General features: G+C 40.8%; 36 protein-coding genes, 2 tRNA genes and 2 rRNA genes (2 of these 40 only partly in view). 29 read left to right on the forward strand and 11 right to left on the reverse strand.

The window, feature by feature from the left end; all coding sequences use genetic code 11:
• The 4 genes from OC530_RS09305 to OC530_RS09320 form a co-directional block, all read right to left on the reverse strand.
• Positions 1-367, reverse strand: partial view of a DUF1189 domain-containing protein gene (locus OC530_RS09305; protein ID WP_262081146.1) — the 5' portion only. The gene continues 434 nt to the left of window position 1, outside the view; 367 of the gene's 801 nt are visible here — the first part of the coding sequence; its start codon is at positions 365-367; its stop codon lies beyond the left edge, outside the window.
• A 145-nt stretch (positions 368-512) separates the two neighbouring features.
• Positions 513-1,355, reverse strand: a complete 843-nt coding sequence (locus tag OC530_RS09310; RefSeq protein ID WP_084927101.1) for a sugar ABC transporter permease — start codon at positions 1,353-1,355, stop codon at positions 513-515.
• Position 1,356: 1 nt separating this feature from the next.
• Positions 1,357-2,649 carry a carbohydrate ABC transporter permease gene (locus tag OC530_RS09315; protein ID WP_031227879.1) on the reverse strand — a complete coding sequence of 431 codons (1,293 nt, stop codon included), beginning with the start codon at positions 2,647-2,649 and terminating at the stop codon, positions 1,357-1,359.
• Between the two features lie 109 nt (positions 2,650-2,758).
• Positions 2,759-4,030, reverse strand: a complete 1,272-nt coding sequence (locus OC530_RS09320; protein WP_000095466.1) for an extracellular solute-binding protein — start codon at positions 4,028-4,030, stop codon at positions 2,759-2,761.
• A 492-nt stretch (positions 4,031-4,522) separates the two neighbouring features.
• Here OC530_RS09320 and malQ point away from each other — a divergent pair, with 492 nt between their 5' ends.
• The 3 genes from malQ (at position 4,523) to OC530_RS10230 (ending at position 8,773) form a co-directional block, all read left to right on the forward strand.
• Complete coding sequence (gene malQ / locus OC530_RS09325; protein WP_112445447.1) at positions 4,523-6,040, forward strand: 4-alpha-glucanotransferase; 1,518 nt, start codon at positions 4,523-4,525, stop codon at positions 6,038-6,040.
• A gap of 25 nt (positions 6,041-6,065) precedes the next feature.
• Entirely contained in the window at positions 6,066-8,324 is a 2,259-nt protein-coding gene (gene glgP, locus OC530_RS09330) for a glycogen/starch/alpha-glucan family phosphorylase (RefSeq protein WP_262081147.1), read from the forward strand.
• 242 nt (positions 8,325-8,566) lie between these two features.
• Positions 8,567-8,773: a hypothetical protein gene (locus OC530_RS10230; RefSeq protein WP_316043880.1), complete on the forward strand. Its 207-nt coding sequence runs from the start codon at positions 8,567-8,569 to the stop codon at positions 8,771-8,773.
• Between the two features lie 341 nt (positions 8,774-9,114).
• Here OC530_RS10230 and OC530_RS09335 read toward each other — a convergent pair whose 3' ends face one another.
• Entirely contained in the window at positions 9,115-9,963 is an 849-nt protein-coding gene (locus OC530_RS09335; protein ID WP_262081148.1) for a putative RNA methyltransferase, read from the reverse strand.
• 150 nt (positions 9,964-10,113) lie between these two features.
• On the opposite strand from OC530_RS09335, the gene OC530_RS09340 reads away from it, so the two are divergent.
• Together OC530_RS09340 and OC530_RS09345 are read left to right on the forward strand one after the other, a co-directional pair.
• Complete coding sequence (locus tag OC530_RS09340) at positions 10,114-10,392, forward strand: DUF6110 family protein (protein ID WP_000910910.1); 279 nt, start codon at positions 10,114-10,116, stop codon at positions 10,390-10,392.
• Between the two features lies 1 nt (position 10,393).
• On the forward strand, positions 10,394-12,457 hold the full coding sequence (locus tag OC530_RS09345; protein ID WP_000008768.1) for a heavy metal translocating P-type ATPase: 2,064 nt from the start codon (positions 10,394-10,396) through the stop codon (positions 12,455-12,457).
• A 77-nt stretch (positions 12,458-12,534) separates the two neighbouring features.
• Here the strand turns inward: OC530_RS09345 and tyrS are convergent, their stop codons facing one another.
• Positions 12,535-13,791 (reverse strand): tyrosine--tRNA ligase, encoded by a 1,257-nt coding sequence (gene tyrS, locus OC530_RS09350; protein ID WP_000546889.1) that lies wholly within the window; start codon positions 13,789-13,791, stop codon positions 12,535-12,537.
• Between the two features lie 141 nt (positions 13,792-13,932).
• Between tyrS and pbp1b the strand changes: the two genes are divergently transcribed.
• The 7 genes from pbp1b (at position 13,933) to OC530_RS09385 (ending at position 21,036) form a co-directional block, all read left to right on the forward strand.
• A complete protein-coding gene (pbp1b, locus tag OC530_RS09355) occupies positions 13,933-16,398 on the forward strand; it encodes a penicillin-binding protein PBP1B (RefSeq protein ID WP_262081149.1) in 2,466 nt (821 codons plus the stop codon).
• A gap of 82 nt (positions 16,399-16,480) precedes the next feature.
• A complete protein-coding gene (locus OC530_RS09360; RefSeq protein WP_218764654.1) occupies positions 16,481-17,392 on the forward strand; it encodes a DMT family transporter in 912 nt (303 codons plus the stop codon).
• 229 nt (positions 17,393-17,621) lie between these two features.
• Complete coding sequence (gene dapD, locus OC530_RS09365; protein ID WP_218764653.1) at positions 17,622-18,320, forward strand: 2,3,4,5-tetrahydropyridine-2,6-dicarboxylate N-acetyltransferase; 699 nt, start codon at positions 17,622-17,624, stop codon at positions 18,318-18,320.
• Between the two features lie 68 nt (positions 18,321-18,388).
• A complete protein-coding gene (locus OC530_RS09370; RefSeq protein WP_218764652.1) occupies positions 18,389-19,519 on the forward strand; it encodes an N-acetyldiaminopimelate deacetylase in 1,131 nt (376 codons plus the stop codon).
• Between the two features lie 11 nt (positions 19,520-19,530).
• The gene (locus OC530_RS09375) at positions 19,531-20,070 is read left to right on the forward strand and encodes a 5-formyltetrahydrofolate cyclo-ligase (RefSeq protein WP_218764651.1); all 540 of its coding nucleotides are present in this window, start codon (positions 19,531-19,533) and stop codon (positions 20,068-20,070) included.
• Entirely contained in the window at positions 20,054-20,731 is a 678-nt protein-coding gene (locus OC530_RS09380; RefSeq protein WP_218764650.1) for a rhomboid family intramembrane serine protease, read from the forward strand. The genes OC530_RS09375 and OC530_RS09380 overlap by 17 nt, the downstream gene beginning before the upstream one ends.
• 23 nt (positions 20,732-20,754) lie before the next feature.
• Positions 20,755-21,036: a hypothetical protein gene (locus OC530_RS09385; RefSeq protein WP_225904834.1), complete on the forward strand. Its 282-nt coding sequence runs from the start codon at positions 20,755-20,757 to the stop codon at positions 21,034-21,036.
• Here OC530_RS09385 and galU read toward each other — a convergent pair.
• On the reverse strand, positions 20,994-21,893 hold the full coding sequence (galU, locus tag OC530_RS09390) for a UTP--glucose-1-phosphate uridylyltransferase GalU (RefSeq protein WP_218764649.1): 900 nt from the start codon (positions 21,891-21,893) through the stop codon (positions 20,994-20,996). The genes OC530_RS09385 and galU overlap by 43 nt on opposite strands.
• 21 nt (positions 21,894-21,914) lie before the next feature.
• Positions 21,915-22,931, reverse strand: coding sequence for an NAD(P)H-dependent glycerol-3-phosphate dehydrogenase (locus tag OC530_RS09395; RefSeq protein ID WP_218764648.1), 1,017 nt, complete (start codon positions 22,929-22,931; stop codon positions 21,915-21,917).
• A gap of 229 nt (positions 22,932-23,160) precedes the next feature.
• Between OC530_RS09395 and OC530_RS09400 the strand changes: the two genes are divergently transcribed.
• The 5 genes from OC530_RS09400 (at position 23,161) to OC530_RS09420 (ending at position 27,082) form a co-directional block, all read left to right on the forward strand.
• Positions 23,161-24,081 (forward strand): XRE family transcriptional regulator, encoded by a 921-nt coding sequence (locus OC530_RS09400; RefSeq protein ID WP_262081150.1) that lies wholly within the window; start codon positions 23,161-23,163, stop codon positions 24,079-24,081.
• A gap of 349 nt (positions 24,082-24,430) precedes the next feature.
• Positions 24,431-25,111, forward strand: coding sequence for an ABC transporter ATP-binding protein (locus OC530_RS09405; protein ID WP_000891279.1), 681 nt, complete (start codon positions 24,431-24,433; stop codon positions 25,109-25,111).
• On the forward strand, positions 25,101-26,255 hold the full coding sequence (locus OC530_RS09410; protein ID WP_262081151.1) for an FtsX-like permease family protein: 1,155 nt from the start codon (positions 25,101-25,103) through the stop codon (positions 26,253-26,255). Before OC530_RS09405 ends, OC530_RS09410 begins: the two co-directional genes overlap by 11 nt.
• Positions 26,256-26,283: 28 nt before the next feature.
• Positions 26,284-26,700 carry a hypothetical protein gene (locus OC530_RS09415; RefSeq protein ID WP_224782229.1) on the forward strand — a complete coding sequence of 139 codons (417 nt, stop codon included), beginning with the start codon at positions 26,284-26,286 and terminating at the stop codon, positions 26,698-26,700.
• 73 nt (positions 26,701-26,773) lie between these two features.
• Entirely contained in the window at positions 26,774-27,082 is a 309-nt protein-coding gene (locus tag OC530_RS09420; RefSeq protein ID WP_049511642.1) for a hypothetical protein, read from the forward strand.
• Positions 27,083-27,224: 142 nt separating this feature from the next.
• Here the strand turns inward: OC530_RS09420 and OC530_RS09425 are convergent, their stop codons facing one another.
• The gene (locus tag OC530_RS09425) at positions 27,225-27,470 is read right to left on the reverse strand and encodes a hypothetical protein (RefSeq protein WP_000084859.1); all 246 of its coding nucleotides are present in this window, start codon (positions 27,468-27,470) and stop codon (positions 27,225-27,227) included.
• A gap of 503 nt (positions 27,471-27,973) precedes the next feature.
• Entirely contained in the window at positions 27,974-29,665 is a 1,692-nt protein-coding gene (argS, locus tag OC530_RS09430; protein ID WP_218764646.1) for an arginine--tRNA ligase, read from the reverse strand.
• 135 nt (positions 29,666-29,800) lie between these two features.
• Here argS and argR point away from each other — a divergent pair, with 135 nt between their 5' ends.
• The 8 genes from argR to OC530_RS09470 all read left to right on the forward strand — a co-directional run bounded on the left by argR (position 29,801) and on the right by OC530_RS09470 (position 40,834).
• On the forward strand, positions 29,801-30,247 hold the full coding sequence (argR, locus tag OC530_RS09435; RefSeq protein WP_001231476.1) for an arginine repressor: 447 nt from the start codon (positions 29,801-29,803) through the stop codon (positions 30,245-30,247).
• Between the two features lie 50 nt (positions 30,248-30,297).
• Entirely contained in the window at positions 30,298-32,832 is a 2,535-nt protein-coding gene (gene mutS / locus OC530_RS09440; protein ID WP_262081152.1) for a DNA mismatch repair protein MutS, read from the forward strand.
• A 145-nt stretch (positions 32,833-32,977) separates the two neighbouring features.
• Positions 32,978-34,684, forward strand: a complete 1,707-nt coding sequence (gene patA, locus OC530_RS09445) for a multidrug efflux ABC transporter subunit PatA (protein ID WP_262081153.1) — start codon at positions 32,978-32,980, stop codon at positions 34,682-34,684.
• Between the two features lies 1 nt (position 34,685).
• Complete coding sequence (patB, locus tag OC530_RS09450) at positions 34,686-36,452, forward strand: multidrug efflux ABC transporter subunit PatB (protein WP_262081154.1); 1,767 nt, start codon at positions 34,686-34,688, stop codon at positions 36,450-36,452.
• 136 nt (positions 36,453-36,588) lie between these two features.
• Positions 36,589-37,278, forward strand: a complete 690-nt coding sequence (locus OC530_RS09455; protein ID WP_262081155.1) for a gamma-glutamyl-gamma-aminobutyrate hydrolase family protein — start codon at positions 36,589-36,591, stop codon at positions 37,276-37,278.
• A 170-nt stretch (positions 37,279-37,448) separates the two neighbouring features.
• Positions 37,449-38,798, forward strand: a complete 1,350-nt coding sequence (locus OC530_RS09460) for a glucose-6-phosphate isomerase (RefSeq protein ID WP_000018268.1) — start codon at positions 37,449-37,451, stop codon at positions 38,796-38,798.
• Between the two features lie 127 nt (positions 38,799-38,925).
• The gene (gene gltX, locus OC530_RS09465; protein WP_112445482.1) at positions 38,926-40,386 is read left to right on the forward strand and encodes a glutamate--tRNA ligase; all 1,461 of its coding nucleotides are present in this window, start codon (positions 38,926-38,928) and stop codon (positions 40,384-40,386) included.
• Positions 40,387-40,399: 13 nt separating this feature from the next.
• Positions 40,400-40,834, forward strand: coding sequence for a cytidine deaminase (locus tag OC530_RS09470; protein ID WP_164226827.1), 435 nt, complete (start codon positions 40,400-40,402; stop codon positions 40,832-40,834).
• 321 nt (positions 40,835-41,155) lie between these two features.
• Here the strand turns inward: OC530_RS09470 and OC530_RS09475 are convergent, their stop codons facing one another.
• Complete coding sequence (locus tag OC530_RS09475) at positions 41,156-42,322, reverse strand: IS30 family transposase (protein WP_262081156.1); 1,167 nt, start codon at positions 42,320-42,322, stop codon at positions 41,156-41,158.
• A gap of 211 nt (positions 42,323-42,533) precedes the next feature.
• Here OC530_RS09475 and OC530_RS09480 point away from each other — a divergent pair.
• The 4 genes from OC530_RS09480 to OC530_RS09495 form a co-directional block, all read left to right on the forward strand.
• Positions 42,534-42,605: transfer RNA gene (locus tag OC530_RS09480), tRNA-Glu, on the forward strand.
• 243 nt (positions 42,606-42,848) lie between these two features.
• A 16S ribosomal RNA gene (locus OC530_RS09485) occupies positions 42,849-44,394 on the forward strand.
• A 51-nt stretch (positions 44,395-44,445) separates the two neighbouring features.
• Positions 44,446-44,518 (forward strand) — tRNA-Ala (locus OC530_RS09490).
• Positions 44,519-44,642: 124 nt separating this feature from the next.
• Positions 44,643-44,658, forward strand: a 23S ribosomal RNA gene (locus OC530_RS09495); it runs 2,886 nt beyond the window's last position.
• Together the 16S and 23S rRNA genes with 2 tRNA genes alongside form the textbook arrangement of a ribosomal RNA operon.

The following is a 44,658-nucleotide window of genomic DNA, read 5'->3' on the forward strand; positions in this document are numbered from 1 at the left end:
CGAGCTCATTCGTATCGAAATGCAGTTGCAAGTCCTTAGGTAATTCCTTGCTTGGGCTTGGACCGATTACAATAGAAGGCGCTTGACTAGCTGTTCCTGTATAAGTAAATTTACCATCAACAATTGCAGCATGTTCAGAGAGATCCTGGACAACCTCATCTGTCAATGGTTCATAGACATTATCGATAAAGGTTTCTAGCGGATAAGTATCCTGTGAGCTGTTTTGGATGGCAATGGGTACCATAGACAAGCTGATAAGGAAGATACTGGTAAAGAGAAGTTGAAACCAGTTGAGTCCGAAACGTTTGGACAGGGGCTTACGAAATCCCCAAATACTTGAAAAATAGGAAAATGGATATGGAAGCATTTGTATCTTTCTAAAAGGTGTTTTCTATATGAGTATTATTATATAGAGAAATGCGCTTTATTTCAAGTCTAGGAGACAAATTGCTTGCTACAAGGATATTTTTATAGTCACAAGCTCCAAAATGAAAAAGGGTGGCGGGGGTATATTACCCCTTGTCGCCACCACTTGTAAGTCCTGAAACAAAGTTTTTTTGTAGGAAGAAGAAGAGAATACAGATTGGAAGGGCGATGAGGATAGCACCTGCTGAGAAGTAGGCAATCTTCAAGTTTTTCACATTGCTGACGAAGGTTTGGAGTCCTACGGCAACAGTAAAGTATTCTTTCTCACGAAGCAAGAAACTAGAGAGGATGTAGTCCCCGAAAGGTCCCATGAAGGCCCAGAGAGCTTGTACAGCAACCATTGGGCGAACAAGTGGAAGAACAATTTGCCAGAAGCGGCGGAAGTGTCCTGCACCGTCTAGTTTTGCAGATTCGTCTAGAGACATTGGCACTGTATCGAAGTAGCCTTTCATGAGCCAAGCATTCATCGGGATACCTCCACCAACGTAGAGGAAGATGAGGAACCAGCTGTGGTTAAGGGCGTTCAACATAAGCGCCATAACGAAGAAGGCTGTCAAAGCGGCCATGGTTGGCACCATTTGGATAATCAAGAAGAAGACCAAACTTTGTTTACGAGCCAAGAAGTTGTAACGGCTGTAGGCATAACCAGCAAGTACGATGATACTTGTTTGAACAACCATGGTAATCAAGGCGATAATCAAAGTATTGAGGTACCAAGTACCGTACAAGGTTTCAGTGAAGAGGCCTTTAAAGTTATCAAAATTGAGGTCGATATTAGTATCTAGTTTAAAGGCTGAGACGTTACCTGCTTTAAAGGCTGACATGATGGTAATCAAAAGTGGATAGATAATCACGATTGATAGGCCAATTAAGTAGAGGTAAGTAAGGGTTTGAGTCAGTCTACGTTTGAGTTTAATTGAGTTATTCATCTTAGACGTCCTCCATATCAAATGCGTGTAGTTTCTTGAATGCAATCATAGAGATTGAGATGACAATGATAGAGATAATCAAGGTAACAGCTGCCGCCATTGAGTATTGAGGAGATGTACCTGTTGTCAAACGGTAGATCCATGAGATCAAGATATCGGTTGAACCAGCTCCACCTCCGACACTACCAGGTCCTCCACCATTGAAGAGGTACATGATAGAGAAGTTGTTAAAGTTGAAGGTGTATTGGCTAATCAAAGTAGGTGCCGCAACGGCCAAGATCATTGGGAAAGTGATGTTGCGGAATTTTTGCCAAGCATTGGCACCGTCAATATAAGCTGCTTCGTAAAGGTCGTTAGGGATAGATTGTAAAATACCTAAAGTCAAAACGTAGATGTATGGGAATCCAAGCCAACCTTGCATCATAATCAAGGCAATTTTTGTCCAAGTTGGATCTGTTTTCCAAGGAATAAGAGCACCATCAAGGAAAGGAAGGAATTTAGCAAAGATTGGCAAGACTTGAGTGTTGATAGCACCGACACTATCATTAAACATATTTGAGAATGTCAAGATAGTGATGAAGGCTGGGACAGCCCAAGGAAGAAGGAAAATAACACCAAAGATACGTTTTCCTTTGATAAATGGTTGGTTAGCAATGATAGCTGTGAAGATACCGATTACGATTTGTAAAGTTGAGGCAGCCAAAGCCCAGATGATGGTCCAAGAAAGAACGGAACCGAAGGCAGAACGGAAGGTACTCAAACTCCAGATGTTCGTAAAGTTCGTCAAACCAACCCAGTCCAACAATTTGTTTGGTGGCAAGTGTTGGAAGTCGTAGTTGGTAAAGGCAATCATCAAGGTTACGATAACTGGGAAGATGATTGCAAAGGTCATAGCAATGTAAGAAGGAATAATCAAGAGGTAAGGGAAACCATTTTCATAGATTCCTTTGATCATTTCTTTAAAGGTAAGTGCTACTGGAATACCATTATTAATGTGTTTGGCAGTTTTATGTGCATCTTTGATATTTGCTAAATAAAAGAGTACATAAACAACTACAAAGATTAAATGGAAGGCACCGCGAATCAGCATGAAGAGGGAATTATCACGACCTGGCTTGTCACCAAGAGTGATGAGGTTGCTCAATTCAGGGGCTGCAAGTGCTAGGAAATAAAGGACAAATACGATGGTTACACCAAGGAAGATAAAACCTTTGGCTTTTTGTTTGTTGTAAATCTGTCCTAACCCAGGAATGATAGACAGCAGGGCTGCTTTACTAGGTTGTTGCTTTTCCATAATAACTCCTTTCATAGGATACTGGTTTCTAGATAAAACCTAAACTATTTGTGTTTTCGTTGATAAATTCAAAGGGGGATTTGATTTCCACCCCCCTTGAACAAATTTTTTATTCACCAAATTTTTGTTTGATTGTTTCTTTGATCAATGTTACAGCATCGTTAGCAGCTGTTTTAGCATCTTTCTTACCACTTACAGCTTCAAACAACATTGTTTTAGCTGGGTCCCAAACAGCTGACATTTGAGAGATGTTTGGCATTGGTTGAGCGTTCTTGAACTGTTTGATAACAGCTGTTGTCAACTCATCATTTTTACCTTCAGCGTATGAACGAGCTTCAGTGTTAGCTGGGATTTCATTAGTTTTATCGTAGAAGGCTTTTTGTTGTTCAGTTGAAACAAGGAAGTCTACAAATTTTTGAGCAGCTTCAAGGTTCTTAGTGCTTGATGGGATGATCCAAGCTTTACCACCACCAAATGCTGCGTAGTCTTTTCCGTTTGGAAGAGTTGGGATAGTTGCAACACCGTAGTTTACTTTAGCGTCTTTGAAGGCTTGAGCTTTCCAAGGTCCATCGATGATAGCAGCTGTTTTACCTTCTTGGAATTGAGTTTGGATTAGGTTTCCAGCTCCTTCAGTATCTTGCATACCTTTAGGCCATTTTTCATACCAAGTTTTAGCGTATTCTACACCTTTGATAGCGCCGTCGTTTGCAAGACCGATGTCTTTAGCGTCTTTACCGTTTTGTCCGAATACGTAACCGCCGTTACCAGCAAGAAGTCCGTATGCAAAGTAGAAGTTTGTCCAGTCAGCTAGGAAAGCAGAAGTTTTTCCATCTTCTCCAGCGAATGCGTATTTGCTATCTTTAGCAAGGTTTTCCAAGTCAGCAAATGTTTTTGGAGCTTCTTTTACCAAGTCTTTGTTGTAGTACATAACAAGTGACTCGATAACGGCAGGAGCACCGTAAACTTTACCGTCAGCAGCTGTTACAAGAGATTTAGTTTTATCATCTGTTTTAGCACCGTCGCTCAATTTCACTTCTGAAAGTTGTCCGTCAGTACCAAGGCTACCTACACGGTCGTATGGAGCCATCATAACGTCAGGAGCTTGACCTGATTGGTTGTCAAGAGAAAGTTTGTCAAGCCCACCCATTTGGTCACCAGATTTGATGTTAACTGTTGTTCCTGATTGTTCTTTATAAGCTTTAGCTACTGTTTCAGCATAAGCTTTGTATTGGTCCTCAACGTAAAGAGTGATTTCTTTCGCTTCAGATGAACCAGAATCAGCAGGTTTATCAGCAGTTTTGCTTCCGCAAGCTACCAAAAGCAAGCTAGCAAGTGTAGCAGTTCCAAGCACAGCAGCGCTCTTCATGAATTTAGATGACATAGTGTATTCCTCCTAAAGAATAACAAATTTTATAATGAGGAAACGCAAACGTTTTCCTTTATGGGACTAGTATAGCACAAATAGAAAACGGTTGCAAGTGTTTTTTGTAAAAATTTTAAAAAAATTTCACGGAAAGGGTAAGCGTTTTATTTGTTTATAATAGAAGAAAAGTTAGAAAATATATTTTCATGCTTTTACTGAAATTATTTAGGGAAACGATTGCCTGGATTTTGAACAAAAAATAAATTGCTCTAGACCAAAAGTAGGCTAAGTTGGGCCTTCTATTTGTAGTTGAAGAAGATTTTGTAAATAGAAAAGGAAAATGTATATGTATACATAAAGAAGGACAAGTTTTTTTAAAAAAATAATCAAAAAAGTTTTTTAAAAACGCTTGCAATTATGCTTGAAAAGGAGTATACTTATAAGTAACGCAAACGTTTGCGTCTGTTAAAATACGCAACGTTCCATTATTTTAACACATGAGGTGCTATTATGAAAAAACGTCAAAGTGGTGTGTTGATGCACATCTCTTCTCTTCCAGGAGCTTACGGAATCGGATCGTTTGGTCAAAGTGCTTACGACTTCGTTGATTTCTTGGTTCGTACAAAACAACGTTACTGGCAAATCCTTCCATTAGGAACAACTAGTTACGGTGATTCTCCTTACCAATCTTTCTCAGCCTTCGCAGGAAACACTCATTTTATCGATTTGGATATCTTGGTGGAGCAAGGTTTGTTGGAAGCAAGTGACCTTGAAGGAGTTGACTTTGGTAGCGATGCATCTGAAGTTGACTATGCGAAAATCTACTATGCACGTCGTCCTCTTTTAGAAAAAGCGGTGAAACGTTTCTTTGAAGTCGGAGATGTTAAAGATTTTGAGAAATTTGCTCAAGACAACCAATCATGGCTTGAGCTCTTTGCTGAGTATATGGCTATCAAAGAGCATTTTGAAAATCTTGCTTGGACAGAATGGCCAGATGCTGATGCTCGTGCTCGTAAAGCTTCAGCACTTGAAAGCTACCGTGAGCAATTGGCAGACAAGTTGGTTTACCACCGTGTGACTCAATACTTCTTCTTCCAACAATGGTTGAAATTGAAAGCATATGCTAACGACAACCACATCGAAATCGTTGGGGATATGCCAATCTACGTAGCGGAAGATTCAAGCGATATGTGGGCAAATCCACATCTCTTCAAGACAGATGTCAACGGTAAGGCGACTTGCATCGCAGGATGCCCACCAGATGAATTTTCTGCAACTGGTCAGCTTTGGGGTAACCCAATCTATGACTGGGAAGCAATGGACAAAGACGGCTACAAATGGTGGATTGAACGCTTGCGTGAAAGCTTCAAAATCTACGACATCGTTCGTATCGACCACTTCCGTGGCTTCGAATCTTACTGGGAAATCCCTGCTGGTTCCGATACAGCAGCACCTGGTGAATGGGTGAAAGGTCCTGGCTACAAGCTTTTTGCAGCCGTTAAGGAAGAACTTGGTGAGTTAAACATCATCGCAGAAGACCTTGGTTTCATGACAGACGAAGTTATCGAATTGCGTGAACGTACTGGCTTCCCAGGAATGAAGATTCTTCAATTTGCCTTCAACCCAGAAGACGAAAGCATCGATAGCCCACACTTGGCACCTGCTAACTCAGTTATGTATACAGGAACACACGATAACAATACGGTCCTTGGTTGGTACCGTAACGAGATTGATGATGCGACTCGTGAGTACATGGCTCGCTATACTAACCGTAAAGAATACGAAACCGTGCCACATGCTATGCTTCGTACAGTCTTTTCATCAGTTAGCTTCATGGCAATTGCAACTATGCAAGATTTGCTAGAATTGGATGAGACAGCTCGTATGAACTTCCCATCTACCCTTGGTGGAAACTGGTCTTGGCGTATGACTGAAGAGCAATTGACACCAGCTGTCGAGGAAGGTTTGCTTGACTTGACAACAATCTATCGCCGAATTAATGAAAATTTGGTAGAATTAAAGAAATAATACAATATCAGGAGACATCTTAAACATGTTATCACTACAAGAATTTGTACAAAATCGTTACAATAAAACCATTGCAGAATGTAGCAATGAAGAGCTTTACCTTGCTCTTCTTAACTACAGCAAGCTTGCAAGTAGCCAAAAACCAGTTAACACTGGTAAGAAAAAAGTTTACTACATCTCAGCTGAGTTCTTGATTGGTAAACTCTTGTCAAACAACTTGATCAACCTTGGTCTTTACGACGATGTCAAAAAAGAACTTGCTGCTGCAGGTAAAGACTTGATCGAAGTTGAAGAAGTTGAATTAGAACCATCTCTTGGTAATGGTGGTTTGGGACGTTTGGCTGCCTGCTTTATCGACTCAATTGCTACTCTTGGTTTGAATGGTGACGGTGTTGGTCTTAACTACCACTTTGGTCTTTTCCAACAAGTTCTTAAAAACAACCAACAAGAAACAATTCCAAATGCATGGTTGACTGACCAAAACTGGTTGGTTCGCTCAAGCCGTAGCTACCAAGTACCATTTGCAGACTTTACTTTGACATCAACTCTTTATGATATTGATGTTCCTGGTTACAAGACAGAAACGAAGAACCGCTTGCGTTTGTTTGACTTGGATTCAGTTGATTCTTCTATTATTAAAGACGGTATCAGCTTTGACAAGACAGATATTGCTCGCAACTTGACTCTCTTCCTTTACCCAGATGATAGTGACCGTCAAGGTGAATTGCTCCGTATCTTCCAACAATACTTCATGGTTTCAAACGGTGCGCAATTGATCATCGACGAAGCAATCGAAAAAGGAAGCAACTTGCATGACCTTGCTGACTACGCAGTTGTGCAAATCAACGATACTCACCCATCAATGGTTATCCCTGAATTGATCCGTCTTTTGACTGCACGTGGTATCGAGCTTGACGAAGCAATCTCAATCGTTCGTAGCATGACTGCCTACACTAACCACACAATCCTTGCTGAAGCCCTTGAAAAATGGCCTCTTGAATTCTTGCAAGAAGTGGTTCCTCACTTGGTACCAATCATCGAAGAATTGGACCGTCGCGTGAAAGCAGAATACAAAGATCCAGCTGTTCAAATTATCGATGAGAGCGAACGTGTTCACATGGCTCATATGGATATCCACTACGGATACAGCGTTAACGGAGTAGCAGCACTTCACACTGAAATCTTGAAGAACTCTGAGTTGAAAGCCTTCTATGACCTTTACCCAGAAAAATTCAACAACAAAACAAACGGTATCACTTTCCGTCGTTGGCTCATGCATGCTAACCCAAGCTTGTCTCACTACTTGGATGAGATTCTTGGAGATGGTTGGCACCATGAAGCTGATGAGCTTGAAAAACTCTTGTCTTATGAAGACAAAGCAGCTGTCAAAGAAAAATTGGAAAGCATCAAGGCTCACAACAAACGTAAATTGGCTCGTCACTTGAAAGAACACCAAGGTGTGGAAATCAATCCAAACTCTATCTTTGATATCCAAATCAAACGTCTTCACGAGTACAAACGCCAACAAATGAACGCTTTGTACGTAATCCACAAATACCTTGACATCAAAGCTGGTAACATCCCTGCTCGTCCAATCACAATCTTCTTTGGTGGTAAAGCAGCTCCAGCCTACACAATCGCTCAAGACATCATCCACTTGATCCTTTGCATGTCAGAAGTTATTGCTAACGATCCAGCAGTAGCTCCACACTTGCAAGTTGTTATGGTTGAAAACTACAACGTTACTGCAGCAAGCTTCCTTATCCCAGCATGTGATATCTCAGAACAAATCTCACTTGCTTCTAAAGAAGCTTCAGGTACTGGTAACATGAAATTCATGTTGAACGGAGCTTTGACTCTTGGTACTATGGACGGTGCTAACGTGGAAATCGCTGAGTTGGTTGGAGATGAAAACATCTATATTTTTGGTGAAGATTCAGAAACTGTTATCGACCTTTACGCAAAAGCAGCTTACAAATCAAGCGAATTCTACGCTCGTGAAGCTATCAAACCATTGGTTGACTTCATCGTTAGCGATGCAGTTCTTGCAGCTGGAAACAAAGAGCGCTTGGAACGTCTTTACAAAGAATTGATCAACAAAGACTGGTTCATGACTCTTCTTGACTTGGAAGACTACATCAAAGTGAAAGAACAAATGTTGGCTGACTACGAAGACCGTGACGCATGGTTGGATAAAGTTATTGTTAACATTTCTAAAGCAGGATTCTTCTCATCTGACCGTACAATCGCTCAGTATAACGAAGATATCTGGCACTTGAACTAAGATACAAGTTTATACTAATACATTTTGTAAAAAAGCGAGTTTCGATTGAAATTCGCTTTTTTAATGATGTAGATTTGAGTCAATCTTGTCTAAAAATAGGGAAATCCTAGATACAGTGAAGGCTTTAAATGCTGGTTTTTACTGTCTTCAACCTTATGCTTCTTTGCAGTTGTTTACCTCATATTTCTTGTACCCGCTTACAAAAAGTATTATAATATGATTGTAGGAAAGAAGGTGTTTTTATGTGGAAAAAATATTTTTCAAAATATAAATGGACGGATTTATTTTGGATTTTATTTGTTATTTTGACCTGCCTCTATATTGGTAACCATGATTTGTTTACTCTCAATCATCAAGAATTCTCTTTTCGTGGTAGTTTCTGGGGGTCTGTACTTGCCTTATATCAATTGCTATTCATTGATAAGTTTGTTATCTCGAATCGAAAATAAAGTTTAGGACTATGCTTGACTGCCTACTTTTAGGATTGATTTTGGAGGGAAGATTTTGTCTCTATTATTTATTGCTTTAAATTTATTTATCTTGTACAAGATTTATTCTTTGAGGCGGGAGAAATCGAAATACTTGATTTATACGGCCTATATCATATTTGGGGTAAATGTACTATATGGTATTCAATGGTTATTAAAAGAATTGGTTTCAAATATTTCCACTTAATATGTATGGAAACTATAACAAAACGCATAAGATTAAGGTTTTTGAGTACCTGTTCTTATGCATTTTTGTAATATTGAAGATTTTTGGTAAATTTTATACCTTTGGGAAGTCTAGTTTAGAATGCTTTCCCAACCAAAATCTCTGCTTCAATGGTAATCTCTGTCAAGTCGCTCCAGTCAATTTTTGTCTGGTCAACGTGAAAGAGGAGAGGGGTCATGCTGAGTAGGGCTTGGAGTTGTTCTGCTGTGATAGTATTAGTCAGAGAGGCCGTTTGGTTAGATAGGATGGTAAAGTTTTCTTGGAAATGTTCCTTGATGTCTTGATTAGAATAATCCTTGTTTGTCAGTTGGTCTTGTACCTTTTGGCGAATTTCCTTGAGGTGATTTTCGGTTGGGATAACCTTTATCAGGATGCCGTCTTTGGATAAAACGCGACGAAATTCTCCATAGTTGGCAGGTGAGAAGATATCAAGCAGAATGTCCATGCTGGCGTCTTTTATAGGAAGTCGTGCCAAGTCGCCAACGAACCAATTGACTGCCCAGTTGGGTTCACTCTTGGTAGCGATTTGGACGGAATCTTTGGAAATATCAAAGGCATAGAAGGTTTTGTCAGGATGCCTTTCTTGGAGTTTGCGAGAATAGAATCCTTCGCCACAACCGATATCTAAGACTGTGGTGCTAGTGTCTGAATTTGCTAACAAGTCAGATGCAGTCTCTAAGATAGCGTGGTAAAAGCCGGCTTCTAGAATTTGTTGCCGGTTTTGAAAGTTTTCTTTGTCGTAGTTGGCAGATTGCTTAATTTGAGGGGCTAGATTGACATAGCCAAATTTAGCCAAGTCAAAAGAATGACGGTTGCAGCACTTGAGACTAGTCTCTACCAGAGTCAGATTTTCTTGGCAGATAGGGCAGGCAAAGGCAGTCGCAGAAGCAAAACGCTGGAGTTTAGGTTTGAGATTTGTATTCATAGTTTAAGTGTATCAAAAGAGGCAAATGAAAGCAACTTTAGGATGATTTGTAATAAAATTAAATAGTAGTATAATTACTTTTCAAAGTGCCAAAATTAAATTGCTTTTATATCTAAATTGTTATATAATAATAGCTAGGAGGAAATAAGTATGTTAAAAGAAGTATTGACCGTCGCAAAAGTTGCGAAAAAATCATCACTCTTTTTAGGTGGAGTTGCATTTGGTACCCTTGGTTTGAAAATCTTGGCAAGTAAGGAAGCTAAAAAAGGTTATTCTAAAGCTTTGGCTAAGGCTTACAAGTTGAAAGACGGGCTAGACGCATCTGTTTCTGTTGTGAAGCAACATGGAGACGATGTCTTGCAAGATGCCAAATATTTGTACGAGCAAGAGAAAAAAGAAGAGCAATTAGATAGCCTTATAGGAGAATAATATGTCTTTTAAAGTGCTACATAGAGGATACCAACATATCCGACTATCATCTTCTTTTTCACTCACCTTGGATATTCAAGACTATCTTCGTTCCTTGGCGAGAGATGAAAAGGGGATTGAGTCTATCCAGTTTTACATGGATCAACAGCACTTTACTCTACGTATAAAAGAAGGCTTTTCTGTATTAGATAATGCAGAAGCCTTTTTAAAAAGAATTGATAAAGGGAAAGTTTCTGAGTTGATGACTCTTCCCATTCGTAGAGAAGAGAGTGCTTATTCTATTGTTTCAGGTGCAGCGATTAAGCGTATACTTTTTCGTAGTTTTGTGCCATATCCTATTCGCTATATATGGACTTGTTATCAGGCTTTTGGCTATATTAGAGAAGCCTATCAAACACTAGCGCGTAAGGAACTAACGATGGAAGTCTTAGACTGTTCGGCGATTTTATTGTCCTTGTTTATGAACCAATCCAAGACAGCTAGCAATATCATGTTTATGCTTGATTTGGGGAATCATTTAGATCAGTGGTCCTTGAAAAAAACGGCAACAGATTTAGAACAGAGCCTTCTTGCAAAAGAGAGCGACGTATTCTTAGTACAGGGCGATACGGTCGTTAGTATCAAGAGTTCCGATGTTCAAATAGGAGATGTCTTGGTCCTATCTCAAGGAAATGAAATTTTGTTTGATGGACAAGTAGTTTCAGGTTTAGGTATGGTCAACGAAAGTTCCTTGACGGGAGAGAGTTTTCCAGTTGAAAAAAGAGAGTCTGATTTGGTTTGTGCAAATACAGTATTAGAAACTGGAGAGTTACGCATTCGTGTAACCGATAATCAGATGAACAGCCGGATTTTACAACTGATTGAGTTGATGAAGAAATCTGAAGAAAACAAGAAAACGAAACAACGCTATTTCATCAAGATGGCGGACAAGGTCGTCAAATATAATTTCTTGGGGGCTGGGCTGACTTACCTATTGACAGGTTCTTTTTCTAAGGCTATTTCTTTCCTATTGGTCGATTTCTCCTGTGCTTTGAAAATCTCTACTCCTGTAGCTTATTTAACAGCTATCAAGGAGGGGTTGAATCGTGAAATGGTGATTAAGGATGGGGATGTTCTGGAGAAATATCTGGAAGTTGATACTTTCTTGTTTGATAAGACGGGAACAATCACAACTAGCTATCCGATAGTTGAAAAGGTGTTACCTTTTGGAGACTATAGTGAGGAAGATATTCTCAGAATCAGTGCCTGTCTTGAGGAACACATTTATCATCCTATTGCTAATGCCATCGTCAAGCAAGCTGAGATAGAGGGGATTGAACATGAGGAAATGCATGGGAAACTCCAATATATCGCAAGCAAGGGGATTAAATCTCATATAGATGGGCAACCAGTTCTTATTGGGAATTATGTCTTGATGCAGGATGAACAGATTCATATCAGTTCAGAACAACATGCTTTAATTGAAGAGTACAAGAGTCACTACAATCTCTTATTCTTGGCTTATCAGAATGAATTGATTGGAATGTTCTGTATTCATACTCCTTTGAGAAAAGAAGCAAAAGCAGCCTTGGAGAAACTTAAGGCACAAGGGAAAAAATTGATTCTGGCAACAGGGGACACCTTGGTTAGAACAGAGGAATTAGTCAAAGATTTGCCCTTTGATCAGGTCTATACAGACTTGAAACCTGATGGGAAATTTGAGTTAGTAGAGGAACTGCAGAAAGCAGGTCACACTATTTTGATGGTTGGGGATGGGTTGAATGACTCAGCTGCTCTAACCCTATCAGATATCGGTGTGGTGATGAATGAGAGTGCAGATATTTCTAAGCAGATGAGCGATATCTTATTGTTAGATAATCGTTTGGATTTCTTCCAAGAGTTGGATTGGCTATCATCATCTTTGCAAACACTCATCAAGAAGAATATTCAAGATACCGTTGTCGTAAATAGTAGTTTGATTGGCTTTGGCTTGTTTAATTGGCTCAGTCCTTCAAATCTCTCTATCTTACATAATCTAACAACCTTACGCATAGTCCTGCGTAGCCTGTCTATTAAGGCTAGATAGATGTGATTATCAACAACAAAAAGGAGTTACCTTTCTCGAGGGCAACTCCTTTTTTCTATAGGTAAATGTTGAACAGTTTAGTAAGTCAGTACAAAGTATTTTTTCTTCCCGCGACGGATAACAGTCAGTTCGTTCTCAAGCTTATCTGCGTCGTTCAAGACATAGTCAAGGTCTTGGATACGGTCGCCGTTTACGTAGATAGCTCCGTTTTGGACATCTTCACGGGCTTGACGTTTTGAGTTAACCACACCAGATGACACGAGCAGTTCCACGATATTGTGATTTTCATCTACTTGTACTTGGTAGTTTGGCACACCACGAAGTCCTTGTTTGAGCTCTTTGACAGAAAGGTTTTTGATGTTTCCTGCAAAGAGTTGCTCAGTGATGTTGAGGGCTTCTTTGTAAGCTTCTTCTCCGTGAACAAGTGTAACGACTTCACGAGCCAAGACTTTTTGTGCCAAGCGTTCGTGTGGAGCTGCTTCAAATTGTTTACGGATGTCTTCAATCTCATCAAGTGACAAGAAAGTAAAAATCTTCAAGAAGCGAACAGCGTCTGCGTCCATAACGTTCATCCAAAATTGGTACATTTCGTATGGAGAAGTCTTTTCAGGATTAAGCCAGACGGCATTTCCTTCTGATTTACCAAATTTCTTACCAGTTGCATCTGTGATAAGCGGTACTGTGATTACGTGGCCAGTCTTGTCAGCTTTACGACGAAGCAATTCGGTACCAGCTGTCATATTTCCCCACTGGTCAGAACCACCGATTTGAAGCGTTACGTTGTGGTCTTGGTTAAGAACGAAGAAGTCGTAACCTTGCATGATTTGGTAAGCGAACTCAGTGTAAGAAATTCCTGTTTCAATTCGTTTTTTCACAGATTCCTTGCTCATCATGTAGTTGACAGTGAAGTATTTTCCGATATCACGGAGGAAGTCAATGAAGCTGATGCTGCCAAACCAGTCGTAGTTGTTGACCATGACAGCCTTGTTTTCGCCATTTTCAAAATCAAGAAAACGAGAAAGTTGTCCTTGGATAGACTTGACCCAGCCATCTACTGTGTCTTTTGTTTGGAGACTACGTTCAGCATCTTTGAAGGACGGATCTCCGATGAGACCTGTAGCACCGCCAACGAGCGCATAAGGTTTGTGACCTGCTAGTTGCAAGCGACGACTTGTCAAGATTGCGACAAGGTGGCCTAGGTGAAGGCTGTCAGCAGTTGGATCGTAGCCAGTATAATAAGAAACTTGACCTTCTTCTAGGGCTTTACGCAAAGCTTCTTCATCAGTCGTTTGAAAAATCAAACCACGCTCTTTTAGCTCATCAAAAATGTGCATGTGTCTTTTCTCCTTTTTAAAATTATTGTTTCTAACTATTGTATCACAAACTTGGGCAATAGCCTAGCAGAATAGGGAAGAAAGTGGCTATTTTATTGAAAGTTTCCCTTTTGTGGTATAATAGATAGAGTGAGGAAATCCATGCAAAATCAATTAAATGAATTAAAACGAAAAATGCTGGAATTTTTCCAGCAGAAACAAAAAAATAAAAAATCAGATAGGCCGGTCAAGAAAGGTTCAAGTGTCCAAAAATCTAAATCCTTAGAGAAGCCAGCCATTTTTCCAGCTATTTTACTGAGTATAAAAGCCCTATTTAACTTACTCTTTGTGCTCGGTTTTCTAGGAGGAATGTTGGGAGCTGGGATTGCTTTGGGGTACGGAGTGGCCTTATTTGACAAGGTTCGGGTGCCTCAGACAGAAGAATTGGTACATCAGGTCAAGGACATCTCTTCTATTTCAGAGATTACCTATGCAGATGGGACGGTGATTGCTTCCATAGAGAGTGACTTGTTGCGCACTTCTATCTCATCTGAGCAAATTTCGGAAAATCTGAAGAAGGCTATCATTGCGACGGAAGACGAACACTTCAAAGAACATAAGGGTGTAGTGCCCAAGGCGGTGATTCGTGCAACCTTGGGGAAATTTGTAGGTTTGGGTTCCTCTAGTGGGGGTTCAACTTTGACCCAGCAACTGATTAAACAGCAGGTGGTTGGGGATGCACCGACTTTGGCTCGTAAGGCGACAGAAATTGTGGATGCTCTTGCCTTGGAACGCGCCATGAATAAAGATGAGATTTTAACGACTTATCTCAATGTGGCTCCCTTTGGTCGAAATAATAAGGGGCAGAATATTGCAGGAGCTCAGCAGGCAGCTGAGGGGATTTTCGGTGTAGATGCCAGTCAGTTGACGGTTCCTCAAGCAGCATTTTTAGCAGGACTTCCACAGAGTCCCATTACCTACTCTCCTTATGAAAATACTGGAGAGTTGAAGAGTGATGAAGACTTAGAAATAGGCTTGAGACGGGCTAAGGCAGTTCTTTATAGTATGTATCGCACAGGTGCCTTAAGCAAGGACGAGTATTCTCAATATAAGGATTACAATCTTAAACAGGACTTTCTCCCTTCAGCTACAGTCACAGGTGTATCACGAGGCTATTTATACTTTACAGCCTTGGCAGAAGCTCAGGAACGTATGTATGATTATCTAGCTCAGAGAGACAATGTCTCCGCTAAGGAGTTGAAAAATGAGGCAACTCAGAAATTCTATCGCGATTTGGCGGCCAAGGAAATTGAAAATGGTGGTTATAAGATTACTACTACCATAGACCAGAAAATTCATTCTGCCATGCAAACTGCGGTTGCTGACTATGGCTATCTTTTAGACGATGGAACAGGTCGTGTAGAAGTAGGGAATGTCCTGATGGACAACCAAACAGGTGCTATTCTAGGCTTTGTAGGTGGTCGCAATTATCAAGAAAATCAAAACAATCATGCCTTTGATACCAAGCGCTCACCAGCTTCTACTACCAAGCCTTTGCTTGCCTACGGGATTGCTATTGACCAGGGCTTGATGGGAAGCGAAACGATTCTGTCTAACTATCCAACAAACTTTGCCAATGGCAACCCGATTATGTATGCTAATAGCAAGGGGACTGGAATGATGACCTTGGGAGAAGCCTTGAACTATTCATGGAATATCCCGGCTTACTGGACCTATCGTATGCTCCGTGAAAAGGGTGTTGATGTCAAAGGTTATATGGAAAAGATGGGTTACGAGATTCCTGAGTACGGCATTGAGAGCCTGCCAATGGGTGGTGGTATTGAAGTCACAGTTGCCCAGCATACCAATGGCTATCAGACCCTAGCAAATAATGGTCTATATCATAAAAAACATGTGATTTCTAAAATTGAAGCAGCAGATGGTAGAGTGGTGTATGAGTATCAGGATAAACCGGTTCAAGTCTATTCAAAAGCTACTGCGACAATTATGCAGGGCTTGTTGCGAGAAGTTCTATCCTCTCGTGTGACAACAACCTTCAAGACGAATCTGACTTCTTTAAATCCTACTCTGGCTAATGCAGATTGGATTGGGAAGACTGGTACAACCAACCAAGACGAAAATATGTGGCTCATGCTTTCGACACCTAGATTAACCCTAGGTGGCTGGATTGGGCATGATGATAATCATTCACTGTCACGTAGAGCAGGTTATTCCAATAACTCTAATTACATGGCTCATCTGGTAAATGCGATTCAGCAAGCCTCCCCAAGCATTTGGGGGAACGAGCGCTTCGCTTTAGATCCTAGTGTCGTAAAATCCGAAGTCTTAAAATCAACAGGTCAAAAACCAGGGAAGGTTTCTGTTGAAGGAAAAGAGGTAGATGTTACAGGTTCGACTGTTACCAGCTATTGGGCTAATAAGGCAGGAGCGCCAACGACCAGTTATCGCTTTGCTATTGGCGGAAGTGATGCGGATTATCAAAATGCTTGGTCTAGTATTGTGGGGAGTCTACCAACTCCATCAAGCTCCAGCAGTTCAAGTAGTAGTTCTAGCGACAGTAGTAACTCAAGTACTACACGACCTTCTTCTTCAAGGGCGAGACGATAAGTTCTATAAACTGTGCTAAATGAAGTGGCTAATCAATGGATTGCCACTTTTTTCTTTTTCCCTTTCGTGTTACAATAAAAGTATGAATCAGTATCAGAAAAAGATTGTTAAAGGGACCATTTATTCGCTTCTATCCGGCTTAATCTGGGGAATCTGTGGAATTTTAGGAGAGTATTTCTTTACTCATTATCAGGTGTCTTCGGGCTGGATTACCTCTATGCGTTTAACACTGGCAGGGAGTCTGGTGCTCATTTGGTCTGCAGTGCAATTAAAATCGCAAGTGCTAGATATTTGGCGAGATAAGAAAAATTACCTGCCCTTTTTAGCCTATGCTATTTTGGGGATTTTTTCAGTTCAGTATTTTTTCTATCTCTGTGTAGAATACTCAAATGCAGCGACAGCGACTATTTTACAGTTTATTAGTCCTGTCTTTATCCTCTTTTACAATCGCTTGGTTTATCAAAAACGAGCGTCAAAAAGCGCTATTTTTTATGTTTTGGTTGCCATGTTGGGTGTTTGCCTGATGGCGACAAAGGGAGATCTCTCTCAGTTATCCATGACGCCACTAGCCCTTATAACAGGTCTGCTGAGTGCCATGGGTGTTATGTTTAATGTTATCTTACCTCAACCTTTTGCTAAGCGCTATGGTTTTGTTCCCACGGTTGGGTGGGGGATGATTTTGGCGGGTTTATTTAGCAATGTTCTCTCGCCGGTTTATCAGCTTTCCTTTACTCTTGATATTTGGAGTATCTTGATTTGCCTCATTATCGCTTTCTTTGGGACGGCTTTTGCTTTTTTTATTTCCATGAAGGCTGTGTCCTTGGTTTCTCCTTTGGTGGTTTCCGTTATCAGTGCCAGTGAACCTCTCTCTTCTGCTCTCTTGAGTGTTTTGTTCTTAGGATTGGTAGTGGATTGGTCCCTTCTTCTAGCTATGGCCTTGATTATTTTGCCTATGATATTTTTGTCTATAGAAGAAGCGAAAGAAAGTAGATAAAAAGTCTTTTCTTAATTCTAAAAGTGTGCTATACTAGAATAGTCAATAAAACACGGGGAGATAGTTGTGAAGAGTGTTTTTAGGTTGTATCGGTAGGGGCTTGCTTTTACCGACAGCACGTTTTATCTCACATCCCTAAAAAATCATACCTAAAAACAGACAAAAAGGCTTCAAATTTGAGGCCTTTTTTGGTAGAATAGTTATCATTATAAAGAATGAGAGGCCTTTTATGACTGCTACAAAAATGAATGCTCAAGAAATTATTCAATTTATCGCCAATGCTGAAAAGAAAACCAGTGTGAAAGTAACCTTTGAAGGACAACTCGCAACTGCTGTACCTGGATCTATTGTTAAACTAGGAAATGTCCTATTTGGAGACTGGAAGGACGTTGCTCCGCTTCTCGAAGGTTTGGTAGAAAATCAAGACTATGTTGTTGAGCAAGATGCTCGTAATTCAGCAGTTCCTCTGCTAGATAAACGTGCTATCAACGCTCGTATCGAGCCAGGTGCTATTATCCGTGATCAGGTTGAAATTGGTGACAATGCTGTTATCATGATGGGAGCCGTTATCAATATCGGTGCTGAAATCGGTGCAGGAACCATGATTGACATGGGGGCTATCCTTGGTGGCCGTGCTATCGTTGGGAAAAACAGTCACGTTGGTGCAGGTGCCGTTCTTGCAGGTGTGATTGAGCCAGCTAGCGCTGAACCAGTCCGTGTTGGAGACAATGTTCTTATCGGCGCTAATGCAGTGGTCATCGAAGGAGTTCAAATCGGTAGTGGTTCAGTTGTCGCAGCGGGAGCTATTGTTACCCAAGATGTCCCAGAAAACGTGGTGGTAGCAGGTGTTCCAGCTCGTATTATCAAAGAGATTGATGCCCAAACCCAACAAAAAACAGCGCTAGAGGATGCGCTTCGTACCTTGTGATTTGTAAAAGAAAAATAGAGGCGGGACCCTTTTTCCAGCCTCTTTCTGCTATATAGGAGGATAGATAGATGTTAGATTTGATTCAGACTAGACGAGATTTGCACCAGATTCCAGAGATTGGCTTGGAGGAGTTCAAGACTCAGGCTTATCTGCTGGATGTGATTGAGAAATTGACTGCAGGCAAGGATTTTGTCCAAGTTCGTACTTGGCGGACAGGGATTTTGGTCTATTTGCAGGGAAGTCAGCCAGAGAGGACCATTGGTTGGCGGACAGATATTGATGGCCTGCCTATCGTCGAACAAACAGGCCTTCCTTTCGCTTCCCAGCACCAAGGTCGTATGCACGCTTGTGGCCATGATTTTCATATGACTATTGCCTTGGGCTGTCTTGAGCGAGCCCTTGAGGAGCAACCAAAGAACAATCTGCTCTTTCTGTTTCAGCCTGCTGAAGAAAATGAGGCTGGTGGTATGCTCATGTATGAGGATGGCGCTTTTGGAGACTGGTTGCCAGACCAGTTTTATGGGCTTCATGTCCGTCCAGATTTAAAAGTCGGCCAGATTGCGACCAATACCCATACACTCTTTGCTGGGACTTGTGAGGTGAAGATTCGTTTCAAAGGAAAAGGCGGACACGCAGCCTTTCCGCATGAAACTAATGACGCTTTGGTGGCGGCTAGTTACTTTATAACTCAGGTGCAGTCAGTTGTCAGCCGAAATGTTAACCCAATCGAGGGAGCAGTGGTGACCTTTGGTCTTTTCCAAGCTGGAACAACAAACAATGTCATCACAGACACAGCCTTTTTGCATGGAACTATTCGGGCCTTGACACAGAACATGAGCCTCTTGGTGCAAAAGCGGGTCAAAACAGTTGCAGAAGGAGTTGCAGCTGCCTTCAATATGGAAGTCGAAGTGGAACTCAAGCAAGGTGGATACCTACCTGTTGAGAACAATCCAGCCTTGGCGCGTGAATTGATGGACTTCTTTGAAGAAAAAGAGGGAATCGAGTTGATTGATATTGAACCTGCTATGACAGGTGAAGACTTTGGTTATCTCCTTTCGAAGGTTGATGGCGTTATGTTCTGGCTGGGTATCGATAGTCCCTACGCCCTTCATCATCCTCAGATGAGCCCTAAGGAAGAGGCACTAGCTATTGGGGTTGATGCGGTCTCTAGTTTCCTGAAAAAGAAGGCAGCAGAGTAGAGGAATTGGCTATGAAAGCAGAACTACGCAAGAAAATTTTGCAAGAAATGAAGGCTTTATCTCAAGAACAAAAACAGGCTATAGATCAAGCTTTAATAGAACGACTTTTACAACACCCCTTTTACCAAGAAGCTAAGGTCATCGCAACCTACCTCTCTTTTCCTCATGAGTTTCAAACGCAGGAACTGATCGAGCAGGCTCTGAAGGATGGCAAGAAGGTTCTGATACCTAAAACATATCCCAAGGGGCGCATGGACTTTGTGGTCTATAATCCGCAACAACTGGTCAAAACTTCCTTTGGCTTACTGGAACCACAGGGAGATTTGGAAGTAGTGGATGCATCTCAGATTGATTTGGTTCATGTTCCAGGGCTGGCTTTTACGACAAAGGGATATCGAATTGGCTATGGTGGAGGTTATTATGACCGCTATTTGGAACATTTTTCTGCTCATACTATGAGTACGATATATCCTTGTCAAATTCAGGACTTTATCCCTGAAAACCATGATATTCCTGTTCAGGAGGTACTGATTGATGAAAGAAATCTTTGATAGGCGTTACCCTGTGACGAGTTTCTTTCTCTTAGTGACGGCCTTGGTATTTCTACTAATGCTGGTGACCACAGGAGGAAACTTTGACAGGGCAGATACCCTATTTCGATTTGGAGCCATGTATGGGCCTGTCATTCGCCTCTTTCCCGAGCAAATTTGGCGTCTCTTCTCTGCCATTTTTGTTCATATTGGGTGGGAGCATTTCATTGTTAATATGATTTCGCTCTATTATCTTGGTAGGCAAGTAGAGGAAATTTTTGGGTCCAAGAAGTTTTGCTTTCTCTATCTCTTATCAGGAATGATGGGCAATCTCTTTGTTTTTGAGTTTAGTCCAAAATCCTTAGCAGCAGGAGCCTCTACCTCTCTTTATGGGCTATTTGCTGCAATTATTGTTCTTCGCTATGCAACTCGTAATCCTTATATCCAACAGCTAGGGCAATCTTATCTGACACTTTTTGTGGTTAACATTATTGGAAGTGTTCTGATTCCAGGAATCAGCCTAGCAGGCCATATCGGAGGTGCAGTTGGTGGCGCATTTCTAGCAATTATCTTTCCAGTTAGAGGAGAAAGACGGATGTATAGCGCTAGTCAGAGACTGGTAGCGTTAGTCTTGTTCGTAGGACTCGCAGTCTTACTTCTCTACAAGGGAATGGGATTGTGAGAGTTTAAAAGAATAGTTGTGTAATGAAAAAAGATAAGGCATTTTTTGAACCTTATCTTTTTATTTTATACTCAATGAAAATCAAAAAGCAAACTAGGAAACTAGCAGCAGGTTGCTCAAAGCACTGCTTTGAGGTTGTAGATAGAACTGACGAAGTCAGCTCAAAACACTGTTTTGAGGTTGCAGATAAGACTGACGAAGTCAGTAACCATATATACGGTAAGGCGAGGCTGACGTGGTTTAAAGAGATTTTCGAAGAGTATTATTCCTTCTCAGCTAATTCTTTTCCAAGTTGGATGAGGTAATCTTTCAAGTCATCTTTGACTTGTGGATGTTTGAGGGCGTAGTCAATAGATGTTTTCATAAATCCAAACTTATCCCCAACGTCGTAACGAGCTCCTGTAAATTCACGGGCGAAAACACGTTGTGTTTTATTAAGAGTATCAATAGCGTCGGTAAGCTGGATTTCATTTCCAGCGCCAGGAGCTTGCTTTTCGAGAATCTCAAAAATTTCTGGTGTGAGCAGATAACGACCGATAATTGCTAAATCACTTGGTGCATCTTCGGGAGCTGGTTTTTCAACGAAAGTTTCAACGCTATAAAGACCGTTAATCCCCTCACCTTGAGGAGCGATAACTCCATATGCTGAAACGTCTTCATGAGGGACAGGCATGACAGCAATGGTTGATGCGTGTGTCCGCTCGTAATCATTCATCAGTTGTTTTGTCAAAGGAACGGCGTTCTCATCTGTGATGTCCATAAGGTCGTCGCCCAGCATAACAACGAAGGGTTCATTCCCTACAAAAGCTTTGGCTTGTAAGACAGCATCTCCAAGACCACGAGGGTGAGTTTGGCGGATGAAATGAAGGCGCATGCCAGTTGCTTCATCTACTAATTTTAACAGATCTGTTTTGCCTTTTTCCTTAAGATTGTACTCAAGCTCAAAGTTTGAGTCAAAGTGGTCCTCAATAGAACGTTTTGATTTACCAGTGACAACCAGAATATCTTCAATACCTGATTTGAGAGCTTCTTCAACGATAAACTGGATAGTTGGTTTATCTACAATTGGCAACATTTCTTTGGCAAGGGCCTTGGTTGCTGGTAAAAATCGAGTTCCTAGTCCAGCGGCAGGAATGACTGCTTTTCTAACTTTCAGTGCCATAATAATCCTTTCTATAGAGGGCTAAGACCACTCATTTTCTGCTTTAAATTCATTGTTCATGATGTCGTAAATGGCATCTTTGATATTGGTTCCGTGGTAGATAACTTGGTAAATGGCCTGCGTAATCGGCATATAGACTCCAAGTTCTTGCGCTAGTTCGTAGGCTGCTCGAGTCGTTGAAATTCCTTCAATCACCATTCCCATATTGGCTTCGATATCAGCTAGAGATTCTCCACGACCAAGGGCATCTCCAGCTCTCCAGTTACGAGAGTGGATGGAGGTTCCCGTTACGATTAAGTCTCCTACACCAGACAAGCCACTATAGGTCAATGGACTAGCCCCGAGTGCCACCCCTAGGCGGGTAATTTCTGCCAAACCTCGAGCGATGATGGCTGCCTTGGCATTGTCACCAAATCCCAGACCATGTAAAGCTCCGGCACCGACAGCGATAATGTTTTTAAGAGCACCAGCAGTTTCAACTCCAATAACATCCGTATTGGTATAAAGTCGGAAGTAGTGATTACTAAAGAGCTCTTGAACGTATTGAGCTGTTTGTAAATCTTTAGAAGCAGCAGTGATTAAAGTCAGGTCACGCACAATGGTCTCTTCTGCATGGCTAGGTCCTGAAACAACGACAATATCACTGCGGAGATGTTCAGGAATTTCTTCTTCAAGGATGGTTGATAATCGTTTATGGCTATCAGGTTCTAATCCCTTTGATGCGTGCATGATGATAGCCTTATGATCCAAGGTTTGTGCAACTTGCTGGGCAACCAGTCGTGTCACTTTTGTTGGGACAACAAACAAAATCGCATCTACATCTTTCAGTGCCTCTGCTAAGTCAGTGTAGGCATTGATTTTGTCATCTAGTACGACATCTTTAAAGTAGTGCTTGTTAGTATGATAGGTATTAATTTCATTGATTTGCTCAGGCAGATTTCCCCAAATATGTACCTCGTGTCCATTGTCATTTAAGACTTGTGAAAGGGCAGTTCCCCAAGAACCAGGCCCCAAGACGGCGATAGTTTGTTTTTCCATGATTTCCTCCTTAATAGAGTCCTTTCTCTTATTCTATCATATTCTAGGGGATTTTGCACTTGCATTACTGGGGAGTGGTTGCTTTGTTGCTTGAAAAATATATCAAAACCGAGACGAAGTGATAAACTCTTAGTCTCTAGTCTTTAGTTAAAGTGAGAAGAAATCTGATAGATAGTTTGATTCAATATATGCTATAATAGAGGTAAACAACTCAGGAGGTTCTTGTAGGTTGCGAGAGTTTGGCGAAAAAATTAAAAGATTACGTTTGGCTAAAAAAATCAGTCGTTCAGAATTTTGTGGTGATGAGTCTGAATTAAGTATCCGCCAATTAATTAGAATTGAAAATGGAGAATCCAGACCAACACTAACAAAGTTAAAATATATCGCTGAACGTTTGGGGGTTGAAGATTACAAGTTGATGCCAAGTTATATAGAGTTGGATAAGGAATACCTAGAATTGAAGTATTTCTTGATGAGGACTCCTACATACGAAGATGAAACTATCGCCCAAAAGAAAGAGAGTGTTTTTGATAAGATTTTTGAAGAGTATTATGATAGGCTACCTGAGGAAGAAAGATTTATCATAGATGTTTTACAAGCATATGATGACTTTGGTTGGTGGAATGATGATAGCAATTTAGGAATGATTTTACAAGAGTATTTCGATCACATTTTGTTGAAATCAAAATATGAAGTTAACGATATTTTAATCATAAAGCTATTTTTGGTAAGATTAGTACACCAAGATACAATAATAGATGAGATTGAAGTGAATACCTTCTTAGTAATAGCTGATAAAATTTTACAACAAGTTGAGATGTTTGATATTGAATATTCATTTCTAATCAGAGATTCATTACTTTTGTTGTTAGGAATATTTGAAAAAATTGCTAATTACAGTCAATTTGAAGATATTCTTTACAAATTAAATGAAATTACCTCAAAATCATACGACTATCAGAAAAAACCAATTATTCGACTATGGGAGTGGCGCTATGCATTATTTGTAAAAAAAGATTATTCAGTAGCTGAAAATTATTTTCAAGAAGCAAAAATATTTGCTAGAATGATTGATAATCGTCATTTGATAGAACAGCTAGAAAAACAATGGCAACATGACCTCCAGGATTTTTTTAAAAATAAACATTAGAAAATAAAAAAGTGACAAAAATGTCACTAGTTAAAAAGACCGAGAGAAAGTTTTCGAAATCATAAAAACGCATGATATCAGGTGTTTAAAAACTTGATATTATGCGTTTTATCATTTAAAGAGTTATTATGTTTTTCCCTTAGATTGAGTTCGTATCTAGTTTCTTTTTATACTAATTGAGTACTCATTAGTAGATAAGTTGTTGAAATTAGTGACATTTATGACCTTGGAGAATGTGTAACATAGAAGTATAATAATCCTGTAGAAAAAATAAGGAGAGAAAATATGTTAGTGCTAGTTGTTGCCATTTTTTGGATTTATAAATAATAAAGATAGAATGGGAAGGTCTATGTTAGAACTAAAAAATATTAGTAAAAGTTACGGACAAGGGACGCTAAAAAATAATGTCTTAAGAGAAATAAATTTTAAGGTAGTTGAAGGAGAATTTGTATCGATAATGGGACCATCAGGTTCGGGCAAATCGACATTTATCAATATTTTGGGACTGATTGATTCTGAATTTGAAGGAGAATATATATTAGACGGAAAAAGTATTGAGAAGTTAAATGAAAATCAACAAGCAAGTTACCGTAATCGTGATATTGGATTTGTTTTTCAACAATTTCATCTTATTGATGAATATACTGTTAAAGAAAATATTTTATTATCATTCCTATATTCTGACCAACAGCCAGATATAGAATACATTGATAGTTTATTACAAGACTTAGGACTTATAGATAAGATGAATGAGTACCCAAGTCATTTATCAGGCGGACAGAAGCAACGAGTTGCTTTAATTAGAGCTCTTGCTCATAAACCTAGATTTCTTATAGCGGATGAACCTACAGGTGCATTAGATGAGAAAAATAGGAATGAGATATTGCAAATTCTACAAAATTTGAATCATTCTGGAACGACAATTATTGTAGTAACTCACGATGAGTTTGTTGCCAGTCATTGTAGAACAAGGTATCGAATGAAAAATGGGTATCTAACATCTGAAGGAGAAGGATTACATGAAGTTTAAAAAGCTGTTAATAGATACTCTAAAGCTGTTAAAGAGGAATAAAAGACAAAGCATTCTGACGTCCTTAGCCATCACAGTGGCAACATTTGTTTTATTAGTAATACTATCAAGTTCTTCCTATACAACTTCTACATTAGGTAATGATTTAAAGATAGAAGAAGACACAGCAACAATGACTTATACTCCTCAGAATATGTTGGATATTAGAGGGTTTACACAGGAAGATAAACAATTGGTTGAGCAAACTATTGGAAAACCTGCAAGACTTTCTTCCAGTTCTTATGCTTTGTATGCTGAAACGTATTTTAATGATTCTAAGCAGAATCTTAGTTTTCGAACATTAGGCGATTTGAATAAGAATGGTTTAGTTGTGCCTGCTTTATTAAAAGGAAGAGCATTAGAGGAACTAGATGGAGGTGTCGCTATTAGTGATAAGGCTTTCATGTTATTGACTCGAAAGGAAAATATTGAAACTTTTTTAGGAGAGACTATCAATATATCTGGAAAAGAATATCCAATTCAGGCAATATATTATGGATCAGCTGTTAATGAAAGATTACCTTCTTTATTGGTTACCAATGAAATCAAAGAGTTACTTTTAGGAGGAAGGGAATATTTTGATGAATTAGTAGTAGAAACTAATCAGTTGGAGAATATTAATAAGGCTTTATCTGCTTTAGATACTTATGGAATATTCCGCAAGGAAGGAACTTATGGATATATAGATAATAGAAGGGTATATGAGGAAACAAAGGCTCAAGCTACTACAATATTAAATTTCATTGCACTTTTATCAAGCATTTCAATTTTTGTAGCTGGTTTTGGGGTTATGAATGCTATGTTGTCTTCTGTTAGCGAACGTAGCAAGGAGATAGCCATTCGTCGAGCTTTAGGGGCTAAAAAATCTGATATTTATCAATCGTATATGATGGAGGGGATTCTTTTATCGCTTCTGGGAGCTATAACTGGTATTGGAGTAGCGATATTATTTGTTGTTTTAATGAACATGAGTGGTTTGGTTACGACATTAACTCTGGATCATATTTTGATTACTCTATTCACAACGGGTGTATTTGGAATTGTATTTAGTATTATGCCTGCAATGGTTGCAGCAAATAAAAATGTTATTGAAGGTCTAAGGTAATGATGGATGTGAATTTAAAGGAGATAGAATGAAATTTACAAAAATAGATAGAGTATTTTCTCTATTGCTAATTGTGGAATTTACAATATGTTTTTTTACACTAGATAATTTTAATCTTTTTCAATTTATGCTGTTTGTACAAATTATACCATCAATATTATTAGCTTTGTTATCGGGAAGTATTTCTTCTAGAAGTAAGCACAGCTGGGTGTTATTAATTATTTTTGGAATAATCTATGCTTTAATGATGTTTGGAATTTTCAGGGTTACTCCTATGACGCTTATAGAACAAAATACGATTCAATCTGAAACTTCCGTATTTACATTCAATAGAAATTTACAGTTAGGAACTTATTTTGGATTTTTCCTACAGGAATTCTTACTAGGAGCTTTTATTTGCACTATTTCAAAATGTTTTGGGAGAATTAAACAGGGGAAATTTTAATGAAGCCTGCATTAAAAAGAAGAATTGCTTCTGCAGTTATTTAGAAAATTATATTATTGAAATGGTGTAACATTTGGAGAAAATTATTTTTGAACGAAAAAGATTTGAGTATATCAGTCCTAAAAGAAAGCAAGTAAAGGACTTTATGATTCTAAAAAATTTCATGTCTAAGACAATTCAAGTTGAAATTAGAGTGGAGGACTACTTGTTAGACCTTCTTATTTTAAAAGAGATGAGTACAGAATTTTATAATTTAGATTTTCTTTCTTTGCCCTATGATGTCAATATAGATGTGAAAGAAGTTGTAGAGGATGTTGATTTAACAGTCTATAAGAATAGTAAATATAGGGAGTTTAATTTCTTTAAAAATATTTGTAAATGATATTTTTGAAAGTTTATCCATCCTTATATTAGAATTACTACAACCAGTTTTCAAGACTTGTTTCAATTGAACATACTAAAAACCGAGACTCGGTATCAAACTCATAGTCTCGGTTTTCATATTTCTTAAAGAATGGCTAGGTTTATTTCAATTGATCTGTAATGTCTTTTGATAGCAACATTCCCAGATGATAAGTTTTATTGATGTAAGCAATGACATCATTGATATTTTCAGTTGTGTGAATTTTTTCTTTGATGTCAGCCCTAAATGTTTCATCCTTCAAAAGTTGTTCTTGGTAGAGCCTTTGCAGTCTCTCCTTCTCGTACTTATTGAGCAGAAAAAGGAACACCAAGCTAATTACAACGAGGATATAAGCATATTGGCTCATAGGAAATCTCCCTGTATGATAAAGAAGTAGTAGTGAGTAAATTGAATTAGTCAATTCAAAATAGCAGAACAAGTTAGCAAAACTTGATAAGATTTTTGATAGGCCTCTAAGCCAAAGTCCGTATAGGCTTTAGTATTAGTTACTTAGATTGCTTTGCAATCAAGTAATTTAAAATATTACGACATGAACCTAACCAAATCGATATTATTTGGTTAGATGAATTAGTAAAGCGTTTAGACAAGTGTCTCTGGTTACGACGTCATGGCTCCTAAATCGATTATATTTAGGAACCATGACTAGTGAAGCGCCTAGCCAAATCTCCGACAAGATTTGGTCTTAATTACTTAGACTGCTTTTTAATCAAGTAACTTGAAGATTACGACATGAACCAAACCAAATCGATATTATTTGGTTTGGTGAATTAGTGAAGCGTTTAGGCAATTCGCCATATAGCGATTGCCGTCAAGAGACTAGGAACTTTAGTTCCAGTCTCTTGTAACGATTTACATCTTCTCTGGCGCCTCTACTCCAAGCAAGCGAAGGGCTTCTTTGAGAACGACTGCGGTTGCGTAGCTGAGAGCTAGACGGCTGTCGCGCTCAGGACTTTCGTCTAGGATACGTGTATGTGCATAGTATTTGTTAAAGGCTTGAGCCAGGCTAATTGCAAATTTAGCAATGATAGAAGGTTCAAAGTTATCTGCTGCACGGTTGATAATACGTGGGAAGTCTTGGATGAGTTTGATGATTTCCCAGCTTTCAGCATCATTCAAGCTATAGTTGCCAGCTGTTTCTGGTTTGAAATCCGCTTTGCGTAAGATCGATTGGATACGAGCGTAGGCGTATTGAACATAAGGTCCAGTTTCACCCTCGAAGGATACCATAGCTTCTAGGTCGAAGTCGTATCCATTTGTACGGTCGGTTTTGAGGTCATAGAATTTAATGGCTCCAACCCCAACAGCATGTGCTACCTGATCTTTATTTTCCAATTCAGGATTTTTTGCTTCGATTTGGGCTTTGGCACGGCTAACAGCCTCTGCAACAGTAGGCTCTAGCAAGATGACATTCCCTTTACGAGTAGAGAGTTTCTTCCCTTCTTTTGTAACTAAACCAAAAGGAACGTGGGTAATGTCGTCACTCCAATCGTAGCCCATCTCTTGCAAAACAGCTTTGAGTTGTTTAAAGTGGGCAGATTGTTCTTGACCAACGACGTAGATAGATTTGGCAAATTGGTATTCGTTTTTACGGTAAAGAGCTGCAGCTAAGTCACGTGTGATATAGAGAGTTGCACCATCAGACTTCTTGATGAGGGCTGGATGTTCAATTCCATATTTCTCAAGATTGACAACTTGGGCACCTTCTGATTCAACAAGAAGGCCTTTTTCAGAAAGAATGTCTACAACTGCATCCATTTTATCATTGTAGAAGGCTTCTCCATTGTAGCTGTCAAATTCGACTTGCAATTCATTGTAAAGGCGGTTAAATTCCACCAAACTTTCATCACGGAACCATTGCCAAAGAGCGAGAGCTTCTTCATCTCCATTTTCAAGTTTACGGAACCATTCGCGCGCTTCTTCATCCAAGCTAGGGTCATTTTCAGCTTCAGCATTGATACGAACGTAGAGTTTAAGAAGTTCATCAATTGGATGAGTTTTTACAGCTTCTTCGTCTCCCCATTTTTTGTAGGCAACAATCAACATCCCAAACTGTTTACCCCAGTCTCCCAAATGGTTGACCTTGACCGTTTGATAACCGATTTTTTGGAAAATATGTGATAAGCTATCTCCGATGACAGTTGAGCGCAGGTGACCAATAGAGAATGGTTTAGCGATATTGGGACTAGACATATCGATAACAACATTTTCTTGTTTACCAATAGTTTGGTCAGCATAGTGTTCTTTTTCAGTGATAACAGCTTGCAATACTTGAGCAGAGATGGCAGATTTATCAAGGAAAAAGTTAACGTAAGGTCCTGTTGCGACAACCTTTTCAAAGGCTTGGCTATTAATTTTTTCAGACAGTTCAGCCGCAATCATTTGAGGTGCTTTACGTTCGACTTTTGCAAGTGAAAAAGCAGGGAAAGCGATGTCTCCCATTTCTGAGTTTTTAGGGGTTTCCAGTAAATTTAAAATAGCCTCTTGGTCCAGGCTATCAATGATGCTAGCCAATTCGCTAGCAATCAATTCTTTTGTATTCATTAAGAGCTCCTTTTTGGACTTTTCTACTATTTTATCACAATTTTAAAGAAAGAAGAAAAAATTTTTGAAATCTCCTATTTTTTTGGTATAATATAGTTATAAAAATAGTTATAAATATTCACATAAGAGGATTTTATGAGAAAAAGAGATCGTCATCAGTTAATAAAAAAAATGATTACTGAGGAGAAATTAAGTACACAAAAAGAAATTCAAGATCGGTTGGAGGCGCATAATGTTTTTGTGACGCAGACAACCCTGTCTCGTGATTTGCGCGAAATCGGCTTGACCAAGGTCAAGAAAAATGATATGGTGTATTATGTACTAGCAAATGAGACAGAAAAGATTGATTTGGTGGAATTTTTGTCTCATCATTTAGAAGGTGTTGCAAGAGCAGAGTTTACCTTGGTGCTTCATACCAAACTGGGAGAAGCCTCTGTTTTGGCAAATATTGTAGATGCAAACAAGGACGAATGGATTTTAGGAACAGTTGCTGGTGCCAATACCTTATTGGTCATTTGTCGAGACCAGCACGTTGCCAAACTCATGGAAGATCGTTTGCTAGATTTGATGAAAGATAAGTAAGGTCTTGGGAGTTGCTCTCAAGACTTATTTTTGACAAGGAGAGACGGAAAATGGCGACAGAAAAGCTATCACCCGGCATGCAACAGTATGTGGATATTAAAAAGCAATATCCAGATGCTTTTTTGCTCTTTCGGATGGGTGATTTTTATGAATTGTTTTATGAGGATGCGGTCAATGCTGCGCAGATTCTGGAAATTTCCTTAACGAGTCGCAACAAGAATGCCGACAATCCAATTCCTATGGCGGGTGTTCCCTATCATTCTGCCCAACAGTATATCGATGTCTTGATTGAGCAGGGTTATAAGGTGGCTATCGCAGAGCAGATGGAAGATCCTAAACAAGCAGTTGGGGTTGTGAAACGAGAGGTTGTTCAGGTTATTACGCCAGGGACAGTGGTCGATAGCAGTAAGCCGGACAATCAGAATAATTTTTTGGTTGCCATAGACCGTGCTGGCAATCAATTTGGCCTAGCTTATATGGACCTGGTGACGGGTGACTTTTATGTGACAGGTCTTTTGGATTTCACGCTGGTTTGTGGGGAAATCCGTAACCTCAAGGCTCGAGAAGTGGTGTTGGGTTATGACTTGTCTGAGGAGGAAGAACAAATCCTTAGTCGTCAGATGAATCTAGTACTCTCTTATGAAAAAGAAGGCTTTGAAGACCTTCATTTACTGGATTCGCGATTGGCAACGGTGGAGCAAGCGGCATCTAGTAAGTTGCTCCAGTATGTTCATCGGACTCAGATGAGGGAATTGAACCACCTCAAGCCTGTTATCCGTTATGAAATCAAGGATTTCTTGCAGATGGATTATGCGACCAAGGCTAGTCTGGATTTGGTTGAGAATGCTCGTTCAGGTAAGAAGCAAGGCAGTCTTTTCTGGCTTTTGGATGAAACCAAAACAGCTATGGGTATGCGGCTCTTGCGTTCTTGGATTCATCGCCCCTTGATTGATAAGGAACGAATCATCCAACGCCAAGAAGTGGTGCAGGTCTTTCTCGACCATTTCTTTGAGCGCAGTGATTTGACAGACAGTCTCAAGGGTGTTTATGACATTGAGCGCTTGGCTAGTCGTGTTTCTTTTGGCAAAACCAATCCCAAGGATCTCTTGCAGTTGGCGACCACCTTGTCCAGTGTGCCACGGATTCGTGCAATTTTAGAAGGGATGGAGCAACCTGCTCTAACTTATCTTATGGAACAATTGGATGGAATCCCTGAGTTGGAGAGTTTGATTAGCGCAGCGATTGCTCCTGAAGCTCCTCATGTGATTACAGAAGGTGGCATTATCCGGACTGGATTTGATGAAACTTTAGATAAGTACCGTCGCGTTCTCAGAGAAGGGACTAGCTGGATTGCTGAGATTGAGGCTAAGGAGCGAGAAAACTCTGGTATCAGCACGCTTAAGATTGACTACAATAAAAAGGATGGTTACTATTTCCATGTGACCAATTCGCAACTGGGAAATGTGCCTGCTCACTTTTTCCGCAAGGCGACGCTGAAAAACTCAGAACGCTTCGGTACCGAGGAATTAGCTCGTATCGAAGGCGACATGTTGGAGGCGCGTGAGAAGTCAGCTAATCTAGAGTATGAAATCTTTATGCGTATTCGTGAAGAGGTCAGCAAGTACATCCAACGTTTACAAGCTCTAGCCCAAGGAATTGCGACAGTTGATGTCTTACAGAGTCTGGCGGTTGTGGCTGAAACCCAGCATTTGATTCGACCAGAGTTTGGAGACGACTCGCGGATTGATATCCAGAAAGGGCGCCATGCTGTCGTTGAAAAGGTTATGGGGGCTCAGACCTATATTCCAAATACGATTCAGATGGCAGAAGATACCAGTATCCAACTGATTACAGGGCCAAACATGAGTGGGAAGTCTACCTACATGCGCCAGCTGGCTATGACGGCGGTTATGGCCCAGTTGGGTTCCTATGTACCGGCAGAAAGCGCCCGTTTACCGATTTTTGATGCGATTTTTACCCGTATCGGAGCAGCAGATGACTTGGTTTCAGGTCAGTCAACCTTTATGGTGGAGATGATGGAGGCCAACAATGCCATTTCGCATGCGACCAAAAATTCCTTGATTCTTTTTGATGAGTTAGGTCGTGGAACTGCAACTTATGACGGGATGGCTCTTGCTCAGTCTATCATCGAATACATCCATGAGCATATTGGAGCCAATACCCTCTTTGCGACCCACTACCATGAGTTGACTAGTCTGGAGTCCAGCTTGGAACACTTGGTCAATGTCCACGTGGCAACCTTAGAGCAAGATGGGCAGGTGACCTTCCTTCATAAGATTGAACCAGGGCCAGCTGACAAATCCTACGGTATTCACGTTGCTAAAATTGCTGGTTTGCCAGCAGACCTTTTAGCAAGGGCGGATAAGATTTTGACTCAGTTAGAGAATCAAGGGACAGAAAGTCCTGCTCCCGTGAGGCAAACAAGTGCTGTCACAGAACAGATTTCACTCTTTGATACGACTGAAGAACATCCTATCCTAGCAGAATTAGCTAAGCTGGATGTTTACAATATGACACCTATGCAGGCTATGAATGTCTTGGTCGAGTTAAAACAAAAATTATAAAGAATGAAATACTTGTCATTCTAGCTATATCAAGGATACTTCTTTGACAAGTTCTCACTTTTTTGCTAGAATAACATCACACAAACAGAATGAGAAGGAGCTGACGCATTGTCGCTCCCTTTTGTCTATTTTTTAAGGAGAAAGTATGCTGATTCAGAAAATAAAAACCTACAAGTGGCAGGCCTTGGCTTCGCTCCTGATGACAGGCTTGATGGTTGCTAGTTCACTTCTGCAACCACGTTATCTGCAGGAGGTGTTAGATGCCCTACTTGCTGGGAAATATGAAGCCATTTATAGTATCGGGGCTTGGTTGATTGGTGTGGCCTTGGTCGGTCTGGTTGCTGGTGGGCTCAATGTTGTCCTTGCAGCCTATATTGCTCAAGGAGTTTCATCTGACCTTCGAGAGGATGCCTTCCGTAAAATCCAAACCTTTTCTTATGCCAATATTGAACAATTTAATGCGGGAAATCTAGTCGTTCGCATGACAAATGACATCAACCAGATTCAGAACGTCGTCATGATGACCTTCCAAATTCTTTTCAGACTTCCCCTCTTGTTCATCGGTTCGTTTATCCTGGCGGTTCAAACCCTATCTTCTCTGTGGTGGGTGATTGTTCTCATGGTAGTCTTGATTTTTGGTTTGACTGCTGTCATGATGGGAATGATGGGGCCTCGTTTTGCCAAGTTTCAAACCCTTCTTGAGCGCATCAATGCCATTGCCAAGGAAAATTTGCGTGGCGTTCGTGTGGTCAAGTCCTTTGTCCAAGAAAAAGAGCAGTTTGCTAAGTTTACGGAGGTTTCAGACGAGCTTCTTGGTCAAAACCTTTACATTGGTTATGCCTTTTCAGTAGTGGAACCCTTTATGATGTTGGTTGGTTACGGGGCGGTCTTCCTCTCTATTTGGCTGGTTGCTGGGATGGTTCAGTCGGATCCGTCGGTTGTTGGTTCCATTGCTTCCTTTGTTAATTACCTGAGCCAGATTATCTTTACCATTGTTATGGTTGGATTTTTAGGAAATTCTGTCAGCCGTGCCATGATTTCTATGCGTCGTATTCGAGAAATTCTGGACGCAGAGCCAGCCATGACCTTCAAGGATGTGCCAGATGAAGAGTTGGTCGGAAGTCTTAGCTTTGAAAATGTGACCTTTACCTATCCAACGGACAAGGAACCGATGCTTAAAGATGTGAGCTTTACTATTGAACCTGGTCAAATGGTTGGTGTAGTTGGGGCGACTGGTGCAGGAAAATCAACCTTGGCTCAATTGATTCCACATCTCTTTGACCCACAGGAAGGGGCAATCAAAATTGGAGGCAAGGATATTCGCGAAGTGAGTGAAGGAACCCTGCGTAAAACAGTGTCTATCGTTCTTCAACGTGCCATTCTCTTTAGTGGAACGATTGCTGATAACTTGAGACAGGGTAAGGGAGATGCTACTCTATTTGAAATGGAGCGCGCAGCCAATATTGCCCAGGCTAGTGAATTCATTCATCGTATGGAGAAAACCTTTGAAAGTCCAGTTGAGGAACGGGGAACCAATTTCTCAGGTGGGCAAAAACAAAGGATGTCGATTGCCCGTGGAATTGTCAGCAATCCACGCATTCTGATTTTTGACGATTCGACCTCGGCCTTGGATGCCAAGTCAGAGCGCCTGGTGCAAGAAGCCTTGAATAAGGAATTAAAGGGGACGACAACCATTATCATCGCTCAAAAGATTAGCTCGGTTGTCCATGCAGATAAAATCTTGGTTCTAGATCAAGGGCGATTGATTGGTCAAGGGACGCATGCAGACTTGGTTGCCAACAATGCCGTTTACCGTGAAATCTACGAAACACAGAAAGGAAAGGAGGAGTAAAATGAAGACAGTTCAATTTTTTTGGCATTATTTTAAAGTCTATAAGCTATCATTTGTAGTTGTTATTCTGATGATTGTTCTAGCGACTCTTGCTCAAGCACTCTTTCCAGTCTTTTCTGGACAAGCGGTAACAGAGTTAGCTAATTTAGTTCAAGCTTATCAAGATGGCAATCCAGAACTTGTTTGGCAAAGCCTATCAGGAATCATGGTCAATCTTGGTCTGCTGGTTTTGGTTCTATTTATCTCTAGTGTGATATACATGTGTCTCATGACGCGCGTGATTGCAGAGTCGACCAACGAGATGCGTAAAGGTCTCTTTGGTAAGCTTGCTCGCTTGACGGTTTCTTTCTTTGACCGCCGGCAAGATGGCGATATCCTGTCTCGTTTTACCAGTGATTTGGATAATATCCTCCAAGCCTTTAATGAAAGCTTGATTCAGGTCATGAGCAATATTGTTTTATATATCGGTCTGATTCTTGTCATGTTTTCGAGAAATGTGACGCTGGCCCTCATCACTATTGCCAGCACACCAGTGGCCTTCCTTATGCTGATTTTCATCGTAAAAATGGCACGCAAATACACCAACCTCCAGCAAAAAGAGGTAGGGAAACTCAACGCCTATATGGATGAGAGTATCTCAGGCCAAAAAGCCGTGATTGTGCAAGGAATTCAAAAGGATATGATGGCAGGATTTCTTGAACAAAATGAGCGCGTGCGCAAGGCAACCTTTAAAGGAAGAATGTTCTCAGGAATTCTGTTCCCTGTCATGAATGGGATGAGTCTGGTTAATACAGCCATTGTCATCTTTGCTGGTTCAGCTGTACTTTTGAATGATAAGTCTATTGAAACAAGTACAGCCCTCGGTTTGATTGTTATGTTTGCCCAATTTTCACAGCAGTACTACCAGCCTATTATCCAAGTTGCAGCTAGTTGGGGAAGTCTTCAGTTGGCCTTTACAGGTGCTGAACGGATACAGGAAATGTTTGATGCAGAGGAAGAAATCCGACCTGAAAAGGCTCCAACCTTCACTCAGTTGCAAGAAGGTGTTGAAATCAGTCATATTGATTTTTCATACTTGCCTGATAAACCTATTTTGAAAGATGTCAGCATTTCTGCCCCTAAAGGCCAGATGACAGCGGTTGTTGGGCCGACAGGGTCAGGGAAAACGACTATTATGAACCTCATCAATCGCTTTTATGATGTTGATGCTGGTGGGATTTATTTTGATGGTAAAGACATTCGTGACTATGATTTAGATAGTCTCAGAAGCAAGGTGGGAATTGTCTTGCAGGATTCGGTCTTGTTTAGCGGAACGATTCGAGATAATATCCGTTTTGGTGTGCCAGATGCTAGTCAAGAAATGGTTGAGGCAGCAGCAAAAGCAACCCACATTCACGACTATATCGAAAGTTTGCCTGATAAATACGATACCCTTATCGATGATGACCAGAGCATCTTCTCAACAGGACAGAAACAATTGATTTCTATCGCTCGAACCTTGATGACAGATCCAGAAGTTCTCATTCTCGATGAAGCCACTTCAAACGTAGATACGGTGACAGAAAGTAAGATTCAGCATGCCATGGAGGCGGTTGTAGCAGGCAGAACTAGTTTCGTCATTGCCCACCGTTTGAAGACCATCCTCAATGCTGATCAGATTATTGTCCTTAAAGATGGAGAAGTCATTGAACGCGGTAACCACCATGAACTTTTGAAACTAGGTGGCTTCTATTCAGAACTCTATCACAATCAATTTGTTTTTGAATAAGAAAAAGTTGTCCCCTTGGGCAGCTTTTTCTTGTCCATAAAAAATTTTTATCACGACCTTTAAAAAAACATATTAGACGAAAGGCGTTTTGAGTGATATGATAGGACTATCGTTGATATTCGAAAGGAGAAGCATCATGGCTAGAACGGTTGTAGGAGTTGCTGCAAATCTATGTCCCGTAGACGCAGAAGGAAAAAACATTCATTCATCTGTATCTTGTAGATTCGCAGAGAGCATTCGTCAAGTCGGTGGTCTCCCTTTAGTCATTCCTGTTGGTGATGAGTCAGTTGTACGCGATTATGTGGAAATGATTGACAAACTTATCTTGACAGGCGGTCAAAATGTCCATCCTCAGTTTTATGGAGAGAAAAAGACCATCGAGAGCGATGATTACAATCTAGTGCGTGATGAGTTTGAACTGGCCCTCTTGAAAGAAGCGCTTCGTCGGAATAAACCAATTATGGCAATCTGTCGCGGTGTTCAACTTGTCAATGTTGCCTTTGGTGGAACCCTCAATCAAGAAATCGAAGGTCACTGGCAAGGCCTACCTTTCGGAACATCTCACTCTATTGAGACAGTGGAGGGAAGCGTGGTGGCCAAGCTATTTGGAAAAGAAAGTCAGGTTAACTCGGTCCATCGTCAAAGTATTAAAGATTTGGCACCTAATTTCCGTGTAACTGCTATGGATCCAAGAGACCAGACCATCGAAGCGATTGAGTCTATCGACGAACACCGCATTATCGGTTTGCAGTGGCATCCAGAGTTTCTGGTCAATGAAGAAGATGGCAATTTAGAATTATTTGAGTATTTATTGAATGAACTGTAACGACTGGAACATCTAGTCGTTCTTTATTTTATTTTTTCAAAATTTTTGGAATATGACATTTTTACGCAAACGTTTGAATTCTGATAAAAATTGGAGAAATTCGACAAAAAAACTTGAAAAAAACGAAGGTAAGCGTTATGATAGAAAAGAAGAAATATTGGAGGAATAACATGTCACATATTAAATTTGATTATTCAAAAGTTTTAGACAAATTTGTTGCACCACATGAAGTGGAATACATGCAATCACAAGTAACAGCAGCAGATGAATTGATCCGTAAAGGAACTGGTGCTGGTAGCGACTTCTTGGGATGGTTGGACCTTCCTGAAAACTACGACCGCGAAGAATTTGACCGCATCTTGAAAGCTGCTGAGCAAATCAAATCAGACAGCGATGTTTTAGTTGTGATCGGTATCGGTGGATCTTACCTTGGTGCCAAAGCAGCAATCGACTTCTTGAACCACCACTTTGCAAACTTGCAAACAAAAGAAGAACGCAAGGCTCCACAAATCCTTTACGCAGGAAACTCAATCTCATCTACTTACCTTGCTGACTTGGTAGAGTACGTAGCTGATAAAGATTTCTCAGTAAACGTGATTTCTAAATCAGGTACAACAACTGAACCAGCTATCGCTTTCCGCGTCTTCAAAGAACTCTTGGTTAAGAAATACGGCCAAGAAGAAGCCAACAAACGTATCTATGCAACAACTGACCGCCAAAAAGGTGCTGTTAAGGTTGAAGCAGATGCTAACGGTTGGGAAACATTTGTTGTTCCAGACGACATCGGTGGACGCTTCTCAGTATTGACAGCCGTTGGTTTACTTCCAATCGCTGCATCAGGAGCTGACATTAAAGCCCTTATGGAAGGTGCGAACGCAGCTCGCAAAGACTACACTTCAGACAAAATCTCTGAAAACGAAGCTTACCAATACGCAGCAGTTCGTAACATCCTTTACCGTAAAGGCTATGCAACTGAGATTTTGGTAAACTACGAGCCATCGCTTCAATACTTTTCAGAGTGGTGGAAACAATTGGCTGGTGAATCAGAAGGAAAAGACCAAAAAGGTATCTACCCAACTTCAGCCAACTTCTCAACTGACTTGCACTCACTTGGTCAATTTATCCAAGAAGGAACTCGTATCATGTTTGAAACAGTTGTTCGTGTTGACAAACCTCGTAAAAACGTGATTATTCCTAGTTTGGAAGAAGACCTTGATGGACTTGGTTACCTTCAAGGAAAAGACGTTGACTTTGTAAACAAAAAAGCGACTGATGGTGTTCTTCTTGCCCACACAGACGGTGATGTACCAAACATGTACGTGACTCTTCCAGAGCAAGATGCTTTCACTCTTGGTTACACTATCTACTTCTTCGAATTGGCTATCGCTCTTTCAGGTTACTTGAATGCTATCAACCCATTTGACCAACCAGGTGTTGAAGCTTACAAACGTAACATGTTTGCCCTTCTTGGAAAACCAGGATTTGAAGAATTGAGCAAAGAACTTAACGCACGTCTATAATAGAAGAAAAGAGTGGTTTGTCCACTCTTTTTACTCTCTTTATCCATAGAAATTGGACTCAGCCAAGACTTGTGATATAATATAGAGAGCAAAAAGGCAGACGCCTAGAGACTTTATAGGAGAAACTATGTCAAAAGATATCCGCGTACGTTACGCACCAAGTCCAACAGGACTACTACACATCGGGAATGCCCGTACAGCATTGTTCAATTACCTTTATGCCCGTCATCACGGTGGGACTTTTATCATTCGTATCGAAGATACTGACCGTAAACGACATGTCGAAGATGGTGAACGTTCACAGCTTGAAAACCTTCGTTGGTTAGGCATGGATTGGGATGAAAGCCCAGAAACACATGAAAATTACCGCCAGTCTGAGCGTTTGGACTTGTATCAAAAATACATCGACCAACTATTAGCTGAAGGAAAAGCCTACAAATCTTACGTTACAGAAGAAGAGTTGGCAGCTGAACGCGAACGCCAAGAAGCAGCTGGCGAAACACCACGCTACATCAATGAATACCTGGGTATGAGTGAAGAAGAAAAAGCAGCTTACATCGCAGAACGTGAAGCAGCAGGAATCATCCCAACAGTTCGCTTGGCTGTCAATGAGTCAGGTATCTACAAGTGGCATGATATGGTCAAAGGTGATATCGAATTTGAAGGTGGCAATATCGGTGGTGACTGGGTTATCCAAAAGAAAGACGGTTACCCAACATACAACTTTGCCGTTGTCATCGATGACCATGATATGCAAATTTCTCACGTAATCCGTGGAGATGACCACATTGCTAATACACCAAAACAGCTCATGGTTTATGAAGCACTTGGTTGGGAAGCTCCAGAGTTTGGTCACATGACTTTGATTATCAACTCTGAAACTGGGAAAAAATTGTCTAAACGTGACACCAACACCCTTCAGTTTATTGAAGACTACCGTAAAAAAGGCTATTTACCAGAAGCAGTCTTTAACTTTATTGCTCTTCTTGGTTGGAACCCAGGTGGCGAAGATGAAATCTTCTCTCGTGAAGAATTGATTAAACTTTTCGATGAAAACCGCCTGAGCAAGTCTCCAGCAGCCTTTGATCAGAAGAAACTCGACTGGATGAGCAATGATTATATCAAGAAGGCAGACCTAGAAACTATCTTTGAAATGGCAAAACCATTCTTAGAGGAAGCAGGTCGATTGACTGACAAAGCTGAAAAATTAGTTGAGCTCTATAAACCACAAATGAAATCAGTAGATGAGATTATCCCATTGACAGATCTCTTCTTCTCAGATTTCCCAGAATTGACCGAAGCAGAGCGCGGAGTCATGGCGGGTGAAACAGTCCCAACAGTTCTTGAAGCCTTCAAAGCAAAACTTGAAGCGATGACAGATGATGAATTTGTGGCAGAGAATATCTTCCCACAAATTAAAGCAGTCCAAAAAGAAACAGGTATTAAAGGGAAAAATCTTTTCATGCCTATTCGTATCGCTGTTTCAGGTGAAATGCATGGACCAGAATTGCCAGATACTATCTTCTTGTTAGGTCGTGAAAAATCAATCCAGCATATCGAAAACATGCTAAAAGAAATCTCTAAGTAAGAAAGGTACAATAATGGACATCTGGGAAAAGATGTACGAAGAAGCACAGAAGCTATACAATCCACATGAAGTATCAGACTTTGTTTATGCCAATCATGTTGTAGCTGCAGTAGAAGCAGAAGATGGACAAATATTTACAGGATTCTGTATGGAGGGAACCTGTGGTGTTTTCCATCTCTGCGCAGAGCGGGCAGCTCTCTTCAATATGTACCAATTTTCAGGACAAACTAAGGTTAAAAAAGTATTAGCCTTTCGAGACAAACCACCTTATGGTGGAAGTTCAGCAATGCCTTGTGGAGCGTGCAGAGAATTCCTTTTAGAGTTGAACGCTGAAAATAAAGATGCAGAATTCATGATGGACTACGATAGAAGAAAGATAGTGAAAGTCGCAGAACTAATGCCCTATTGGTGGGGAGAAGAACGTGCTTCTAAGTTTAATGAACAATAGAAGAGTCAGTACAATTCTGGCTCTTTTTACTATAATTTGAAAAACTGTACTTGAAAAAATTAAAAAAATGGTAAATTCCCAAACTAAGTTCCACCGCTAGTAGAAGTGGAAGTTAATCTGATAAAAATTGTAAAAACCAGTGGAAATCCATGTCAGGGTAAGTTCCACTGGTTTTACTCATGCTTGATTTTATTGCTTTTGTAGCCAAAATGAATCGAAAAAAAGAGCGCACAAAATCCTCTTATCTGAAAGCGTTTCAGATTAAGTTCCGCTATGGTGGAAGTTAGTGTGAGACGTTTGAATAGGGTTTTAGGTTAGTTTTTAGAACTTATGTTGGAGTAATTTAGAAGACTGACAGACGTCTTCTGCAGGTATTTTAGAAATGCCGAGAAGCTTAGGAATTTCTTCTCCATAAGTAAAGGCAAAGAGTTCATAAGCTGACTTTCCATTCAAAGCAGCACGTTTGACGCTGTTGACATGAGAGCAGACGAGATTGATGTCCTCTTGAGTTAAATTGTCAAAAGAAGTTCCTTTAGGTAGAATGTCGCGAATCAGCGTGTGATTTTTCTCAATTCTCCCTTTCTGGTCAGAGCGATTAGGGTTACAAAAGAAGAGTTTACTCTCTCCTCGCACATCCATTTCGATATCATCGACCCTGGCAAACTCTCCTCCATTATCGGTAAGAATGACAGGAAAGAGTTGGAAGAAATCTTTGTCAGCTTGGTGAAGAGTGTTCTTGATGTCATAGAGGTGTTTGGTAACCTCAAGGGCAGTTTTATTATCCAGCAGTCTAGCGAAGATAAAGTTACAGAAAGATAGATTGAAGGTGAGTAGGACTTTACCTCCCATTCTGCCCATAACGGTATCCATTTCTAGCCAAGAGTCTAGTTGATTAAGGGTTAAATAATTTAGGAAATCCTCATAGGAACGGCCTTTTTTAGCTTCTTTAGGGATGGGAGGTAGCTTACTTTTTCTTCGTTCTTTAAATTTAACGGCTCTGGTTAGGTCAATAGGAGCGATAGATAGGTACCCTTTTCGGATGTGTCGATAGACGGTTGAGGAGCTGACATCAAGGTTATGAGTTTTGAGGATATGATAGATGTGTTGTCCCTTTTTAACACCATCAGAAATGACTTTGTCCATTTCCCAGAAGGTCTTGGAATTGAGGGGAGTTCCTTCACGAGCTTCGATAAGAGTTTGTTCGTATTGTTTTTGAGCTTGCTTAGCGAGGTATAAAATCTTCTTATAGCCACAATTCTGTCTTCTTTTAAGGCATCCGTTACAGACAAAGGGAGCTTTGTCGAGCAGAGGGCAAGGGAGGTTATCACAAGTAGACTCTCGGACTTGTCTGTTTCGTTTTACCTCTTTGGAGACAGTAGTTGGGTCTTTTAGAATGGATTGTCCGATAGTTTTGAAGGTTTCACCGCGCTCTAAGCCTAGTTGGGTATCATTACGGTCTGAAAGGGTAAGGTGTTTATGTTTTGTCATAGTAGACCTCGTTTCTAACTCAAACGTCTCACACTTAATTCCACCATAAAAATCCGTTTTAGACTAATTTCCACTTTGGTCAGGCAAGTGGAAGTTACTTTGAGAAGTTACAGTTACTTTGAGAAGTTACCAAAAGTAAAAAAAGTTTAAAAAAGGTGTTGACAAAGTTAGAAAAGTCGGTATAATAGTAAGAGTTGAAAATAACAACTCTGGTCCGTTGGTCAAGGGGTTAAGACACCGCCTTTTCACGGCGGTAACACGGGTTCGAATCCCGTACGGACTATGGTATGTTGCGGTTGTAACACTTGATGAAAAAAGTTTTAAAAAAGTTTCAAAAAAGTGTTGACAAGCGAAAGTGACTGTGATATACTAATATAGTTGTCGCTTGAGAGAAGTAAGTGACAAAGACCTTTGAAAACTGAACAAGACGAACCAATGTGCAGGGCACTACAACCTTGGTTGTAGTACTGAACAATGAAAAAAACAATAAATCTGTCAGTGACAGAAATGAGTGAGAACTCAAACTTTTAATGAGAGTTTGATCCTGGCTCAGGACGAACGCTGGCGGCGTGCCTAATACATGCAAGTAGAACGCTGAAGGAGGAGCTTGCTTCTCTGGATGAGTTGCGAACGGGTGAGTAACGCGTAGGTAACCTGCCTGGTAGCGGGGGATAACTATTGGAAACGATAGCTAATACCGCATAAGAGTAGATGTTGCATGACATTTGCTTAAAAGGTGCAAATGCATCACTACCAGATGGACCTGCGTTGTATTAGCTAGTTGGTGGGGTAACGGCTCACCAAGGCGACGATACATAGCCGACCTGAGAGGGTGATCGGCCACACTGGGACTGAGACACGGCCCAGACTCCTACGGGAGGCAGCAGTAGGGAATCTTCGGCAATGGACGGAAGTCTGACCGAGCAACGCCGCGTGAGTGAAGAAGGTTTTCGGATCGTAAAGCTCTGTTGTAAGAGAAGAACGAGTGTGAGAGTGGAAAGTTCACACTGTGACGGTATCTTACCAGAAAGGGACGGCTAACTACGTGCCAGCAGCCGCGGTAATACGTAGGTCCCGAGCGTTGTCCGGATTTATTGGGCGTAAAGCGAGCGCAGGCGGTTAGATAAGTCTGAAGTTAAAGGCTGTGGCTTAACCATAGTACGCTTTGGAAACTGTTTAACTTGAGTGCAAGAGGGGAGAGTGGAATTCCATGTGTAGCGGTGAAATGCGTAGATATATGGAGGAACACCGGTGGCGAAAGCGGCTCTCTGGCTTGTAACTGACGCTGAGGCTCGAAAGCGTGGGGAGCAAACAGGATTAGATACCCTGGTAGTCCACGCCGTAAACGATGAGTGCTAGGTGTTAGACCCTTTCCGGGGTTTAGTGCCGTAGCTAACGCATTAAGCACTCCGCCTGGGGAGTACGACCGCAAGGTTGAAACTCAAAGGAATTGACGGGGGCCCGCACAAGCGGTGGAGCATGTGGTTTAATTCGAAGCAACGCGAAGAACCTTACCAGGTCTTGACATCCCTCTGACCGCTCTAGAGATAGAGCTTTCCTTCGGGACAGAGGCGACAGGTGGTGCATGGTTGTCGTCAGCTCGTGTCGTGAGATGTTGGGTTAAGTCCCGCAACGAGCGCAACCCCTATTGTTAGTTGCCATCATTCAGTTGGGCACTCTAGCGAGACTGCCGGTAATAAACCGGAGGAAGGTGGGGATGACGTCAAATCATCATGCCCCTTATGACCTGGGCTACACACGTGCTACAATGGCTGGTACAACGAGTCGCAAGCCGGTGACGGCAAGCTAATCTCTTAAAGCCAGTCTCAGTTCGGATTGTAGGCTGCAACTCGCCTACATGAAGTCGGAATCGCTAGTAATCGCGGATCAGCACGCCGCGGTGAATACGTTCCCGGGCCTTGTACACACCGCCCGTCACACCACGAGAGTTTGTAACACCCGAAGTCGGTGAGGTAACCGTAAGGAGCCAGCCGCCTAAGGTGGGATAGATGATTGGGGTGAAGTCGTAACAAGGTAGCCGTATCGGAAGGTGCGGCTGGATCACCTCCTTTCTAAGGATAAGGAACTGCGCATTGGTCTTGTTTAGTCTTGAGAGGTCTTGTGGGGCCTTAGCTCAGCTGGGAGAGCGCCTGCTTTGCACGCAGGAGGTCAGCGGTTCGATCCCGCTAGGCTCCATTGGTGAGAGATCACCAAGTAATGCACATTGAAAATTGAATATCTATATCAAATAGTAACAAGAAAATAAACCGAAAACGCTGTAGTATTAATAAGAGTTTATGACTGAAAGGTCAGAAAATAAGGTTAAGTTAATAAGG

This window comes from Streptococcus sp. Marseille-Q5619, from assembly GCF_946901205.1.
Lineage (GTDB): Bacteria > Bacillota > Bacilli > Lactobacillales > Streptococcaceae > Streptococcus.

Bases quoted from the DNA above. Each gene is read 5' to 3' on its own strand.
- OC530_RS09310 (WP_084927101.1), bottom strand. From the start codon at position 1,355: ATGAATAACTCAATTAAACTCAAACGTAGACTGACTCAAACCCTTACT.
- OC530_RS09315 (WP_031227879.1), bottom strand. From the start codon at position 2,649: ATGGAAAAGCAACAACCTAGTAAAGCAGCCCTGCTGTCTATCATTCCT.
- OC530_RS09320 (WP_000095466.1), bottom strand. From the start codon at position 4,030: ATGTCATCTAAATTCATGAAGAGCGCTGCTGTGCTTGGAACTGCTACA.
- malQ (WP_112445447.1), top strand. From the start codon at position 4,523: ATGAAAAAACGTCAAAGTGGTGTGTTGATGCACATCTCTTCTCTTCCA.
- glgP (WP_262081147.1), top strand. From the start codon at position 6,066: ATGTTATCACTACAAGAATTTGTACAAAATCGTTACAATAAAACCATT.
- OC530_RS10230 (WP_316043880.1), top strand. From the start codon at position 8,567: ATGTGGAAAAAATATTTTTCAAAATATAAATGGACGGATTTATTTTGG.
- OC530_RS09335 (WP_262081148.1), bottom strand. From the start codon at position 9,963: ATGAATACAAATCTCAAACCTAAACTCCAGCGTTTTGCTTCTGCGACT.
- OC530_RS09340 (WP_000910910.1), top strand. From the start codon at position 10,114: ATGTTAAAAGAAGTATTGACCGTCGCAAAAGTTGCGAAAAAATCATCA.
- OC530_RS09345 (WP_000008768.1), top strand. From the start codon at position 10,394: ATGTCTTTTAAAGTGCTACATAGAGGATACCAACATATCCGACTATCA.
- tyrS (WP_000546889.1), bottom strand. From the start codon at position 13,791: ATGCACATTTTTGATGAGCTAAAAGAGCGTGGTTTGATTTTTCAAACG.
- pbp1b (WP_262081149.1), top strand. From the start codon at position 13,933: ATGCAAAATCAATTAAATGAATTAAAACGAAAAATGCTGGAATTTTTC.
- OC530_RS09360 (WP_218764654.1), top strand. From the start codon at position 16,481: ATGAATCAGTATCAGAAAAAGATTGTTAAAGGGACCATTTATTCGCTT.
- dapD (WP_218764653.1), top strand. From the start codon at position 17,622: ATGACTGCTACAAAAATGAATGCTCAAGAAATTATTCAATTTATCGCC.
- OC530_RS09370 (WP_218764652.1), top strand. From the start codon at position 18,389: ATGTTAGATTTGATTCAGACTAGACGAGATTTGCACCAGATTCCAGAG.
- OC530_RS09375 (WP_218764651.1), top strand. From the start codon at position 19,531: ATGAAAGCAGAACTACGCAAGAAAATTTTGCAAGAAATGAAGGCTTTA.
- OC530_RS09380 (WP_218764650.1), top strand. From the start codon at position 20,054: ATGAAAGAAATCTTTGATAGGCGTTACCCTGTGACGAGTTTCTTTCTC.
- OC530_RS09385 (WP_225904834.1), top strand. From the start codon at position 20,755: ATGAAAAAAGATAAGGCATTTTTTGAACCTTATCTTTTTATTTTATAC.
- galU (WP_218764649.1), bottom strand. From the start codon at position 21,893: ATGGCACTGAAAGTTAGAAAAGCAGTCATTCCTGCCGCTGGACTAGGA.
- OC530_RS09395 (WP_218764648.1), bottom strand. From the start codon at position 22,931: ATGGAAAAACAAACTATCGCCGTCTTGGGGCCTGGTTCTTGGGGAACT.
- OC530_RS09405 (WP_000891279.1), top strand. From the start codon at position 24,431: ATGTTAGAACTAAAAAATATTAGTAAAAGTTACGGACAAGGGACGCTA.
- OC530_RS09410 (WP_262081151.1), top strand. From the start codon at position 25,101: ATGAAGTTTAAAAAGCTGTTAATAGATACTCTAAAGCTGTTAAAGAGG.
- OC530_RS09415 (WP_224782229.1), top strand. From the start codon at position 26,284: ATGAAATTTACAAAAATAGATAGAGTATTTTCTCTATTGCTAATTGTG.
- OC530_RS09425 (WP_000084859.1), bottom strand. From the start codon at position 27,470: ATGAGCCAATATGCTTATATCCTCGTTGTAATTAGCTTGGTGTTCCTT.
- argS (WP_218764646.1), bottom strand. From the start codon at position 29,665: ATGAATACAAAAGAATTGATTGCTAGCGAATTGGCTAGCATCATTGAT.
- argR (WP_001231476.1), top strand. From the start codon at position 29,801: ATGAGAAAAAGAGATCGTCATCAGTTAATAAAAAAAATGATTACTGAG.
- mutS (WP_262081152.1), top strand. From the start codon at position 30,298: ATGGCGACAGAAAAGCTATCACCCGGCATGCAACAGTATGTGGATATT.
- patA (WP_262081153.1), top strand. From the start codon at position 32,978: ATGCTGATTCAGAAAATAAAAACCTACAAGTGGCAGGCCTTGGCTTCG.
- patB (WP_262081154.1), top strand. From the start codon at position 34,686: ATGAAGACAGTTCAATTTTTTTGGCATTATTTTAAAGTCTATAAGCTA.
- OC530_RS09455 (WP_262081155.1), top strand. From the start codon at position 36,589: ATGGCTAGAACGGTTGTAGGAGTTGCTGCAAATCTATGTCCCGTAGAC.
- OC530_RS09460 (WP_000018268.1), top strand. From the start codon at position 37,449: ATGTCACATATTAAATTTGATTATTCAAAAGTTTTAGACAAATTTGTT.
- gltX (WP_112445482.1), top strand. From the start codon at position 38,926: ATGTCAAAAGATATCCGCGTACGTTACGCACCAAGTCCAACAGGACTA.
- OC530_RS09470 (WP_164226827.1), top strand. From the start codon at position 40,400: ATGGACATCTGGGAAAAGATGTACGAAGAAGCACAGAAGCTATACAAT.
- OC530_RS09475 (WP_262081156.1), bottom strand. From the start codon at position 42,322: ATGACAAAACATAAACACCTTACCCTTTCAGACCGTAATGATACCCAA.